A 55537-nucleotide genomic window follows, 5' to 3' on the forward strand; every position below is an offset into this window, starting at 1 on the left:
AGTTCTCGCACGAGAACAACCTGGCCGACCACCTGCCGCTGCGCGTCGCGATCATCGCGCCGGACGGCCGCGACGGCATGATCAAGCACGCACGCGACTGCGCGGAGCGCGGCGTGCCGTTCATCTTCGATCCGGGCCAGCAGCTGCCGATGTTCAGCGGCGACGAACTGCTGACCTTCATCGACCAGGCCAGCTACCTGGCCTGCAACGACTACGAATTCGAGATGGTGATGGACCGCACCGGCTTGGCCCTGCAGGACATCGCGGCGCGCCTGGACGCGCTGGTCGTCACCCGCGGCGAAGCCGGTTCCGACATCTATGCCGGCGGCGAACACCACAAGATCCCGGCCGTGCCGGCGGCCAGCGTGGTCGATCCGACGGGCTGCGGCGACGCGTATCGCGCCGGCCTGCTGCACGGCATCGCCAACGATCTCGACTGGCCGACGACGGGCCGCCTGGCCAGCCTGCTGGGCGCCATCAAGATCGCCCATCAGGGCGGCCAGAACCACAGCTTCACGCCCTCGGCGATCGCGGACCGCTTCGAGGCGGCCTTCGGCTACCGCTTCTGACGCGCGAACAACGAAAAGCGCGCCGTCCCTCGCGGGACCGGCGCGCTTTTTTTTGTGGCCGCAGCCGTCAGATGTAGAACACCTGGCGCAGCAAATACTGTGCGATCTGGATCAGGATCAGCGCCACCAGCACCGTCAGATCGAGGCCCCCGATGGGCGGGATCACGCGGCGCAGCGGGCGCAGCAGCGGGTCGTTGAGGGCGTGGACGAACGGCGCCAGCGGCGCGTGCGGATTGATCCAGCTGAAGATCACCTCGATGATCAACAGGCCCATGAAGCCGTACAGGATCCAGTCGATCAAGCGGAACAAGGCGATCAGCACGACCGCCTGGCCGCTCGTCCCGGCCAGCAGCAGGATCGACGACGCGGCCAGCACGACGAGGAACGCCCCGAGCAGGCTCGCCCAGTCGTAACCACCCATGCCCGGCACGAGGCGGCGCAGCGGGCGCACGAGCCAGTCGGACAACGTGAACGTAAATTGCGCGACGGACGCCGGCGGACGCACGCGGATCACCTGCATCCAGAAACGCAGCAGCAAGACTCCACCCAGCACACCGGCCACGGTATCGACGATCAATTTAAGAATGGGCAGCACGACGACTCCTTGAAAAAAAACCGCTGTGTGAAAGCTCACACAGCGGTATTTTGCCTGAACCAGGCAGGAATGGCTTACGGACGGCTGCTCGTCGGGAACGGCCATGCTGCCGGTGCGATTACCGATTTGGCGGCCGGCGCCGGGCTTGCGGCCTGGGTGGCGCTGTCCTTGCCGTCGGTCTTGGCTTCGGTCTTCGTCTCGGCTTTCGCTTCAGGCTTGGCTTCCGGTTTCGCTTCCGGCTTGGCTTCAGCCTTGGCTGCCGCGGACTTCTTGGCGGCCGGCTTCGCGGCGGCTTTCTTCACTGCCGGCTTGGTCTCGGCGCTTTTGGCGGCGGGAGCGGCGGCCTTGGTGGCAGCGGTTTTGGTCGCAGCGGGCTTGGCGGCGGTCTTGGCGGCAGCGGTTTTGGTCGCAGCAGGCTTGGCGGCGGTCTTGGCGGCAGCGGTTTTGGTCGCAGCAGGCTTGGCGGCGGTCTTGGTCGCAGCGGTTTTGGTCGCAGCAGGCTTGGCGGCGGTCTTGGTCGCAGCCGGCTTCGCAGCGGCGGTCGACTTGGCAGCAGTCTTCTTGGCAGCCGGTTTGGCGGCGGCGGCCGGCTTGGCAGCAGTCTTCTTGGCAGCCGGTTTGGCGGCGGCGGTCGACTTGGCAGCAGTCTTCTTGGCAGCCGGTTTGGCGGCGGCGGTCGACTTGGCAGCGGTCTTCTTGGCAGCCGGTTTGGCGGCGGCGGTCGACTTGGCAGCGGTCTTCTTGGCAGCCGGTTTGGCGGCGGCGGTCGACTTGGCAGCAGTCTTCTTGGCAGCCGGTTTGGCGGCGGCGGTCGACTTGGCAGCAGTCTTCTTGGCAGCCGGTTTGGCGGCGGCGGTCGACTTGGCAGCAGTCTTCTTGGCAGCCGGTTTGGCGGCAGCGGTCGACTTGGCAGTAGTCTTCTTGGCAGCCGGTTTGGCGGCGGCGGTCGACTTGGCAGCAGTCTTCTTGGCAGCCGGTTTGGCGGCGGCGATCGACTTGGCGGCAGTCTTCTTAGCAGCCGGTTTGGTTGCGGCCGGCTTGGTGGCTGCGGTTTTGGTTGCAGCGGCTTTCTTTGCAGCCGGTTTGGCGGCGGGCTTGGTTGCAGCCGATTTAGCCGGCGCTTTCGTTGCAGCAGCTTTCTTCGCGGCCGGTTTGGCGGCGGCTTTAGCGGCTACGGTTTTGGTTGCGGGTTTATCAGCTGCTGCTTTTGCGGCCGGTTTGGTGGCGGCTTTTGCAGCCGACTTGGCTGCTGGTTTTTTCGCGGCGGTTGCCATTTTCTGTTCTCCTTCTCTGCGATGAGAAATTACGCTACATGGTTTGAACCCGTCCAACCCGGTCTGCTTGGTCGGGCGAATTATTCATCGGCGCAAACGCTTTGTTTGCGTCAATGAATCCGGCACAGCCGAACTGCCGCGGCGATTCGATAAAACCCGCAAAACTTCCGGGCATTCATCTCCGATTTACGCTATACTGTATTTTCATACAGTAGATTCAATCGGTGCTGCTCAACCTCCACAGCAGTCCAGCTATCGTCGTCGCCGACGACCGAAACGACTAAAGTCCGATGGTTCAGTGCGCTGTCCACATCGCAGCCCGTGCGCCGCGAAAAGAAAAAGCCGCCATACCCGACATTTATCAGGCAATGCGGCTTGTTCTTTTCGCTAAGCTTACGTGCATACTGAATGAATCAGCGTCCCATTTTTGATCGGTTTGTTTCCCGTTCGACGTTCCGAAAACCGGCGTCTTCACGTTTTGACAAATTCAATCACGTAAAGTACACGAAAACCTTGTCAGTGCGCAACCCGCACACAGTATTTTTCATGTCTTTTATAGGACAAACCAGCGATTACATCAACCGAAACGATCGCTGCGATAACATTTGATTCGTTCTTCGCTCTGCTCAGTCTCCAAAAACAAGCGCGCAAATCGATGCGCATTACCTTGCTACCATTTCGCATAAAGCCTTTAAATAAAGGCGCTATACAGAATTAACCCTCCGCCGCACTAATGCGCAGCAAGTCCATCTTGCACAGCCACGCGAGTCCGCGCAGCAAAGTCGACCGGTCGCACGGTCCGAGCGCATCGAGCAGCTCGTCGACCTGCGTCGGACGCGATTCGATGGACCCGAAGATCTGTCCGAACTCTTCCAACGTCGGCAGCGACGCGTGCGCGAAGCGGTTGATCGCGAGTTCGCGATACTGGCGCAACAGCGCGAGCGACGCGTCCGGCGCGAGCTCCACCATCGACGTCGGCGTGATGAGCATCGTCGGATACGTGGCGAACAGTTCGAACGGATCGAGCCTGTCCGGCACGGCCGCCGGCAACGCCGGACCGAGTGCCGCATCGGCGCGGCGCCGCTCGTCGAGCTCGCGCCACAACGCGCGGTAGCGCCCGAACACGACGGCCCAATCGAACTCGGCGCGCACATGCCCACGCGCGTTCTCGCCCAGCCGGCGCCGCAGCGCCTCATCGCCGGCGAGGCGCGCGCACGCCTGCGCGAGCGCCGCGCCGTCCACGGCCACCGCCTGACTCGTATGACCGCAATACGCGTCGTAGCTGTCCACGCCATCGTCGTAACGCTGCGCGAGATCAAGTCCGGCGCCCGCGGCCGGCATCACGGTCGGGATGCGGTAGCCGTCCACGCCGTCGCGCACCGTGTCGCGGTAGCCGTTCCAGTCGCTGACGATGCATGGCAGCCCGGCCGCCATCGCCTCCAGCGGCGTGAGGCCGAACGTCTCCTGCACGTTGTCCGCAAGCGAGATGAAGACGTCGGCGGCGGCCCAGGCGTCAAGCTGGTTCGCGGCCACGCGGCCGTCCAGCACGGACAACTTCACGGATGGGCACAGCTGCGCGGCCGCCTCGTGGAAGGCCTTGTCGATGGCCTCGTTGGCGAACCAGCCGCACAACACCAGGTGCACCCGCCGGCCCTGTTGCGCCGCCTTGTCGAGGGCCGTGAACATCTGCTGCGGATGGGCCTTGGCGTGGAACGACAGGCGGCCGAAGAACAGGAAGGCGCAATCGCCGTCATCGAGCCCCAAGCGCCGGCGCACGGTTTCGCGGCGCGCGGCATCGATGTCGAAGTCGGCGCCGTGCACGCCGAGCGGGATCAGGGGCAGCTGCGGCAGCTCGAAGCGCTGGGCCCCGAGGCGCGCGCCCAGGTACTCGGCCTGGCGCTCCAGCAGGCGGCGCACGCTGTCGCGCACGACGCGCGACGTGCAGATCACGGCATCCCAACTGCGCACGGGCGCGACGAGCAGGTTCGCGAGGCTCGTCATCACGGCGTGGCTGGCCGTCGTGTGCGTGATGCCGCACAGGCTGTAGCGGCGCTCGCCGATGCCGTGCCGGCGCCACGCCAGGCGCTCGATGCCGGGCGCGGGGTAATAGAGCGTGCCGTAGCGCTCCAGGTCTTGCGGGCGGCCCTGGGCTATCCATTCGGCCTTGCCTGCGTACCCGTACTCGCGCAGCAGGCGCTCGCCCTCGGCCGCGTGGGCCTGGCCGCCGGCGAAGCAGCCGACCGCCGCGAGGCCGGGCGCGGTCGCGATGGCGCGCAGCAGGCCGGCGCCGGCGGCCTGGCGTCCCATCAGGCGCGGGCCCGACGTCGAGTAGCCGTCCGGCGCGTAGTGGAAGGCGAAGCGGTCCGTCATGCGGCCTCCTCGTCCACGCGCCCGGCGCCGGGCAGGGGCTTGAGCAGGTCGAGGTAGACCGGCAGGCCCACCGTTTCGAAATCGTAGCGTGCGAGCACCGTCGCGCGGCCTGCGAGGCCGATGCGGGCGATCTCGTGGCGGCGCGCGATGAGGTCGAGTGCGCGGTCGGCGAGCCGCGCGACGTCGAAGAACGGCGTGAGGAAGCCGTTCTCGCCGTCACGGATCACTTCCTGCACCGGCGCCGTGCTCGAGCCCAGCACCGGCACGCCGACGGCCATCGCTTCCAGCATCGACCAGGACAGCACGAACGGATACGTCAGATAGACATGCAGGCTCGCCACCTGCAGCGCGCTGCGGTAGGTGGCGTACGGCACCTTGCCGAGGAAGTGCACGCGCGACCAGTCGACGGCATCAAAGCGGCCGTCCAGCTCGGCCTTGAGCGCCTCGCGGTAGCTCGCGTGACCCTGCGGCGGACGGCGGCCGTAGCTGACGCCGTCGCCGCCGATGACGACGACCTGCAGCTCGGGATTCCCGGCCAGCAGGCGCGGCAGGCTGCGCATGAAGACGTGGAAGCCGCGGTAAGGCTCGAGGTTGCGCGCGACGAACGTCAGCACCGGCTGGGCGCGCGTGAGCACGGCGCCACCAGGCAGCACCAGCTGCGCGCACGGATCGGGGCCGAGCTGCTGCGTGTCGATGCCTTCGTGCACCTCGCGGATCTTGGCGCGCAACTCGGGCGGATGCACGCCGAGCTGCCAGCGCGTGGGCGCGACGCCGTCGTCGGCCGCCAGCAGCGACTGCATCAGCACGGAGTTCTTGATGCGGATGCGCAGGCGGTCGTCGAAGCTCACCGGGTACTCGGGATCGAAGCCGACGTCCAGTCCGTCCGCGGCCCACCAGAACTCGCAGAACACGACGAGGCGCGCGCGCGGGAACACGTCCTTGACGAACAGGCCCTCGCCCCAGCCCGGGTGGCATACGACGACGTCGGGCACGAAGCCTTCCTGCTTCAGCGCCACGCAGACGCGCGCGACGGCCTGGCCGCGGCGCACGCATCCTTCGAAATGACGCAGGTAGTGATGGGTCTTCTCGCCCGGACCGTCCGGTTTGGCGTAGCCGATCACGCGCAGTTTCGGGCCCGCCGGTTCGCGTCGCACCGCAGTCTCTTCGCCGATCGCGACCACTTGATAGTCGGGCCGCGTCTGCAGATACCGCATCAGCCGGCGGAACTGGCCCGGCAGATTCTGGTGGATGAAGAGAACTCGGATCATGACGTTCGGTTCGCGTGGCGACAACGACAAGTTGGAATTGAACGCATGATAGCCTCAGACTTCACCGAGTGGCGCGACGCACACGCAAAAATCGTGACGAATGCGTGCGTTGCGCCACGCAAGAAGGCATCGACGTGTCGCCGGAGGTACGGATGAAGGTCCGCGATGGCGATCGCGGACCGTGCACATCGACCACGGCATGCGCGAGGTCCGGGCGTGCGACGAAGGCATCGATCACGTCCTTCGTCGCTTCGCGACAGCACGCGCGCCGCGACACCGATGCGCATGCTATGAAATTTCCTGACCTAAACCTCACCTCTGCACTCGGTCTCTCAATAGAGCGGATCGCCGAACGCCTCCTTCAACCATGTACGCAGGGCGCGCAGCTTCGCGGACGGATTGGCCGTCCGCGTGCGCGATGTAGATGTACTCCTGTTCGGCCTCGATGCCGACGTCGATGACGCGCAAGGTCCGCGCCTTGATGGCGGCGCCGACGATGAAGACCGGCAGCAGCGCGATGCCCAGTCCGGCGATCGCGGCGTCGCGCATCATGTCGCCGTTGTTCAGCACCATGCCGGGCCGCCCGCGCCCGACGCGCGTCTCGCCGTGCTGCGCGAAGCGCCAGTCGGCCCGGACACGGTGCATATCGAAGATGCCGCGATACCATTCCCTTCGAGTTCTTCCGGCGAACGCGGCGCGCCATGCCGGTCCAGGTAGGCGGACGCGGCGACGAGCACGCGCCGCCTGCCGCCAGCTGCCACGCGACGAGGCAGATGTCCGCGATCGGACCGTGGCGGATGACGGCATCGAAGCCATCCGACGTCGCGTCGCCCCGGCGGTCGTCCAGCTCCAGCGTCAGCTGGATGTCGGGGCACTTCGCGAGAAAGGGATAGGGCGCGGGGCCCAGGTGCATGCGGCCGAACGTCACCGGCGCGGCGATGCGCAGCGGGCCGCTCAGTTGGCCGCGCCGTTCGGCCAGATCGGCCGCGGCCTCCTGCACGTCGCGCACGATGCGCGCGGCGCGCGCGAGGAAGGCGGCGCCGTCTTCGGTGCGCGAGAGCTTGGGCGTCGACCGCTGCAGCAGACTCGCGCCGAGCGACCGCTCGAGCTCGACGAGGCGCTCGCTGACGACGGAACGCGACACGCGCAGCCGGCGCCCCGCTTCGCTCAAGGAACCGCTGTCGGCCGCCGTGACGAACGTGGCGACGCCTCCCAGTTTCATGTCCGGTGATACGTTTGTTCGGCGTTTCCGGATTGCTGTTGCGGTATTCGACGACTAGTCCGGCTGCCCATCCTAAACCATACTGGCCTTCACCTCGAGGGCATTCAGCGACGGCCAGGTGGCCTCCCCCGCCGGGAGAAGCCTTTCATGTTCCATCGTATCGCAGCCGTTCTTTCGCTGTCCCCGGCGCTGAGCCATCCCGCCGGCGCCGCCGCCCAACCCTTCCCGCCCGCGTTCAAGGCCCGGACCATCCAAACCGGCGACGTCACGCTGCACGTGTGCGCCGGCGGGCACGGTCCGGCCGTCGTGCTGCCGCACGGTTTCGGCGCCACGGCGCCGTGTGGCCGCCGCTGGCCGGCCGCCTCGCGGCCAACCATGCCCTCGTCGTGCCCGACCTGCGCGGCATGGGCCTGTCCTCGCCCCCGGCCGGCGGCTACGACAAATGGACGCAGACGGGCGACATCCGCGCCGTCCTCGACAAGCTCGGCATCGGCCACGCCGTCGTCATCGGCCACGACATCGGCACGATGGTGGCCTTCGCCTGCGCGTCCCGCTATCCCGACAAGACGAACCGCCTCGTCGTCATGGACGCGCCCGTGCCCCGGATGCCGCCGTGGGAGCAGATCGTGCCCAATCCGCTGCTGTGGCACTTCTCGTTCGGCGGCCCGGACGCCGAGCGCCTCGTCACCGGGCGCGAGCGCATCTACCTGGACCGCTTCCGGAACGAATTCGCCGGCGACCGGAAGAAGGTCGACGAAGCGACCCCGCACTTAAAGAGGGTCGACGAAGCGACCCATACTTATTATGCGAAGCGGTATGCCCGTCCCGGCGCCAGGCACCCGGCCTTCGCGCAATTCCTCAGTTTTCCCAAGGATGCCGAGACCAACCAGAAGGTCGTCGACCACAAACTCCCCATGCCCGTGCTGGCGATCGGCGGCGCCAAGTCGTTCGGCGTCAACGAGGCCCTCGTGATGCGCAATGCGGCGACCAACGTCAGCGAAGAGGTCGTTCCGGATGCGGGGCACTGGCTGATGGAAGAAGCGCCGGAGGCATTGACGTCGGCGCTCCGAAGTTCGTCGACGGAAAATAAAAAAGCCCGCCGGGTGGCGGGCTTCGTCGGGCGCGGGCGGGCGATCCGGGATCAGTCCCAGTTCAGCGCACCGCCGGTCTGGTACTCGGTCACGCGCGTCTCGAAGAAGTTGCGCTCCTTCTTCAGGTCGATCATCTCGCTCATCCACGGGAACGGATTTTCTTCGTTCGGGAACAGCGCATCGAGGCCGATCTGGACGGCGCGGCGGTTCGCGATGAAGCGCAGGTAGCCCTTGAACATGGCTGCGTTCAGGCCCAGCACGCCGCGCGGCATCGTGTCTTCGGCGTAGCGGTATTCCAGCTCGACGGCCTTCAGGAACAGCTGCTTGATCTCTTCCTTGAACTCGGTCGTCCACAGCTGCGGGTTTTCCATCTTGATCGTGTTGATCAGGTCGATGCCGAAGTTGCAGTGCATCGATTCGTCGCGCAGGATGTACTGGTACTGCTCGGCGGCGCCCGTCATCTTGTTCTGGCGGCCCAGCGCCAGGATCTGCGTGAAGCCGACGTAGAAGAACAGGCCTTCCATCAGGCAAGCAAACACGATGATCGAGCGCAGCAGCTTCTGGTCGTTTTCCAGCGTGCCGGTGTGGAACGTCGGATCGTTGATGACCTCGATGAACGGGATCAGGAACTGGTCCTTGTCGCGGATCGACGGGATCTCGTTGTAGGCGTTGAAGATTTCCTTCTCGTCCAGGCCCAGCGATTCCACGATGTACTGGTAGGCGTGCGTGTGGATCGCTTCCTCGAATGCCTGGCGCAGCAGGTACTGGCGGCATTCCGGCGCCGTGATGTGGCGGTAGGTGCCCAGCACGATGTTGTTCGCGGCCAGCGAGTCGGCCGTCACGAAGAAGCCGAGGTTGCGCTTGACGATGCGGCGCTCGTCTTCGGTCAGGCCGTTCGGGTTCTTCCACAGCTCGATGTCGCGCTGCATGTTCACTTCCTGCGGCATCCAGTGGTTGGCGCAGCCGGCGAGGTATTTGTCCCACGCCCACTTGTACTTGAACGGGACCAGCTGGTTGACGTCGGTCTTGGCGTTGATGATGCGCTTGTCGTCCGCGTTCACGCGCTTGGCGACGTCGGCGGCGCTGGCTTCAGAGTTGGCGGCGGCAGGGGCCGGCGCGGCGGCCGGTTCATCGTCCCAGGAGAGAGCCATGATGTTTTCCTTCTTGAGTTCTTGTAGTGGCAGCGCCCGGCGGTGCCGGGCGGTGCGTGTTTCACGTCAGGGTATACAGTCCGCTTATTGGCAAGCTTCGCACTCGTCGAAGCCGGCATCGCCCGGACGCAGGTAGCAGGCGGCGCCTTCGACGACGTCCGGCGTCGGTGCCGGAGTGGCCGGCGCCGGAGCGGCAGCCGGAGCCGCCGACAGGCCGCCGTCGACCGCCACGGCGTTCAGCGCGCCGGTACGGGTGGTCGACTTCTCCATGTGCGTCGCGGCGATCGTGCGCAGGTAGTACGTCGTCTTCAGACCGCGCAGCCAGGCCAGTTTATAGGTCTCGTCCAGCTTCTTGCCCGAGGCGCCTGCCATATAGATGTTCAGCGACTGGGCCTGGTCGATCCACTTCTGGCGGCGCGACGCGGCTTCCACCAGCCACTTCGGATCGACTTCGAACGCGGTGGCGTAGATGTCGCGCAGGTCTTGCGGGACGCGGTCGATGCGCGACAGCGAGCCGTCGAAGTATTTCAGGTCGTTGATCATGACCTCGTCCCACAGGCCGCGCGCCTTCAAGTCGCGCACCAGGTACGAGTTGATCTCGGTAAATTCACCCGACAGGTTGGACTTCACGTACAGGTTCTGGAACGTCGGCTCGATGCAGGCGGAGACGCCGATGATGTTCGAGATGGTCGCGGTCGGGGCGATCGCCACGCAGTTCGAGTTGCGCATGCCGAACTGCTTGATGCGATTCCGGACGATGTTCCAGTCCATCGACTCGGACGCGTCCTGCTCGAGATAGCCGCCGCGTTCGTCAGCCAGCAGCTTGATCGAGTCCTGCGGCAGGATGCCGCGGTCCCACAGCGAACCTTCGTACGACTGGTAGCGGCCGCGTTCCTCGGCCAGCTCGGTCGATGCCAGGTAGGCGTAGTAGCAGACGGCTTCCATCGAGCGGTCGGCGAATTCCACGGCCTTATCCGACGCGAACGGCACGCGCATCATATGCAGGCAGTCCTGGAAGCCCATGATGCCCAGGCCGACCGGACGGTGGCGCAGGTTCGAGTTCTTGGCCTTGTCGACCGCGTAGTAGTTGATGTCGATGACGTTGTCGAGCATGCGCATCGCCGTGCGGATGGTCTTCTGCAGCTTGACCACGTCCAGGCCGTCGCCCTTCATGTGGGCCGGCAGGTTCACGGAGCCCAGGTTGCAGACCGCGATTTCGTCTTCGTTCGTGTTCAGCGTGATCTCGGTGCACAGGTTCGACGAGTGCACGACGCCCACATGCTGCTGCGGCGAACGGATGTTGCACGGATCCTTGAACGTGATCCACGGGTGGCCCGTTTCGAACAGCATCGACAGCATCTTGCGCCACAGGTCGAGCGCCTGCACCTTCTTGTGCACGGTCAGCTCGCCGCGCGCGGCCTTCTCTTCGTACTTCAGGTAGGCTTCCTCGAAGGCCTTGCCGACCTTGTCGTGCAGGTCCGGCGCTTCCGACGGCGACAGCAGGGTCCACTCGCCCTTTTCCATCACGCGCTTCATGAACAGGTCCGGAATCCAGTTTGCGGTGTTCATGTCGTGCGTGCGGCGGCGGTCGTCGCCCGTGTTCTTGCGCAGGTCGAGGAATTCCTCGATGTCCAGGTGCCACGTTTCCAGGTAGGCGCAGACGGCGCCCTTGCGCTTGCCACCCTGGTTGACGGCGACGGCGGTGTCGTTCGCGACCTTCAGGAACGGCACGACGCCCTGCGACTTGCCGTTCGTGCCCTTGATGCGCGAGCCGAGCGCGCGCACCGGGGTCCAGTCGTTGCCCAGGCCACCGGCGAATTTCGACAGCAGCGCGTTTTCCTTGATGGCGTCGTAGATGCCTTCCAGGTCGTCGGCGACGGTGGTCAGGTAGCACGACGACAGCTGCGAGCGGCGGGTGCCCGAGTTGAACAGCGTCGGGGTCGAGCTCATGAAGTCGAACGTCGACAGCAGGTTGTAGAACTCGATGGCGCGCGCTTCGCGGTTGTCCTCGCGCAGCGCGAGGCCCATCGCGACGCGCATGTAGAACGCCTGCGGCATCTCGATGCGGGTTTCGCGGATGTGCAGGAAGTAGCGGTCGTACAGGGTCTGCAGGCCGATGTAGCCGAATTGCAGGTCGCGGTCGGCGACGATGGCGCGGGCCAGCTTCTGCAGGTCGAACTTGCCCAGTTCCTCGTCCAGCAGCTCCGCGTCGATGCCCTTGGCGATATATTGCGGGAAATAGGTGATGTATTCGGCGGCGGCGCCGGCCTGCGGCACGTCCTTGCCGAAGATCTCCTTGCGGATCGAGTGCAGCAGGATGCGCGCGGTGACCTGGCTGTAGGCCGGATCCTTTTCCATCAGCGCGCGCGCGGCCAGCACGGCCGACTTGTGCAGTTCCTCGACCGGCACGCCGTCGTACAGGTTCTTGACCGTCTCGGCCAGGATGGCGTCGGCGTCGACGTGCTTTTCCAGGCCGGCGCAGGCGGCGTTGATCAGGGACGAGACTTCGTTCATGTCGAGCGGGCGGCGCACGCCGCCGTCGACCACGGTGAACTGCGGCGTGGCGATCTGGGTGCCGCCATTGGCTTCCTTGGCGGCGCGGCGCTCTTCCATGCGCTTGGCGCGGTACAGCACGTATTCGCGCGCGACGTCATGCTCGCCCGAGCGCATCAGGGACAATTCCACCTGGTCCTGCACATCCTCGATGTGGAAGGTACCGCCGTTCGGCTGGCGGCGCACCAGCGCCGCGACCACGTTGTTCGTCAGCTGCTCGACCAGTTCGCGGATGCGCGCCGACTCGCGGCCGCTCTCGCCGTTCACGGCCAGGAACGCCTTCGACATCGCGACGGCGATCTTGCTCGGTGCGAACGGCACCACGGCGCCGTTGCGGCGGATGATGCGGTAGTCGTTACCCGCGACCAGTTCGGCCGCGTTCTTGCCGGCCGCCGATCCTGCTGCGACGTGCGGATTGATGGAAATGTCCGAAGATGTTTGCATTGAGCCTCCCAGCATGGCGTTCACGAACTGCCACCGCCTTCACGAATTTGTAGATGGACCCGCGATGAATCCGGGGAAAGCTGCCAACTCATCAAAATTAGCAACTCGATAACTTTTCGCCGATAAAAATAGGAGCAGCAATGTTGAGAAAAAAGCTTTGCGCCCCTACTCCTTCTGTTCGGCATTAAGGCCGTTGACCACTAGATGTAGTAGACAACGGCCTTACAGACCTAATTGTAGTCGATGTACGGAATTTTTAAGAGCTCTGCTACTAAGATTTTTTTCTTGACATCGATCAGACCCGATACCTGAAGCCTCCACGGCGAAGTAAGCGCTAACATCGATTTTATGGCGCGATTTTCCGTGCTTACTATTCGTGCAAAAACCGACCGTTTGGCTTTGCTGCGTTGGCGAAAAGGCCACGACCGGGTCAGGGTTCGGGCGCATGAATGTCCAGTTTCTGCATCTGGTAACGGAGCTGGCGCACGCTGATGCCGAGCAGGCTGGCGGCCTGCGTGCGGTTGAACTGGGTTTGGTTCAGCGCGCGCAGGATGATGTCGCGCTCGACCTGGCTCAGGTAGTCCGGCAGATTGCTCGGCAGCGCGTCGTCGGCGAGCGACGGGGGCGGCGCGGCCGGCTCCGTCGCCGAGGGCGCCGGGGCCGGGGCCTGAGCCTGGACATCGGCAACCGGCACGACGGCCGCATCGCCCAGCTTCGCCCCTTTCAGCAGCAGATCGCCCACCTCGATCACGCCATCGTCGGCGAAGGCGAGCGCCCGCTCCAGCACGTTTTCCAGCTCGCGCACATTGCCCGGAAAGGCATAGCCGCGCAGCGCCTCGAGCACGCCGGGACCGAGGCGCGCGCCGCCGGGGCCGGCCAGGCGCGCGAGGATGGCGTCGACCAGGAGCGGCAGATCGTCCAGGCGCTCGCGCAGCGGCGGCAGCGTGAGTTCGATGACGTTCAGGCGGTAGAACAGGTCCTGGCGGAAGCTGCCGTTCTCCACGCATTTGGCGAGGTCCTTGTGCGTGGCGCTGATGATGCGCACGTCGACCGGTTCCTCGACGGTGGCGCCGATCTTGCGCACGCGCCGCTCCTGGATCGCGCGCAGCAGTTTCACCTGCATCGCGAGCGGCAGGTCGGCCACTTCGTCGAGCATCAGGGTGCCCCCGTTGGCGGCCTGGAAGAAGCCGTCGCGCTCGTCGTTCGCGCCCGTGAACGCGCCCTTGCGGTAGCCGAAGAACTCCGCCTCCATCAACGCCTCGGGAATCGCGCCGCAGTTGACGGCGACGAACGGCTTGCCGGCGCGCGCGCCCTGCGCGTGGATCTCGCGCGCGGCCAGTTCCTTGCCGCTGCCCGATTCGCCGTTGATCGCGATGGGCGCCTGCGAGCGCGCCAGCCGCGCGATCTGGGCGCGCAGCGCCTGCATCGCGGGCGATTGCCCGATCAGGCGCGACGTCCCGTCCGCATTGGCGCTCGCGGGAGCAGCCGCCGGGTCGGACAATTTCAGCGCGGCGCGCACCATCGCGCGCAGGTCGTCCAGCACGACGGGCTTCGACACGTAATCGAACGCGCCGGCCTTGAGCGCCACGACCGCATTCTCGGCGCTGCCGTACGCGGTGATCACGGCGATGGGCGTGCATTTATGATTGGCCGCCACCTCGCGCACGAGTTCCAGCCCCAGGCCGTCGGGCAGGCGCATGTCCGTCAGCACCAGCGCATACGGTTTCTGGCCGAGCAGCGCGCGCGCTTCGCGCACGGTCGCCGCGCTGTCCACGTCGAGCCCCATCTTGAGCAGGGTGATCTCGAGCAGCTCGCGCAGGTCGGGTTCGTCGTCGACCACCAGGATGCGGGGTGAGCTCATGGCTTTCTTTCCGTGACGTTAAAGGGATGCGGCGAAGGTGATCACGAAGCGCCCGCTGGCCTCGCCCGTGCCGTCGCCGGCAGCACCGGGCCGGACGTCCTCGGTGCGGTATTCGTAGTCGAGCATCGCGCCGTTGTTCAGGCACAGCTCGCGCGCCAGGTACAGGCCCAGGCCCGTGCCCTTGCTCGACGTCGTGTAGAACGGTTCGAACAGGTGCGCCCGCACTTCCGGCGTGATGCCGGGGCCGTCGTCCTGCACGTGCAACTCCATGCGCCCCGTGGCGTCGAGCACGGGGACCACGCGAATGCTGGCCGGCTTGCCGCTCGCGTAGCGGATCGCGTTGCCGAGCAAATTCACGAGCACCTCGCGCAGGTGCAGGCCGTCGAAACGCACGCTGCGCCCGTGCGCCTCGCCCACCCATACTATATCACCGGCCAAACCGTGCATTTCCGTGAACTCGGCGCGCAGCTCCGGCAAGAAGTCGTCGAGCGCCACGGGCGTGCCGTTCGGCTGCACCTTGCGCGACAGTTTCAGGATGTCCTCGACCATGCGGTTCACGCGCGCCACGTTGTCGTTCACGATGCGCAGCAGGCGCACCTCGGCCGGCCCGTGCAAGTCTTCCGCCAGCAGCGAGGTCGCGTGGCCGATCGCCGACAGCGGATTCCTGACCTCGTGCGCGATGCTGGCCGTCAGGCGGCCCATCGATGCCAGCTTGAGTTGCTGCGCCTGGTTTTCGATGGCGCTCACGTCCTGCAGGAACACGAGGCTGCGCTCGGCCGCGCCTTCCGGCGTGTCGACGCGCGCGAAACGCAGCTTGAGGTGCACCGGCTGGTCGAGGCGGCCGCGGATCGCCCCTTCGGTCTCGTGCCAGCGCTTGATCGTGACGTAGCCGCCCGTCGCCGCGGCCGGCGCGTCCGTGGAGCAGCCGACCCAGGCCGCGAAACTCTGCGCCACCGGCTCGAGCGCCGGCACGTCGGACAGCAGGAACGCGTTGCCGTCCTCGCCCGGCTGCGTCTCCAGCCCGAGCATGCGGCGCGCCGCCGGGTTGCCGCCGAAGACGGTGCCGTCGCGCCCGAGCACGAGGATGCCGTCGGCGACGTCGTCCACGACGATGCGGTAGATCGCCTGCTGGATGCGCAGGTCGGCGCCGCGGCGCGCGGCCAGTTCTTCTTGTTTGATGAGCCGCGCAGCCAGGCGGTTCAGCACCAGCACCACCGCGAAGAACGCGGCGCCGGTGAGCCCCGCCTGGGTCAGCGGCGGCTCGCCCCCGCGCACGAAGATCTGCCAGGCGCTTTCACCCAGCACGAACAGGGACGCCAGCGCGGCCGAGAACAGGGCCAGCAGCAGCGGCGCGAGGATCGCGGCGCCCGCGAGCGGGAACAGATACATCAGCGCGAGGCCGCTGCGCATGCCGCCGGCGGCCAGGTACAACAGCGAGATCGCGACGATGTCGACGACGACCTGGCCGGACAGCTGCCACAGGAAGCGCCGGCGCCAGCGCTGGGCGACGGCGGCGAACAGCAGCGCCGTCAGCACGTACGTGATGCACGTCTCGGCATACAGGGCGCCGTCCAGGCGGCCGCGCCGCACGTCCACGGCCAGGTAGAGCAGCAGCACGAGCGCGATCACGATGCGCGTGACCGTCAGCGTCTGCAGCGAGCGCCAGAACGTCGAGCGCGACTCGGCGGAAAGGGGCAACCAGGGCGCCATGCGGCGGCTTACCCGGCCTGCTGCTGCGCCTCGCGCGCGTGCGCCGTGCCGCAGTAATCGCGGCCCTCGACCCGCACGGCCTCCGACGAAGGGAAATACACGCCGCAGTGGGCGCAGCAGGCCATCGGCTCGGCCTTGTCCTCGACGCGGCTCCAGGCCTTGGCGTCGCCGCCGCTTGCCGCGGATGCCGGCCCGGCGACCGGGCCTTGCGCGCGCGCCATCGCGGCGCGCAGTTTGCTGCGCACCGCCATCACCACGAGGATGACGAGCGCAATCCAGAAAAGCAGTCGCGTCATACGAACCCCCGGTGCAGAACGACTTCAAATACGAACCGGCTGCCGACATACGCCAGCGCCAGGGTGGCGAATCCGGCCAGCGTGAAGCGCAGCGCGGTCTTGCCGCGCCAGCCGCGCCAGCGGCGTCCGGCCAGCAGCGCGGCGAACAAGACCCACGACAGCAGCGCGAACACGTTTTTATGGTCCCAGCGCAGCGCGCGGCCGAACAGCTGTTCGGAGAACACGATGCCCGACAGGACAGTGAGACTGAGCAGAACGAAGCCGATGCCGATCATGCGGAACAGCAGCCGTTCCATGGTCAGCAGCGCCGGCAGCTGGTCGATCGCGCTCCCCAGCCAGCCCTTCTTCGCGCTCTTCGTGTGCAGGCGCGCCTCCTGCAGCGCCATCAGCACGGCGTGGAAAGCGGCGATCGTGAGCGTGCTGTAGGCCGACACGGCGACCGCGACGTGCCAGCCGAACGCGGGCGACTGGGCCTGCACGGGCATCAGATTACCCGGGAACAGCGGCGGCAGGATCGCCGCGACGGCCGCGCACGGCATGACCATGCGGCGCATGCTGTCCAGCGCGAAGTTGCGGTTTTCGATCCAGTAGGCGGCGACGGAAATCCACAGCGCGGCCGACAGCATGAAGGCGAAGCCGACGCGCAGCGTGCCGTTCGTCACGATGTCCGGCCACAGCGCGGCGCCATGCACGGCCCAGGCCACGGCTGTCACGACCGAAATGGCCGAGCCCTGCCGCGACGGCAGCAGGGCACATACCGCGTACAAAATGGCCGCGGCGATAAATAGGGTGAGTTGCATACGCGCGAGTCTACACCATCCGGAATGGGCAAGGTTAGGTTGCCAGAAGAGTAATCAGCACGTCATTCCCGCGAAAGCGGGAACCCATGTCGAGTTACCGGCATCCGCCGGCTTCACGACTTCCGTAGCTCAGTATGGGTTCCCGCTTCCGCGGGAACGACGTTGGTTTAATCGACCGCCGCCGCCTTGATCTCCGCATCATGGTGACGCTGCTGTTCCTCCATCACCATGAGCCCCAATTCCCGCTTGAGCGCATTGAACTCGGGCGCCGCCGGGTCGCGCAGGCGCGGCAGCTCGACGAGCATGTCGCGCTTGATCGTGCCCGGCCGGTAGGTCATCACGACGATGCGGTCGGCGAGATAGATCGCCTCCTCGATGCTGTGCGTGACGAAGATGACGGTCTTCTTCAGTTCCGCCCACAGGCGCAGCAGCTCGTCCTGCAGGTTGCGCCGCGTGAGCGCGTCGAGCGCGCCGAACGGCTCGTCCATCAGCAGGATCGGCGAGTCCAGCGCCAGCACGCGCGCGATCGCCACGCGCTGGCGCATGCCGCCGGACAGGTCTTTCGGATAGCGCTTCGCGAAGTCTTCCAGCGACAGGAGTTTCAACAGTTGGCCCACGCGCGCGGCGATCTGCGCGCGCGGCATGCCCTTGATCTCCAGGCCGAAGCCGACGTTCTGCTCCACCGTCATCCACGGGAACAGCGCGTATTCCTGGAACACCATGCCCCGCTCCGGACCGGGTCCGGCGACCGGCACGCCGTCGGCCAGCACCTTGCCCGACGTCGGCGGGGCGAAGCCGGCGACGGCGTTCAGCAAGGTCGACTTGCCGCAGCCGGAAGGCCCGAGCAGGCAGACGAACTGGCCATGCGGGATCTCGAGACTGATGTCCTGCAGCGCGACCATCCTGCGGCCGTCGCCGTCGAACACCTTGCTCACGTTGTCGATCACGATGTGGGCGGTCATATCAGTGCTCCAGGCCGCGATGCCAGCGCAGCAGGTAGTTGTTCAGTTTATTCATGCCGGCGTCGATGGCCAGCCCGAGCAGGCCGATCGTGATCATGCCGGCGATGATCTTGTCCGACCAGAAGTACTCGCGCGCTTCGAGGATTCGGAAACCGAGGCCGTTGTTCACGGCGATCATCTCGGACACGATGACGACGATGAACGCCGTGCCGATGCCGATGCGCATGCCGGTCAGGATGTACGGCACGGCCGCCGGCAGGATCACGCGCAGGAACATCGTCGTCCCGCCGGCGCCCAGATTGCGCGCGGCGCGCAGATAGATGCCGTCGACCTGGCGCACACCGGCGATGGTGTTCATCAGTACGGGGAAGAACGCGCCCAGCGCGATGAGGAAGATGGCCGGCGGGTTGCCGAGGCCGAACCACAGGATCGACAGCGGGATGTAGGCGATGGGCGGAATGGGCCGCAGCAGCTGGAACAAGGGATTCAGCCACGCGTACGCGACGCGGCTCGCGCCCATCCACAGCCCCACCGGCAGCGCCAGGCCGGCGCCGACGAGGAAGCCGACGAGCACGCGGTACAGGCTCCCGAGGGCGTCGGTGATCAACTCGCCCGAGACCATCCACGCGAGCCGCCCGCCGCCGCCCGCCTCATGCCAGGCCTGGTAGTCCTGCAGCGGCAGCAGGTACGCGACCCACTTGCGCCACACCTGCAGCGGGGACGGCAGGATGTTCTCGTTGACCCATCCCATGCCGGCCACCCACTGCCAGATCGCGATCGCGACGACCGGGACGACCAGGCCGATTGCGATGTCCTGCCACCTGCGTTTCGTCATTCAATTTCTCCGTTCTGGTTCGGAACGTGCTACGTGTAGGGTGGACAGGCACCGTTGGAACGCGTGGACGGCAAGCCGTCCACCCTACCGTCATTTGATGTTGAGGCTCTTCTTGGCATCATCCAGCAGATCCGTCTTGACCCACTGCTTCGCCACGGGCGGCTTGGCCATGCGGCCGACACCCGTCTTGACCATGATGTCGGTCGTGGTCTGGATGTGCTCCGGCGTGATGTCGTAGGTGTACGGCGAATTGCTGATCGCGTCGTCGAAGTCGTCCTTCGTGATCTGGCCCTTGAACACGACTTCACGCACGTATTTCTCGGCCAGCGCGCGGTCGCGGATGAAGGCGCTCGTGGCCATCACGAAGCAGCGCATGAATTTCTCGGCCACCGCATGCTTCGTGTCGTGGAATTTCTCGGTCATGACCATCGTCCGCACCGGCTCGCCGATCGGGGTATCGTACGGCTTGATGACTTCGACGCCGAAGCCCTTGTTGATCGCCTGCGACGACTGCGGCTCGGACTGCATCATGGCGTCGATGTTCTTGCCCAGCAGCGCCTGGTTGAGGTCGGCGTAGGCCAGGTAGACGACCTGCACGTCCTTGCCGGGCGCGGCGTCGGCGGACAGGCCCGCCTTCTGCAGCTCGGCCATCAGCAGGACTTCCTGGATGCCGCCGCGCGTCACGCCCACCTTCTTGCCCTTGAGGTCCTTCACGCTCTTGACGCCCGCGTCCGGCCGCGCGACGAGGCGCACGCCGCCCTTGGCGAAGCCGGCCACGACATAGATCGGCGCGCCGCCGGCGCGGCCCGAGATGGCGGCTTCGGACGCCGTCGCGCCGACGTCGAGCTCGCCCGCGATGATGGCCTGCATCACGTCCAGGCCCTTCGCGAACACGCGTTCCTCGACCTTGATGCCGCATTTGGGGGCGATTTCCTTGATGTACGAGACCGCGCCGTAGTGCGCGAACTTGAGATTGCCGAGGCGGACCACGTCCTGGGCGTGGGCGCCGCCCGCGGCCAGCAGCGCGGCGAGGACGAGGGTCTTGCGAAACACGGTTGCTTTCATTCTGTCTCCGATCGGGGTCGAACTTTTATTGGAATGAACTACGTGATGCAGCTCTGGAAAATAAACGCGAAGCAATACATTGTCAAACCGTCCAAGCAGCTTTTACCAAGAATCAACCCAATCGGTTGACTGCACCGCTTGCGAATGGCTGAATACGGGTCTTGACCGGAGAAAACGCGCCCCGACATGGGGTAAAATGGCGGATTGCGCCCGCCCGCTTATATATATCAGTATAAAAGGTAGAACATGCTGGATAACCTTACCCAACGCCTTGCCAAGGTCGTCAAGACGATGCGCGGCGAGGCCCGCCTCACCGAGGCGAACACCGCCGAGATGTTGCGCGAAGTGCGCCTGGCCCTGCTCGAGGCCGACGTGGCGCTGCCGGCCGTGCGCGAATTCATCGCCAAAGTGAAGGAAAAGGCGCTGGGCGAAGAAGTCATCGGCTCGCTCTCGCCCGGCCAGGCCCTCGTCGGCGTCGTGCAGAAGGAACTGGCCGCGCTGATGGGCGCCGACCTCGGCCCGGAAGCGTCGCAGCTCTCGTTTGCCCAGCAGCCGCCGGCCGTGATCCTGATGGCCGGCCTGCAGGGTGTCGGCAAGACGACCACCACCGGCAAGCTCGCCAAATACCTCAAGGAAGAGAAGAAGAAAAAAGTCCTGACCGTCTCCGCCGACGTCTACCGCCCCGCCGCAATCGCGCAGCTGGAATCGGTGACGAAGCAGGTCGGCGCCGACTTCTTCCCGTCCACCGCCAGCGACAAGCCGGTCGACATCGCGAAGAACGCGATCGACTGGGCGAAGAAGCACTACCACGACGTTGTCATCGTCGACACGGCCGGCCGCCTGGCCATCGACGAGGCGATGATGCAGGAAATCGCCGCCGTGCACGCGGCCGTGAACCCCATCGAGACACTGTTCGTCGTCGACGCCATGGTCGGCCAGGACGCGATCAACACGGCGAAAGCCTTCAACGACGCGCTGCCACTGACTGGCGTGATCCTGACGAAGCTCGATGGCGATTCGCGCGGCGGCGCGGCGCTGTCCGTGCGCCACGTGACGGGCAAGCCGATCAAGTTCGCTGGCGTGTCGGAAAAGCTGGACGGCCTGGAAGCTTTCGATCCGGCCCGGATGGCCAACCGCGTGCTGGGCATGGGCGACATCCTCGCGCTCGTCGAGGAAGCGCGCAAAGGCGTGGACATGAAGGCTGCGGCCGACATGGCCAACAAGATCAAGTCGGGCGGCAAGTTCGACATGAACGACTTCCGCGCCCAGCTCGCGCAGATGAAGAAGATGGGCGGCATGGCCGGCCTGCTCGACAAGTTGCCGGCCCAGTTCCAGCAGGCGGCCAGCGGCGCCAACATGGATCAGGCCGAAAAGCAGGTGCGCCGCATGTGCGGCATCATCGACTCGATGACGCCGCTTGAGCGCGCCAAGCCGGAACTGATCAAGGCCAACCGCAAGCGCCGCATCGCGGCCGGCGCCGGCGTGCAGGTGCAGGAAGTCAACCGCATGCTGACCCAGTACGAGCAGATGAACACGATGATGAAGAAGCTCAAGGGCGGCGGCCTGATGAAGATGATGCGCGGGATGAAGGGCATGATGCCCGGCATGCGCTGATATCGACCGACGCTTGCAAAAAGCCGTGCGCGACGATTGTCCCGCACGGCTTTTTTGCGCTTGGGATGTCTGTTTTTTCACTCTAGAGGGGCCTGGGTAACACAACGGGCGGATTTAGGGCTTGTAAGAGTGAAAAAATTTCGAAAAAGACTTGCACGAACACTAAAACCCTACCAATATAAGCCGGGTGCGCTCACGCGCAAATTTCCATGTGTTCCGTTTAGGAGGCTCGAAGATGGCAACAGCCAAAAAAACCACCGCAGCGCCCGCCAAGAAAGCCGCTGCCAAGCCTGCTGCGGCGGCGAAGCCGGCAGCGAAGAAGGCAGCAGCTCCTGCCAAAGCAGCAGCACCGAAAGCGACCGCAGCAGCAAAGAAGCCGGCTGCGGCACGCAAGCCCAACGCCGCTTTCATGAAAGAGATGACCCCGTCGGCACCGCTGGCTGCCGTCGTCGGCGCAAAACCGCTGCCGCGCACCGAAGTGACCAAGAAAGTCTGGGACTACATCAAGGCGCAAAACCTGCAGGACGCGGCCAACCGCCGCATGATCAACGCCGACGACAAGCTGAAGGCCGTCTTCGGTGGCAAGGCGCAGGTATCGATGTTCGAAATGACCAAGCTGATCTCGGATCACCTCAAATAAGAAGACCTGGCTGGTCGTCCCACCGGCCCCGATACAAAAAGCCCCGGCGAGCCGGGGCTTTTTGCTTTCGGTGGACCTGTCCGCACGGCTTCCTTGGTAAACGATATCACGACGTAGGGTGGCATTCGAGGCCGGGGCCTCAAATGAAACGTGCCCACCAAATGCGAGCGCCGCGGTAACGCACGGTGGGCACAGGGTGCCCTGCGACTTTGCGATGAGGTGTCCGACATGAGATTCGACCTGGTAGACCTGCAGCTGTTCCTGCACGTGGTGGAAGCCGGCAGCATCACGGCAGGCAGCCAGCGTGCGCACCTGGCGCTCGCATCGGCCAGTGAGCGCATCCAGAACATGGAAGCGGCGCTGGGCGTGCCGCTGCTCGTGCGCGGCCGGCGCGGCGTGCAGCCGACGGCGGCGGGACTCGCCCTGCAGCGCCACGCCCGCCTCGTGTTCCAGCAGCTGGCGCGCATGCGCGCGGAACTGGGCGAGCACGCGGCCGGCCTGAAGGGCCAGGTGCGGCTGCTGTGCAATACGGCGGCGCTCTCCGAATATCTGCCCGACACGCTGGCCGGCTTCATGGCGCGTCATCCGAACGTCGACATCGACCTCGAAGAACGCACCTCCAGCGACATCGCGCGCGCCGTGCGCGAAGGCGGCGCGGACCTCGGCATCGTGGCCGACACGGTCGACCTGTCCGGCCTGGAGACCTTCCCGTTCTGCACCGACCGCATCGTGGCCGTCGCGCAGCCGGCGCTGGCGCGCACGCTCGTCACGCAGGAGGGCCAGGCCGTGACGTTCGCGCGCCTCGTGGACTTCGACCACGTCACGTTGACGGGCGACAGCGCCCTGTTCCGCTACCTGAGCCAGCTGGCCGAACGCGCCGGCCGCACGTTGCGCGCGCGCGTGCGCCTGCGCAGCTTCGACGCCGTGTGCCGGATGGTGGAGAGCGGGGTCGGGATCGGCATGGTGTCCGAACCGGCCGCGCGGCGCTGCGCACGCACGATGGACATCGCCGTGCTCGAACTGGCCGACGCGTGGGCGTTGCGCCAGCTGTCGCTGTGCATGCGCAGCTTCGACGCGCTGCCGCGGCATGCGCAGCAGCTGGTGGAAGAAATCCGCGCGTGAACGTGCGGATTTCAAGTAGGGTGCACGGCGCGGCCGTCCACGCGTTCAGCCAACGCATGCTCGCCTGCGCATCGTGTCAAGCGAGATTCGAACGCGTGGACGGGAAACCCGTCCACTTACCCGCGACGCCGGCAGCGCGATAAACGCAGGTCCCGTTACCGGCTGGAGACCATCACGTCCTGCTTGAATTCCCAGTTCTTCCATGCCGCCAGCACCGCGTTCGGGTACTGGGGCTGGCCGCGGCTGCCGTTGTAGCGGCCGAGGGCAAGGTACAGGTTGCCGCCTTCCATGTCGATGTACATGCGCAGGATCGAGCAGCCGTAGCGCAGATTGGTCTGCATGTCGAACAGCGCGCGGCGGTTCGAATCGCCGATCACCTTCGTCCAGAACGGCATGACCTGCATGTAGCCGCGCGCGCCGACCATCGACACGGCGTACTTGCGGTACGCCGACTCGACCTGGATCAGGCCCAGCACGAGGCCCGGATCGAGGCCCGCGCGCGTGGCTTCGTACCACGCGGATTCGAGGAATTCCGTGCGCGTCTGGTCGTCCGGCAGGCGGCGCTTGAGGCGCGCCGACATCGCGTCGAACCACTGCTGGTAGCGCACCCGGGCGACCTCGTCGCGGAACACCGGCTTGGGCGGCCGGCCGTCGCGGATGGCGTGTTCGAGCGCCAGCCGGACCGAATCGGCGAGCGCTTCTTCTTTCTGGTTGCCGGCCTGCGCCGCGCCGCTGCTCATCAATGCAGCGGCGAGCAAGACCGGGCCGAGCCGGGCTGCCGCCCGGCCAATCAACCGTCGTGCCATCACTTGCCCAGCTTGGCCTTGACGAAGCCGACCATGTCGGCCGCCGGGACGGCGGTGGCATCAAGATCGCGGCGGCCCTGGTATTCCAGGTTGCCTTCCTTGAGGCCGCGCTCGCCGATCACGACACGGTGCGGCACGCCGACCAGTTCCCAGTCGGCGAACATCGCGCCCGGACGCAGGCCGCGGTCGTCGACGATGACGTCGACACCGGCCGCTTCGAGCTCGGCATACAGGCGATCGGTTTCGGTCTTCACCAGATCGCTGCGGTCATAGCCCATCGGGCACAGCACCAGTTCGAACGGCGCGATGGCGTCCGGCCAGATGATGCCCTTGTCGTCGAAATTCTGCTCGATGGCGGCGCCCACGATGCGGGTCACGCCGATGCCGTAGCAGCCCATTTGCATCGGGACCGGCTGGCCCTTCTCGTCCAGGTAGACGCAGTTCATCGCGGCGGAGTACGCCGTGCCGAGCTGGAACACGTGGCCCACTTCGATGCCGCGCTCGATCGCGAGCACGCCCTTGCCGTCCGGCGAGGCGTCGCCTTCGACCACGTTGCGCAGGTCGGCGACGACGGGTTCCGGCAGGTCGCGGCCCCAGTTGACGCCCGTCAGGTGGTATTCGGCCTCGTTGGCGCCGCACACGAAGTCCGACATATTGGCGACGGTGCGGTCGGCCACGATGTTGACCGGCTGCTTCGGGCCCACCGGACCGAGGTAGCCCGGCACGGTGCCGTAGGCGTCCAGGATTTCCGCCTCGGTGGCGAAGCGGAAGTCTCTCAGGCCCGGCACTTTCGAGACCTTGACTTCGTTCAGGTCATGGTCGGCGCGCAGCAGCAGCAACCAGTTTTCTTTCGTGACCTGGCCGTCGACTTCTTTCTCGGCCGTCAGGGCGATCGCCTTCACGTTGCGCGTGAGTTCGATGCCGAGCAGCTTGGCGACCTGCTCGCATTTCGTCGAGTTCGGCGTCAACACCTTCGTCATCGGCTGCGTGGCCGCGCCGCGCTGGGCGATCAGCGGCATTGCCTCGGCCGCTTCCATGTTGGCGGCGTAGTCCGATGTCGGGCAGTAGACGAGCGCGTCTTCGCCGGTGCTGGCGATCACGTGGAATTCGTGCGAGCCGGTACCGCCGATCGCGCCGTTGTCGGCCGCCACGGCGCGGAACTTCAGGCCGAAGCGGGTGAAGGTGTTCACGTAGGCGTCGAACATCGTCTGGTAAGACTTCTGCATGCCTTCGACGTCGCGGTCGAACGAGTACGCGTCCTTCATCGTGAACTCGCGGCCGCGCATCAAGCCGAAGCGGGGACGGCGCTCGTCGCGGAATTTCGTCTGGATGTGATAAAAATTCAACGGCAGCTGGCGGTACGATTTGACTTCGGTGCGCACGACGTCGGTGATCACTTCTTCCGACGTCGGCTGCAGCGCGAAGTCGCGGCCGTGGCGGTCCTTGAGGCGCAGCAGTTCCGGCCCCATCTTGTCCCAGCGGCCTGTCTCTTGCCACAGTTCGGCCGGCTGCACGAGTGGCATCAGGAGTTCGATCGCGCCTGCCTTGTTCATTTCTTCGCGAATGATGCCCTCGACCTTGCGGATGACGCGCAGGCCCAGCGGCATATAGGTATAGATGCCGGAGCCAAGTCGCTTGATCATCCCTGCGCGCATCATCAGTTTATGACTGACGATCTCGGCGTCGGAGGGCGCTTCTTTGAGCGTTGAAATAAAAAATCGTGAGGCGCGCATATCGGTGAATTCTTTTTAAAAAGAGAGGGTTATAATCGACCTAATTTTAAAGGATTAGCTGGCTGATGCATCCAATCTTTATACAAATGGGTCCGAAACAAGTGGTGCATGCTGTTGTTCCTATGCAGGTTAACGACGAAAGCACCTGAGGAGCCTTGCAGGTTCAGCAAGTCTCCAGGGATTTGTAAGTAAAAACGTAAGAGGGATCGGCCGGCAGAAAGTTTCGAGGTGAATTATGCTCGATCGTGAAGGGTTCCGCCCCAACGTCGGCATCATCCTGCTGAACGCCAACAACGAGGTGTGGTGGGGCAAGCGGGTGCGTGAGCATTCTTGGCAATTTCCGCAAGGGGGTATCAAATACGGCGAGACGCCGGAACAGGCGATGTACCGCGAGCTCGAAGAAGAAATCGGCCTGCGTCAGGAGCACGTCAAAATCGTGGGCCGGACCCGCGACTGGCTGCGCTACGAGGTGCCCGATCACTTCATCAAGCGCGAAGTGCGTGGTCACTACCGCGGGCAGAAGCAGATCTGGTTCCTGCTGCGCATGGTGGCGCGCGACAACGACGTCAACCTGCGCCTGACCGACCATCCCGAGTTCGACGCCTGGCGCTGGCACGACTACTGGGTACCGCTGGACGTCGTCATCGAGTTCAAGCGCGAAGTGTACCAGCGTGCGCTGCAGGAGTTGTCGCGCTTCATCACGTGGCCCGCGAACGGCGACCGCCGCCACAATTCGCGCTACCTGCGCCAGCCGCACGAGCGGCGTGGCCAGGGCGGCAACGGCGGCAATGGCGGCAATGGCGGCAACAAGCAGGCCGGCGCCAATGCCGCCAATGCCAGCAGCAAGGCGGTGGCGGTGGCCAGCAAGGCCATCGCGGACGCGGCCGGCAGCTCCAAAATGGTGTTGGCGCAAGGGGCTACACGCAAGGAGTGATCTGCGCGAGTAGCGCGGAAGCAACACAACAAAGGCAAAGCAGCCGTGCGAGCGGTTGTCTTTGCCTTTTTACATTTTTGTAATGTATTTTTTACAAAATTGCGCAGTAGAATTATTGTCATGATGATCTCTACGTCGCCACTGGTCCGTGCCCTCCCCTTGCTGCTGGCCGCGCTGTGCGCCTCGGCGGGCGTCCACGCCGAGGACACGCCGCCCAAATGCACCTACGTCGAAGTGGCCAGCCTGCCCATCCGCTACGTCGGCGAGGGCCTGGAGCCCGCGGTCGACGGCACGATCGACGGCACCCCGGCCACGATGCTGATCGACACCGGCTCCGACCAGACGCACATGACGATGAACGCGGCGGCCCGGCGCGACCTGAGCCTGCACATGACGGGACGCTGGGTCGAAGGCATCGGCGGACTCTCGCGCCTGTACTCGGCACGGCTGAAGGATTTCGCCATCGGTCCGGCGCACGCCGGCCGCCGCCCCGAACTGACCGTGATCGGCAGCACCACGTTCACGCCGGCCTTCGACGCCATTGTCGGTGCCCCGTTCCTGCTGCAGGCGGACCTGGAACTCGACCTGCGCGCCAAGCGGATGAAGTTCTACCGCCCGCTCGAATGCCGCAAGACCGAACTGTTCCTGTGGCAGGAGAACACGGTCGTGCTGCCGTTCGAACGCGGCTACGGCAACAGTCCGAACCCGCATTTCACGGTCGTCGTCAACGGCAAGGAAATGGATGCCCTGATCGACTCCGGCGCGCACCGCAGCTTCATGATGCTGAATGCGGCCAAGCGGGCCGGCATCGACGTGGGCGGGCCGGGCGCGGTCCGCATGCGCGACGCCGGCGGGATCGGGTCCGACCGCGCACCGCACTGGATCGCCCCGGTCAAGACGCTGCAGTTCGGCGGCGAGACCATCCGCGACGTCGAACTGGGCATCATCGATTCGCAGGGCGCGCGCACCGCCGACCTGTACCTCGGCCAGGACTTCCTGCGCACCCACCGCGTGCTGTTCGCGATGAGCCAGGAAAAGCTGTACATCGCCTACCTGGGCGGCGACGTGTTCACGCGCGGCACCGGGCTGGAACCCTGGATGCGCGCCGAGGCCGACGGCGGCAATGCGGACGCCCAGTACGCGCTGGCCCAGATCTACGGCAACGGCCGCGGCGTCGCGCGCGATCCGATCCAGGCCGGCGTCTGGCTCGACATGGCGGCAAGCCGCGGCCAGCCGAACGCCAGCCTGCTGCTCGGCCGCCGGCAGATGCTGGCCGGGCACCTGGACACGGCGATCCCGCAACTGCGGCGCGCGCTCGACCAGCTGCCGGCCGACCGCCTCGGTCCGTTGTGGCTGTACATCGCGCGCGTGCGCCACGGCGAGGCCGAACTGGCAAAGACCGAACTGGAAGCGGCGCTGAAACGGCAGAAGGAAGACGACTGGCCCGCGCCGATCGCCGATTTCTATCTCGGCAAAGTCAACGCGGCCCGCCTGCTGGACGAAGCGGGCAAGGATGCGAAACTCGCGCATGCGCGCACGTGCATGGCCGAGTCGTACATGGCAGAATGGCATGATGCGCGGGGCGAGACGGCCGAGGCCAGCGCGCTGCGCGCCACCGTGCGCACGAACTGCATGCCCCCCGGAGCCACGCGATGAAACTGATCGCCACCCGTGCCGGCCGCGCGGACAAATACGACCAGCTGCGCTGCGTGCGCCGCGACGGCAGCGCGACCGGATGCGCGATGCCGCGCCAGGGCATCCTGCCGCACGACCTCGTGCACTACGTCGTCGAATCCACGCTCGGCTGGCGCCACGCCTTCTACGGCATGATCGCGGCCGGCACCGACATCGGCGGCGCGATGGAACAGGCGCACGATCCCGGCAACGCGGCGCTGGTTGACCAGGCCATCCACGTGGAAGCCATCGTCGAGAGCCTGCAGGCGCAGTTGTGGAGCGGCGCGTTCGATGCCGCGATGTTCGACGAAGGCGTGCGCACGGCCTGCACGGGCCGCGGCCGCAGCGTGCCGGCACTGCCGGCGGACGCCGGCCGGCAGCTGTTCGACGCCGTGCTGCTGCTGGACGAACGCTGGCGGCTAGTGCCCTGGCACGGCACGCTCGAGCTGGAACTGCCGGACCTGTGACCGCGCAGCGGGGGCGGCGTCATCGCGCTACAATGACGCCCTTCCCCCAGTGTTTCCGACGGTTCCCGCCATGTTCACCCCTTCCTCCCACGACGTCCGCCGCTTCTTTTGCGAGGCCTTGCGCAAGCGCCGCGCCGGCGAGATCCTGACCCCGATGGACGCCATCGCCGCCGACTGGATCGAGCAGCATCCCGAGTACCACGACGAGCTGGCGGACGCGGATGAAGCCGTCGCGCGCGACTATGCCGTCGAAGGCGGCAAGCCGAATCCGTTCCTGCACCTGTCGATGCACCTGTCGATCACGGAACAGGTGTCGATCGACCAGCCGCGCGGCATCCGCGCCGCGTTCGAGGCGCTGGCCGCGCGCGTGGGCGAGCACGAGGCTCACCACGAGATCATGGAATGCCTCGGCGAGATGATCTGGTCGGCCCAGCGCCACGGCACGCAGCCGGACACGGATGCGTACGTGGCCTGCGTGCGCAAGCGCGTGCGCTGACCGGTCCTGCGAATGAAAAATCCCTCGTGCCGGCAGCGCCGGGACGAGGGATTTTTTATATGGCCGGGCGCCGCGTCAGCGCTTCGTGACGAGCGGTCCGGGCAGGCTTTGCAGGTAGGCGGCGATATCCGCCATGTCGCGGTCGGACAGCGGCTGGGCCATGCCGGCCATGATCGCGTTGTTGCGGCCGTTGGCGACCTTGTTGCCGCGCTTGTAGGCGGTCAGCGCATGCACGAGGTAGTCGGCATGCTGGCCGGCCAGCTTGGGATAGCTCGGGTCGATCGGGGTCTTGAAGTCGGCGCCGTGGCAGGACGCACAGTTGTATTTTTTCGCGAGCTCGGCGCCGTTGGCGGCGTTGCCCGAGGCCAGGGCCTGGCCCGACAGGGCGAGGGATGCGGCGCCCAGGGTCAGCGCGACGATCAGTTTGTTCATGGCGCGCTCCTTACTTGGACGGGGTCTGTTGCGAGTAGTACGCGGCGATGTCGGCGATGTCCTGGTCGGACAGGCTGGCCGCGATGCCGTGCATGGACGGGTGATTGCGGTCGCCTTTCTTGTACGCCTGCAGCGCGGCTTCGATGTACTTGGCCGACTGTCCGCCGATCTTGGGTACGCGATAGACCTCGGGGAAGCTGCCCTTGTAATCGGGGATGCCGTGGCAGCCGATACACTGCTCGATCTTGTTGGGTGCTGCCTTCGGATTGCCGACGATGTCGGCCGCGCAGGCCGTGCCGGCCATCGAGGCGCCGGCGGCAAGCACGAGTAAAACTGTTGAAATTTTCATGGATGACCTATCGTGAGGTTGATTCGATAGGGCGCCTTGCGACCCGTGCGGCGGCAGCAGGTTTTCGAGACCCCCGGTACTGCGACTGCAAAAACACTTGGCATTTGTACTACGAACCGGTCGATTCTATCCGAAGAATATGGTCGAGTCCATTGGGCACCGCAGCATGGACGGCCATCGCGCCACGGCGTTCTGTCATATACTCGTTGGCATTTCCTTACCACTGACTCAGGCCCATGCACGCATCCCGACGCTTCGAAGGCAGCGACAACTATGTCGCCACCGCCGACCTGAAACTGGCGGTCAACGCCGCCCTCACCCTCGCCCGACCGTTGCTGATCAAGGGCGAACCCGGCACCGGCAAGACCATGCTGGCCGAGGAAGTGGCGGCCGCGCTGGACATGCCGCTGCTGCAGTGGCACATCAAGTCCACGACGAAGGCCCAGCAAGGCCTGTACGAATACGACGCCGTCTCGCGCCTGCGCGATTCGCAGCTGGGCGACGAGCGCGTGCGCGACATCCACAACTACATCGTCAAGGGCGTGCTGTGGCAGGCGTTCACGGCGCCCGAGCCGGTGGTGCTGCTGATCGACGAGATCGACAAGGCCGACATCGAATTCCCCAACGACCTGCTGCGTGAACTGGACCGCATGGAATTCTACGTGTACGAGACGCGCGAGATGGTCGTGGCGAAGCACCGCCCGCTCGTCATCATCACGTCGAACAACGAGAAGGACCTGCCGGACGCCTTCCTGCGCCGCTGCTTCTTCCACTACATCAAATTCCCCGACCGCGACACGATGGCGGACATCGTGAAGGTCCACTATCCGACCTTGAAGGCCGACCTGCTGTCCGCCGCGCTGCAAAGCTTTTACGAGCTGCGCGACGTGCCGGGGCTGAAGAAAAAGCCGTCGACGTCGGAATTCCTCGACTGGCTGAAACTCCTGCTGGCCGAGGACATCCCCGTCGAGGTCTTGCGCAGCCAGGACGGCAAGACGATCGTGCCGCCGCTGGCCGGCGCCCTGCTCAAGAACGAGCAGGACGTCGGCCTGTTCGAGCGCCTGGTGGCGATGGCGAGGCACAACCGATGATCCACGTCGATCCCGTCACCCTCGAATTCAACGGCGTGCGCCTGGAGCCGCTCGGGCTGCACCACCTGGACGGCCTGCGCGCGGCGGCCGCCGACGGCGAACTGTGGAACCTGCGCATCACGTCCGTGCCCGAACCGCAGGACACGGAAAACTACATCCGCACCGCGCTGGAGATGGGTAACCGCGTCACCTTCGCCGTCGTCGACGCCGCCAGCGACACCGTCGTCGGCACGACCAGCTACCACGACATCATGCCCGCGATCGACCGTGTCGAAATCGGCTACACGTGGTATGCGAAGAGCCGCCAGCGCAGCCACGTCAACACGAGCTGCAAGCTCCTGCTGCTGTCGCATGCGTTCGACACGCTGGGCTGCGCCGTCGTCGGCCTGCGCACCGATAATTTCAACTACGCGTCGCAAGCCGCCATCGAGCGCCTGGGCGCGAAGAAGGATGGCGTGATCCGCCACCATGCGCCGCGCCGCGACGGCACGGTGCGCGACACGGTCATGTACAGCATCGTGCGCGGCGAGTGGCACGAGATCAAGTCGCACCTGCATTACCGCCTTTCGCGCCACGCGCAATAAAGGAGCGCGCGATGCTGATCGACTTCTTCTTCACCCTGCGCGACGCGAAGGTTCCCGTCACGATCAGGGAATTCCTCACGCTGCTGGAAGCGCTGCAGCAGCAGGTGATCGCGCCGTCGCTCGACGAGTTTTATTATCTCGCGCGCCTGACACTGGTGAAGGACGAAGCCCATTTCGACAAGTTCGACCGCGCGTTCGGCGCCTTTTTCAAAGGCATCGAGACGGTGTTCGACGCCAAGGCCGACATCCCTTTGGATTGGCTGCTCAAGCGGCTCGAACGCGAGCTGACGGCGGAGCAGAAGGCGCAGCTGCAAAAGCTCGGCTACGACAAGCTGATGGACCGCCTGCAAGAACTGCTGAAGGAACAGAAGGGGCGCCACGAAGGCGGTAATAAATGGATCGGCACGGGCGGCACGTCCCCGTTCGGCAACGGCGGCACGAATCCGGAAGGCATCCGGATCGGTGGCAAAGGGGGCAACCGCAGCGCCGTCAAAGTGTGGGACCAGCGCACCTACCGCGACTACGACGGCGAACGCGAACTGGGCATCCGCAACATCAAGGTCGCGCTGCGCCGCCTGCGTCGCTTCGCGCGCCAGGGCGCGCCCGACGAACTGGCGCTGGACGAGACGATCCGCTCCACCGCCAACAACGCCGGCTGGCTCGACATCAAGATGCAGCCGGAGCGGCGCAACCGCATCAAGGTGCTGATGCTGCTGGACGTGGGCGGCACGATGGACGACCACATCGAGCGCACCGAAGAACTGTTCTCGGCCGCGAAGGCCGAGTTCAAGCACATGGAGTTCTACTATTTCCACAACTGCGTCTACGACCATCTGTGGAAGAACAACCGCCGCCGCCATGCCGAGCGCTTTCCCACGTGGGACGTATTGCGCACCTACCCGTCCGACACGCGCCTCATCTTCGTCGGCGACGCGACGATGAGTCCCTACGAGATCCTGGCGCCGGGCGGCTCCGTCGAATACGCGAACGACGAAGCGGGCGCCGAATGGCTGGCGCGGTTCTGCCATGCGTTCCCCAAATTCGCCTGGATGAATCCGGAGCCCGAACACTTGTGGCAGTACCGCCAGTCGATCGACATCATCCGGAGAATCATGGGCAACCGCATGTTCCCGGTGACGATGGACGGGCTCGAACGGGCGATGCGGCTGCTCAGCAAATAACCTAACCGTCGCGTTTCGGCAGGGTGGACGGCTATGCCGTCCGCCCTACCCGCGTCATCCTCCTACATGTAATCGTGCGCACATATGCGTCTTGTAGAATCGGCTCCAAGTCATAACATTTTGACAAAGGAGCGCCCATGCAGGATTTCCTGGCGATCCTCACCAGCCTCGCCTGGCCGTGCGCGATCACGCTGGCCTGGCTGGTCGGCGAATTCGGGCAGCGCTGGACAGGCCTGCCCCGCATCAGTTTTTATGGGCTTGCCGGCTTCGTGCTGGCCGCGCCCCAATTGGGCGTCCTGCCGCCGCCGGAGACCGGCACGGCGCTGCTGCTGGCCGACGTCGGGTTCGGGCTGATCCTGTTCGAGCTGGGTTACCGCATCAACCTGCGTTGGCTGCGCACGAACCCGTGGATCGGCGTCACGGGCCTCGTCGAGACGGGCCTCACCTTCATCGGCGTGTACCTCGTCGCGGACGCATTCGGGGCGCCCCTGTTCGACCGGCTGATGCTCGCATCGCTGTCGATGGCGACGTCGCCGGCGACCGTCGTCCGCGTGATCAACGAACAGAAAAGCTCGGGACAAGTGACGGAACGGGCGCTGCACCTGTGCGCGCTGAACTGCGTGCTGGCCGTGTTCGCGTTCAACGCCGCCGTCGGCCTGTGGATCTTCCGGACCTCCGAGGATGTCGGCGACGCGCTGTGGAACAGCCTCGTCGTGCTGAGCGTGTCGACGTTCACCGGCGCCGTGTTCGGGCTCGTCGTGCCGGGCGTCCTGCGCCTGCTCGGCAAGGTGACGCAGGATGCCACCGTCGCTTTCGCGCTGGCCGTGATCCTGCTCGTGTCGATCACGTATGCGTTGGGCCTGTCGCCCGTCGTCGCCGCGCTCGCGTTCGGGCTGACGGCGCGCCATCGCCGCGTCGCGTTCAGCCAGGCGCAGCGCAATTTCGGCGCGCTCGGCGAACTGCTCACCGTCGTGCTGTTCGTGTTCGCGGCGTCCACGCTCGACTGGCGCCGCGTGTGGGCCGGCGCCCTGCTTGCCGGCGCCCTCGTGCTCGTGCGCCTGCTCGCGAAGACGGCCGGCGTGACGGCGTTCGCGCATCTGTCCGGCATTTCGTGGCGCAAGGGCGCGCTGACCGGGGTGGCGCTCACGCCGTTGTCGGTGTTCGTGATCCTCCTGATCGAACATGCGCGCCACGCGGGCGTGGCGGTGGTCGAGGAATTGCGGGCCGTGGCCGCCGTGACGATGCTGCTCGAAGTGTTCGGTCCGATCATCCTGCAGCGCGCCCTCGTGTGGGCGCGCGAAGCGCCGGAGGCCAGCCATGCCGCTTGAACCCTTTGCCACATCGAAGCCGCTGACGTTCGGGGTCGAGCTGGAACTGCAGCTCGTCAGCCTGTCCGACTTCGACCTCACGCCGGCCAGCCCCGACCTGATGCACCTCCTCAAGCGCAAGCCGTTCCCGGGCAACGTCACGCCCGAGATCACCGAGAGCATGATCGAGATAAATTCGAGCGTGCAGACCGGCTACGGCGCGCTGCTGGCCGAGCTGCTCGAGATCCGCGACACGCTCGTCGCCGCCAGCGACGTGCTGAACATCGGCATCGCCGGCGGCGGCACGCATCCGTTCCAGCACTGGTCGGAGCAGCGCATCTCGGCCAAGCCGCGCTACCAGGAATTGTCGGCGCTGTACGGCTACCTGGCCAAGCAGTTCACCGTGTTCGGCCAGCACGTGCACATCGGTTGCGCCAGCGGCGCCGATGCGCTGTTCCTGCTGCACGCGCTGTCGCGCTACATCCCGCATTTCATCGCCCTGTCGGCCTCGTCGCCGTTCGTGCAGGGCCACGACAGCGGCTTCGATTCGGCGCGGCTGAATTCCGTGTCGGCCTTTCCCCTCAGCGGCCGCGCGCCGTTCACGCTCGGCTGGGACGATTTCGCCAACGTCTACTTCGCCAAGATGGAGCGCACGCGCATCATCCGGAGCATGAAGGATTTTTACTGGGACCTGCGGCCCAAGCCGGAATTCGGCACGATCGAGCTGCGCGTGTGCGACACGCCCCTCACCGTCGAGCGGGCCGCGGCACTGGCCGCCTACCTGCAGGCGCTGTGCCGCCACCTGCTCGAACGGAAAGAAGCGCCGCCGCTGGAAGACGACTACCTCGTCTACAACTACAACCGCTTCCAGGCCAGCCGCTTCGGCCTCGACGGCGTGATCACCCATCCGAAGACCTACGAGCAGATCCCGCTGCGCGACGACATCCTCGCGACGCTCACGCTGATGGAACCGCATGCGCAGGCGCTGGGCAGCCTGGACGCGCTGCCGCACTTGGCCGCGGCGGCCGTCGAAGGCGACGACGCGGGCTATCTGCGCGGGCAGTACGAACGCCAGGGCAGCGCGGAAGGCATGGTCGACGCGGCGATCCGGCGCTTCCGCGGCCGTTAAAAAAATTTTCCGTGCGTGTCGATCCGGCGGCGGCCCGTTCGTCGTAGCATCGGAGGGATGTCCTCTGCCACCCACGCCAAGGAGACCGATCATGTCCACGAATACCGTCGAGCTGCACCGCGTTCTGAAATCCACCGCCGACCGCGTCTATCGCGCTTTCCTCACGCCCGCCGCCGTCGCCAAATGGCTGCCGCCGCATGGCTTCACCTGCACCGTGCACGAGCAGGACGGCCGCGTCGGCGGCCGCTACCAGATGTCGTTCACGAATTTCACGACGGGCGGGAGCCACTCGTTCGGCGGCGAATACCTCGAACTGGAACCGGGCAAGCGCCTCGTCTACACGGCCGAATTCAACGACCCGAACCTGCCCGGCCGCATGCAGACGACCGTGCTGCTGCGCGACGTGTTCTGCGGCGTCGAAGTCAAGATCAAGCAGGAAGGCATCCCCGCCGCGATCCCCGCCGAGCTGTGCTATCTCGGCTGGCAGGAATCGCTTCAACTGCTCGCGCAACTCGTCGAGCCCGAGATCAAGGAGTGATCAAACGGCACCTGGTCGCGGTCATGCATCCCGTAGTCGCGCACGACGGCGGCCACGCGCAGCCGGTAGTCGGCAAAGATGCCGGCGCGGCCCGCCGCCTGCATCGCCCGGTGCGCGGGCAGCGTGCGCCAGCGCTTGACCGCTTCCTCGTCGCGCCAGAACGACAGCGACAGCATGCGGTCCGGCCGCGCCAGCGAGGTGAAGCGCTCGATCGAGATGAAGCCGTCGATCGCGTCCAGCTCGGGGCGCAGCGCGGCGGCCGCGTCCAGGTAATCCTGGCGCCGGCCGGGCGCCGGCTCCACTTCGAAGATCACGGCGATCATGGCAGCGTGCCCTCGACCGGCTCGGTGAACGTCCGCTCCTCGCGCAGGATGAAGCGTTTCTCGCGCGCGAAGTCGAAGTTGGCGCGGGCTTCGCCATCTTTTTTCAATCGCAGCCGGTAGGCTTCGTAATCGGCCAGGCTGTCGAAGCCGACCAGGCCCCACGCCTCGTAATTCGTGCCCTCGTGCGGCGCAAAATAGCCGAGCAGGCGGCCGCCCAGCCTGGGGATGATGCGGCCCCAGTTCTCGGCATATTCGCAAAACGCGGCGCGCTGGACGGGGTCGATCTCGTAGCGGATGAAACAGGTGATGGGCATGATGGCTCCTCGTGTTATTGAAGCCCCATGGTAGTCACTGGCCCTGGCTTGATGCTTCGGCTAAGATCGAAGCATATGAGAGACGGACCGAACATCGCCAACATCGCCGCACTGATCGGCGACCACGCCCGCGCCGAGGTGCTGAACGTGCTGATGAGCGGCATGGCGCTGACGGCGACCGAACTGGCCGACGCCGCCGGCGTCACGCGCCAGACGATCAGCACGCACCTCGCCAAGCTGCGCGAAGCGGGCCTGCTCGCCGTGGAGGCGCAGGGCCGGCACCGCTATTTCCGCATCGCCGACGCCGACGTCGCCCAGCTGCTGGAATCGATGATGGGCGTCGCGTTCGGCACGGGCGCCGTGCGCGTGCGCGGGAGCCCGCGCGAGCCGGCGCTGCGCAAGGCGCGCGTCTGCTACGACCATCTCGCCGGCGAACTCGGCGTGTTCGTCTACGAAAGCCTGGCCAGGCGCGGCGCGTTCGCGCTGGATGCAAGCGGCGTCGCGCTCACGGACGCGGGCCGCGCCCTCGTCGCGCAACTCGGCATCGATCCGCTGCCGTCCGCCACGCGGCGGCCGCTGTGCCGCACGTGCCTGGACTGGAGCGAGCGCCGCCATCACCTGGCGGGCACCCTCGGCACTGCGCTGCTGGACCGTTTCCAGCAACTGGGCTGGGCGCGCCGCGTGCCGGATTCGCGCGTGCTCGCGTTCGGCGTGGACGGCGAAGCGGCGCTCAAGGCCTGGCTGGGCTGAATCAGGTCGCCAGCGTCGGCCTGCCCTGCCCCAGGATGCGCGCCAGCAGCGGACGTTTGACGGGCGCCGGCAGGGCGCGGTCGACGAGTGCCGCCCACTTCACGCTCAGTTGCTCGCAGGTGGCGCGCAGCACCGGATCGGCGTCCGGCAGGCGCGCCAGCGCGTTCAGGTGACGTTCGATCACCGACGCGAGTTTCACGCACGGGCCGTCGCCGCCCGCGCGGTCGCAGGCGACCGCATTGGTCACCGTGTATTGCGACATCAGGTGCAGCAGGGCCGCCACCAGCAGTTCGTTGCGCGTGGTGCGGCGCGCATCAGGCATGTTCAGTTCGTCCAACAAATCGTCGTCCACAAGACCTCCTCGAAATATTTGAGAATGATTCTCATTTCGATTATGAATCGGGACGAGGCCGAAGGCAAGCGGAATTCAGAGGCGGGTTTCGCGGGCCGCGCGCAGGAATTCGTCCAGCACCGGCGTGCAGTCGAGCAGGTCGCCGCCGGTGGCCCGGTGGAATTCCGGATGCCACTGCAGGCCCATCACGAACGGCGCGCGCTGGTAGCGGATCGCCTCGACGACGCCGTCCGGCTCCGACATCGCTTCGACGTGGATATCGCGGCCCAGGTCCTTGACGGCCTGGTGGTGGATCGAATTCACGACGGCGCGCTCGTGCTTGGGAAACATCTTGCGCAACGACGACCCCTGCGGGAACACGATGGCGTGGCGGTGCGCATCGTAGATGTCATGCACGTGCGGCTGGGCACCGGGGACGTTCGTCGCGACGTCCTGGTACAAGGTGCCGCCGAACGCGACGTTGATCAGCTGGCAGCCGCGGCAGATGCCCAGCACGGGCTTGCCGGCATCGACGAACTCGTGCAGCAGTTCCAGTTCGTAGACGTCGCGCGCGCGGTCGCCGCCCCACTCGGGCCGGGTGGGTGTTTCGGAATACGTCATCGGCGAGACGTCCGCCCCGCCCTGCAGCACGAGGCCGTCCAGGTGGCGCGCGTAATGGCGCATCGTGATGTTGCTGGGGTGGAGCAGTCCGTTCGTATTGACGGTCGGGACCATGAACACGAGCACGTCGCGCGACATCACCCATTGCGCGATCGATTCCTCGAGATATTGCAGATTCTTGCTGCGCAGGCCTGTCGCGCCCGCTTCGGGATGGAAGATGCGGGCCGACACGCCGATGCGCAGCGTGCGCCGCATGAAGTCGCGATTGAATTTATCGGCCAATGCGCGCCAGCGCGAGCGCAGCACGCGGCCGGCCAGGTTCAGCGGCGTGTCGTCCGTGCGCAGATAGCGCGACGTGCCGCCCCCGGCACGGCGGTCGGGCACGCGCGGCGGGCCCGACGGGCCGTCCTGCGGCGGACCGGATTCGCTCGCGGGTTCGCCCGGTTTGTTAGCGTGCTTGTCATTGTCCAAAGCCATGATCTCAATATATCCTTGCGACGGTCGCGCACGATTCGGATTTGAAAAAAATGTCGTTTTGTTACGAAAGCTCCCGCCACCGCCTCCTATGAACAGGATGCCGGGATGCGCCAGACTTGGCAATCTGTGCAACGAGTACTTGCAAACTTGCGCCTGACAGGCAAGAATACTGTATTTCCATACAGTTGTTTTGCCCGTACACCGCGTCCCGTCTCCAGGAACGACTCTCCGTCACGTGGCGTGAAGTCGCTTATTTTCCCCGCGACAAGATAGAATGCGCAGCATTCGAATGATTGAAGATCAAGCATGGCCACCAAGAAACCCGCACCCGATTACAGCGAATCATCCATCCGCGTCCTGAAAGGACTGGAGCCCGTCAAGCAGCGTCCGGGCATGTACACCCGCACCGAGAATCCGCTGCACATCATCCAGGAAGTGATCGACAACGCCTCGGACGAGGCGCTCGGCGGCTACTGCAAGAACATCGACGTGACGATGAACGCGGACGGCTCGATCACCGTCGAGGACGACGGCCGCGGCATTCCCGTGGGCCTGCATCCGGCAGAAGGCGTGTCCACGGTCGAGATCGTGTTTACGCGCCTGCACGCCGGCGGCAAGTTCGACAAGGGTTCCGGTGGCGCGTACGCGTTCTCGGGCGGCCTGCACGGCGTGGGCGTGTCCGTCACGAACGCGCTGTCGAAGCGCCTCGAGATCACCGTCTGGCGCAAGGACGACGACGGTAACGGCGTGCACAAGCTGGTGTTCGCCGACGGCGACGTGATCGAACCGCTGACGTCGGAACCGTTCGAGCGCGGCGGCAAGAAGAACGGTACGCGCGTCACCGCCTGGCCGGACGGTAAATACTTCGATTCGCCGAACATCCCGATGAGCGAGCTGCAGCGCCTGCTGCGCTCGAAGGCCGTGCTGCTGCCGGGCGTCACCGTCACGCTGACCAACGCGAAGACGGGCGACAAGCAGACCTGGCGCTACGACGAAGGCCTGCGCGGCTACCTGACGGAAGCGCTGGCGCAGACGGCGGGCGGCGGCCAGACCGTGATCCCGCTGTTCGAAGGCGCGCAATACGCGGCGGCGGGCGATGAAGGTTTCGCGGAAGGCGAAGGCGCGGCGTGGGTCGTCGCGTGGACGGAAGAAGGCGCCGTCGTGCGCGAATCGTACGTCAACCTGATCCCGACGCCGAGCGGCGGCACGCACGAATCCGGCCTGCGCGACGGCCTGTTCGGCGCCGTGAAGGGCTTCGTCGAGATGCACTCGCTGCTGCCGAAAGGCGTCAAGCTGCTGCCGGAAGACGTGTTCGCGCGCGTCTCGTTCGTGCTGTCGGCAAAAGTGCTGGACCCGCAATTCCAGGGCCAGACGAAGGAACGCCTGAACTCGCGCGATGCGGTGAAGCTCGTGTCGACGTTCACCAAGCCGCCGCTCGAACTGTGGCTGAACCAGCACGTCGAGTATGGCCGCAAGCTGGCGGAACTCGTCATCAAGCAGGCGCAGTCGCGCCTCCGGTCGCTGCAAAAGGTCGAGAAGAAGAAGTCGTCCGGCGTGGCCGTCCTGCCCGGCAAGCTGACCGATTGCGAATCGACGGACATCACCCGCAACGAGCTGTTCCTCGTCGAGGGCGATTCGGCGGGCGGCTCCGCGAAGATGGGCCGCGACAAGGAATTCCAGGCCATCCTGCCGCTGCGCGGCAAGGTGCTGAACACGTGGGAAACGGACCGCGACCGCCTGTTCGCCAACAACGAAATCCACGACATCGCGGTGGCGATCGGCGTCGACCCGCACGGTCCGGACGACAGCCCCGACCTGTCGGGCCTGCGCTACGGGAAGATCTGCATCCTGTCCGATGCGGACGTCGACGGCTCGCACATCCAGGTCCTGCTGCTCACGCTGTTCTTCAAGCACTTCCCGGCCCTCTTCAAGAACGGCCACGTGTGCGTCGCGCGCCCGCCTTTGTACCGCGTGGACGTGCCGGCGCGCGGCAAGAAGCCGATCCAGAAGCTGTACGCGCTGGACGACGGCGAGTTGCTGGCCATCGAGGACAAGCTGAAAAAAGAAGGCCTCAAGGAAGGCGTGTGGAGTATTTCCCGCTTCAAGGGCCTGGGCGAGATGAACGCCGAACAGCTGTGGGAAACCACGATGAACCCGGACACCCGCCGCTTGCTGCCGGTCGCGTTCGGCGACTACGGCCTGGCCGAATCGGCGGCGCGCTTCAATATGCTGATGGGTAAAGGCGAAGCCGCGGCCCGTCGCGCGTGGCTCGAAGAACACGGGAACGAGACGGAAGCGGATATTTGATGCGCACGTAGCGCGTGGGCTCCGGGAGCCCGCCCTACCACACGCGATGCCGTAGGGTGGGCACCCCGTGCCCACGCGTACAGCTCGAACGAACCGAATACACAGAACTATGACCCAAGCAAGCCTCTTCGAACAACAAAACGCGCCCTCGGACGATACCGAGACGCTGACTCTTTCCACCTTCGCCGAACGCGCGTACCTGGACTATGCCGTCTCGGTCGTGAAAGGCCGCGCGCTGCCGGACGTCTCGGACGGTCAGAAGCCGGTCCAGCGCCGCATCCTGTACTCGATGAACGAACTGGGCCTCGGTCCGACCGCGAAACCGCGCAAGTCCGCGACCGTCGTCGGCGACGTGCTCGGCAAGCTGCACCCGCACGGCGACCAGTCGGTCTACGACGCCCTCGTGCGCATGGCCCAGGACTTTTCGCTGCGCTATCCGCTGATCGACGGCCAGGGCAACTTCGGCTCGCGCGACGGCGACGGCGCCGCCGCGATGCGTTACACGGAAGCCCGCCTGACACCGGTCTCGCGCCTGCTGCTCGACGAGATCGACATGGGCACGGTCGACTTCCAGCCGAACTACGACGGTTCGAGCGAAGAACCGCGCACCCTGCCCGCGCGCCTGCCGATGCTGCTGCTGAACGGCGCGTCCGGCATCGCGGTCGGCATGGCCACCGAGATCCCGTCGCACAACCTGCGCGAAGTGGCGGCATCCGCCGTCGCGATGATCCGCAATCCCAAGATCACGCACGCCGAGCTGATGACCCTGATGCCCGGCCCGGACTATCCGGGCGGCGGCCAGATCATCACCCCCGCGTCCGCCATCGCCGACATGTATGCGGCCGGCCGCGGTTCGATGAAGGTGCGCGCGCGCTGGAAGATCGAGGAACTGGCGCGCGGCCAGTGGCAGGCCGTCGTCACCGAGCTGCCGCCCGGCGTGTCGTCGCAGCGCGTGCTGGAAGAGATCGAGGAACTCACGAACCCGAAGATCAAGGTCGGCAAGAAGACCTTGTTGCCCGAACAGCTGACGCTGAAGCAGACGATCCTCGGCGCGCTGGATGCCGTGCGCGACGAATCCGGCCGCGACGCCCCGGTGCGCCTCGTGTTCGAGCCGAAGTCGAAGAACCAGGATCAGACGGAATTCATGCTGATGCTGCTGGCGCACACGTCGCTGGAAACCTCCAGCCCGATCAACCTCGTGATGATCGGCGGCGACGGCCGCCCGCGCCAGAAAGGCTTGTCCGAGATCCTGCAGGAATGGATCGACTACCGCTTCGTCACGGTCCGCCGCCGCACGGCATTCAGGCTGGGCAAGGTCAACGACCGCATCCACATCCTGGAAGGCCGCGAGACCGTCCTGCTGAACATCGATGAAGTCATCCACATCATCCGCAACTCGGACGATCCGAAGGCCGCGCTGATCGAGCGCTTCCGCCTGTCGGAGCGCCAGGCCGAGGACATCCTGGAAATCCGCCTGCGCCAGCTGGCGCGCCTGGAAGCGATCAAGATCCAACAGGAGCTGGCCGAGCTGCGCAACGAAAAGGAAAAGCTGGAAGACATCCTCGAGAACCCGTCGTCGATGAAGCGCCTGATCATCCGCGAGATCGAGCTTGACGCGAAACAGTACGGCGACGACCGCCGCACGCTGATCGAGGAAGCGCAGAAGGCCGTGGCCGAGCAGAAGATCGTCGACGAGCCGGTGACCGTCATCGTGTCCGAAAAAGGCTGGGTGCGCGCGCGCGCCGGCGTCGGCCACGATCCGGCCCAGTTCACGTTCAAGGCGGGCGACTCGCTGTACGGTGCGTTCGAGTGCCGCACCGTCGACACGCTGCTGTGCATCGGCGACAACGGCAAGGTGTATTCCGTGCCCGTGGCCGCCCTGCCCGGCGCGCGCGGCGACGGCGTGCCCATCACGACCCTCGTCGACCTGTCGGGCGGCGGCCGCATCCTGTACTACTACGTGGGTCCGGCCGACACGCGCCTGCTGCTCGCGACGTCGACCGGCTTCGGCTTCATCACGAAGGCCGGCGACATGATCACGCGCCTGAAAGGTGGTAAATCGTTTATCACGCTGGACGACGGCGCCGTGCCGCTGCCGCCGCGCGTGGTCACGGACAATGCGGGCGCGATCGCCTGCCTGTCCGAAAAAGGCCGCGTGCTGGTGTTCGGCATCGACGAAATGAAGGTGCTGCAGAACGGCGGCCGCGGCGTGATCCTGATGGGCCTCGATCCGAAGGAAAAGTTGCTGGCCGTCCAGCCGATCAGCCAGAAGGGCCTGAACGTGGTCGGCACGTGGGCCGGCGACAAGCCGCGCACGGTGGAGCTGTTCGCGTCCGGCCTGGAGCCGCACTTCGGCAAGCGCGCCAACAAGGGCAAGCCGTTGTCGGCGAAACTCAAGGCCAAGGACCTGGCGATGCGCACCACGGGCGACGCCGGTTAAAGTCCCCGCGCATCAAACGACAAAGGGGGTGTACCAGATTCTGTGTAAACGATTCTTCGTTTAAGTCTGCGGCACCCGGTCTTCAAACTGGATGGCGAAGCGGTTTAACGCAGCTTTCCAGTCCCGTATCGGCATCGTCCACTTCTTGCTGATGTTGTTCAGGGCAAGATAAAACAGCTTGCTGACAGCTTCATCGGTCGGAAAGGAACTGCGGGCCTTGGTCACTTTTCGCAGGCTCATGTTAATCGATTCAATAGCGTTCGTGGTGTATATCACCTTTCGGATTTCCGGCGGGTAGTCGAAGAACGGTATGACGCGCGCCCAGTTACGGCGCCAGGACTGACTTATCGGTTTATACTGTTTATCCCATTTATCTTCGAATTCGGCAAGCCTGAGTTCAGCCTCGTCGGTAGTGGCTGCACTGTAAATCAACTTCAGATCGGCGGCGACTTCCTTCTGCGCTTTCCAGGGCACGAAATTCAGGCTGTTGCGCACCATGTGAACGATGCACAGCTGAACCGAGGTCTGCGGGTAGACCGCCTCGATGGCGTCCGGGAAGCCTTTCAGGCCGTCGACGCAGGCGATGAATATGTCCTGCACGCCACGATTTTTTAGCTCGGTCACGACCTGCAGCCAGAACTTCGCGCCTTCAGTTTGGGAGATCCACAGGCCCAGCACCTCCTTGTGGCCATCCATGTTGACGCCGATGGCCAGGTAGACCGCCTTGGTACGCACCGCGCCGTTGTCGCGCACCTTGACGTGAATGCAGTCGAGATAGAGGATCGGGTACACGGCGTCGAGCGGGCGGGCCTGCCAGAGCTTCACATCCTCGCTGACAGCGTCCGTGACGTTGGAAATGAGGGTCGGTGACACCTCGGTGCCGTACATCTCTTCCAGATGGCTTTGGATCTCCCGCACGCTCAGGCCACGCGCGTAGAGCGAGATGATTTTGTCGTCGAAGCCGGTCCAGCGTGTCTGATGCTTGACGACGATCTGCGGCTCGAACGTGCCCTGGCGGTCGCGAGGAACGTCAAGCGGCAGCGCGCCGAAATCGCCCTTGAGCGTCTTGATGCTATGGCCGTTGCGGGTGTTGGCAGTGCTGTTGGTCACCTCGCCGCTTTTGTCGTGGCCCAGGTGGTCGGTCATCTCGACTTCCAGCGCGCGCTCGACCAGCATCTTGGTGAGCTGCTTGAGCAGCCCATTTTCGCCGATCAGGTCCTCGGGCTTCTGGTAGTTTGCCAGCAGGCCGTCGGCAAGTTTGAGCAGTTCCGGATCGGGCTTGGCCCGCTTGTTACGCTTTACAACGGTCATCGTTTCTCCTAATGGCGGCAGTGTCCTGCCAAATGACCGTTTACACAATATTATTTACACCCTCACGACAAACGGACCCGCGGGTCCGTTTGTCGTTGGTGCGCCCGCCAAATTACTTGGCGGCGTCCTTGTGCGCTTCGGCCGTGGCTTCGGCGCGTTTTTCGTTGGCCTTGGCGTGGGCCTTGGCTTTATCGGCGTTGGCGTCCACGATCTTCTTCTGGGCCTTTTCGTCGGCCTTGATCATGGTCTTCTGGGCGTCGTAGGTGGCGTCGGCGGTCTTTTCCTCGGCCTTGGCGGCAGCCTTGGGCTTGTCTTCCGGATCAGCCTTGGCGACCTTCTCGTTGGCCTTGGCGATCTTCTTCTCGGCCTTGCTCTGAGCCTTGGCCTTCTTCTCGTTGGCCTTGCTCGTGGCCTTGCTGATCTTCTCGTCCTGCTTCGAGATCTCCTTGGCTTCCTTCTCGTCGGCCTTGTTGATCTTCTTGTCGGCCTTGGCGTCGCCGGTCGACGTCGTGCCGGCGGCGCCGCTCTGGCCCGTCGACATGGTCGTGCCGGTGGTCGTGGCGGTCGTGGTGGCCGGGGTGGCCGGTGCGGTGGCGGTTTGGGCGTAGACCGAGGTGGCGAACAGGCCGGCGATCAGGGTGGCGAGCAGTTTATTCATCATGGTTCTCCTGAAGTGATTATGGTGAGGCGGCGCGACGAGGCGCCGTGTGTTTTTGTTAACTCGAGCCATCAGAATAGGCTTCGGCAGTCACACGCTCTGTTCGCCAGCGCACGTAGTACATACCGCTCGTCATTTAATTTGTGACCAGATCTTTCAGCTGTCAGGACCCCGACCGCGCCGCCGCTTTCTCGGCACCCTTGCGTTTCGATTCGGCATGTTTCTTCTTGCTCGCCTTCACCGCGGCTTCCGTCTTCATGCGGCTGCCCGGTGGCTCCTTCACGGCCCGTGCATTCGCCTTCATGACTTCGCTCTCGGCCTTGGTCCCGGTCTCGCCGCGCCCGCCGGTGGCCGCGGCGTTGGGGTCGGTGTTGTTGGGCGCCGTCGTGTTGGTGGCCTGCGCATTCACGTTGTCGGACTTGCCCGGCGCCGGATTGATCACGGCCGTGCTTTTGCCGATGACTTGGCCCGCGGTGTCGACCCCGGCCGCCTGCCGGCCCGTGTCACCGTGCTTCGATCGCGTATTGGCCGTGCCGTCCGTGCGCAGGCCGGTGCCGGACACGCCGGCGGCGGTGGTGTTGTTGCCGGACACGGCCTGGCCGATCGGCGCCGTGTTGGCGGTGGTCTGGGCCCAGGCCGACGACGCCAGCAGGGCACACGCGAGGGTGGAGAGGAATTTGTTCATGATGATCCCGTTTCGTCATGCGATTGGTAGGTCGAAACGAGGATAGGTGCGCCGTCCGGGTGTATCTGTTCGGCAGCGCACCCTGGCGGGGCGTTACACAGCGGCTATTTCTTGCCGGCGTACAAGTCGATGATGTCGCCGATGCCGTCCTGGCAGACCGGACAGAACTGCCCGCTGCGGTCGAACATGATGCATTGCATGGCCGGACGATAATAGCCGGTCGCCTCATAGTTCGCGCCTTCGAACGCCCCGATCGCCTTGCGGTACCTGGCCTGCGCGAACAGGGCGTTCGTGTGCGCCAGGTCTTCCCGGAACAGCGCGCTCATCTCCGCCTCCGGCCGGTTCGCCGCCCGCAGCGCCGCGCGCTTCTTCTGGTACTCGCGCGAGTAGGCTTCGTACTCGGCCTTGGGCCACGGCGTCGGCAGCGGCGTGCCGGCCTGCACATACTTCTTCCATTTCAGGTGGGCCGGATCGCGCAGCGCCGTCACGTTGGGTTCCCACGGCTCCATGCGCACGCCGCTGGATTGGTAAGCGACGGGCGACGTGTAATACTCGTCGGCCAGCCCGGCGAAGTGGTGGCCGAACTCGTGCACGAACAGATAGTCGGCCCAGTCATTGCCGGCGGCGGCCGTGCTGAACTGGCCGAAGATGCCGCCTCCGCCATACGTGTCGTTGTTGACGAGGATCTCGATGAATTCGTATGGCGCATACTGGGCAATATCGCGCAGCGCACGGTTGTCCAGGGTCAGCACGTAACGCTCGCTGCCGAAGATGTCGTAGCGCGTGCCCAGCGCGGACGCGTGGTGCACACCCGTCGACGGCCGCGACACGCCCGATTCCTGCGTCGGTACGGCCAGCGCCCACACATTGAAATCGTTCGCGCGCTCCTTGAACGGCGACACTTCGAACAAGTGCTGCGCGAGACGGCGCACGGCGGCCTCGAACTTGGGCATCTCGGCCTGCGTATAGCCGTCGCCCAGCACGAGCAGGTCGACCTTGTCGGGCGACGGACCGCTGACCCGGATCGGAATCGGCTTTGCCGGCGCCGGCCCTTGCGCGCGCACGACGTCCTGCGCATCCGTATCGACATCCACGCTCCACGCGACGGAGAACTGGTTGCGCTCGTCGCGTTTCAGGATGCGCACGCGCACGGGACGGTCAGGCTTGGGAAAACGCACGGATTCGTGAAATCCGCGGCTGAGCTTATTCGCTTCCTCGGTCGTCTTCCACTCGCCGAACACGGTGGAAAAGTCGCGCGAATACAGCAAGTCGCCCGTCTTCGCGTCGGCCACCTCGACGCGGTTGTTGCCGCGGTTGGTGTCGTCGAACCGCCGCGACATCGCGCCCGGCCACGGCAGCGGTTCGATCAGCACGCGCTCGATCGCGTATTGTTCGGACAGTGCGTTGCCGCTGTGGATGTAGTCGAGGCGGACGGTGGCGGGCTGGGTTGCCTGGGCAAGGGCCAGCGCAGGGAAGGCCCAGGCGGCGAGCAGGCGCAGCATCGATCGGTACATGGGGTCGCTCCTTCGTTAATGTGCTGCAACCACGGCATTGTCGGCCTTCGGCAGGCTCTTCAGCAAGCCCTGCAGATTGCCGTCGATGCTGCTATACGCGCTACGTACCTGGGACAGGGCCTTCAGCATCTGGTGCGGTGTCGCCGTGCCCGTTTCCAGGTCACTCAACGTGTCCATCATGCGCGGGCCGTCGACGAAACTCGTGCCGCCACCGGTCGACAGCGACTGCACGTCGCGGATATCGGCATAGGCCGTCACATAACGTTGCAATTGGTCATCCGGTATCCAGGTGACGGCCTGGTTGGCAACGGCCGCGTCCCACGCTTCATGACGCAGAGTGGGCAGCGAGATACTGAGAACGACTCCGGCCTTCCAGTCGCTCTTGAAGCGTGCCATCAACACATTGTCGGCCACCTTGTCGCGGATGCCCTGCAACAGCTCGGCGCGGACCCGTTTGATCTCCTTCAGGTCGCGCTCGTTATGCGCGAGCACGTCGTTGACGTCCTTGACATTGAGGCGCAGCTCGGCCTCGATCTTCTCGCTCGCCTCGTGCGCGAGCTGCTTGTGATGAATGGCCTGGACGGTGTGCTCAAGTGCCAGGGCGGTGAGGATACTGATGACGATCATCACGTACTCGCCGCCGAACTCCTTCAGCTTCTTCGATTTCGGAACTTCGAAATGCATGGTGAACCCGCGCTAGATATAAAACTTGCAATCTAGCGCAGGTTTGGCTTTCTGACAATCAACAGCATCGTCAGCGGGCTTGCGGCAAGGCGAGCCGCCAATGTTCCCAGTCCGCGTCCGGCGCGCCGCCGACGCGGCGGTACAGGCGTTTCGCGGCCTCGTTGGATGGCAGCACGAGCCACGTGATCCATCCGGCGTCGATGCGTTCCGCCTCGCGCCGCAGGCTCTCCAGCAGGCCGGCGGCGATGCCCTGGTTCCTGTACGTGACGTCCACGAACAATTCCTTCAGGATCACTGTCGGCCGCAAATCGTACGTGAACGCCTGCGCGAGCCAGACCGCGTAGCCGGCCAGGCGGCCATCCTGCCCTTGCGCGACGAGGATGCCGCACTGCGCGCCCGGCCCGAATGCCCGGACGCGCAGATCGCCGGCCATCACGCGGAACCGCGGCAGATAGCCCTCGAACGCGGCAAGCGCGCGCATCATGCCGATGAGCGGCTCGGCGTCGTCCGGCCGGGCCGGGCGGATCGTGAAACGCTCACTGGCCATTGCCGACGGCCAGCTCGAACCCTTCGTCGATCCAGCCCGTGATCCCGCCGATCATCAGCTTGACGGGCCGTCCCAGCTTCGCCAGCCGGTACGCCGCGCGGTGCGCGCCATTGCAATGCGGGCCGGCGCAATAGACGACGAACAAGGTGTCCATCGGATAGTCGCGCAGTTTCGCTTCGACGATCTTCCCGTGCGGCATGCTGATCGCTTGCGGCACATGGCCCCGCACATACAGGTCCGGGCTGCGCGCGTCGAACAGGACGAAATCCTGCCTGGCGCCGGCGATGGCGTCGTGGACGTCCCAGCAATCCGTCTCGAATTCGAAGGCGGTGCCGAAGTGGGCGATGGCGCGGTCGCTGGACGCTGCGGGGATGGCGGCTACGGATGAGGTCATGGGTTTCTCCTTTCAGTGAGACGCCAGTGTCGCAGCGGCGGGACATCGGCGGCAGTGCCTTGCGCGACAGAAATTGGTAACATCGTGCCATGTCCCATCATGTCGCCATCGTCGCCTACGACGGCCTGTGCACCTTCGAATTCGGTTGCGCCGTCGAGCTGTTCGCCCTGGAGCGTCCGGAGCTGGGCGTGCGCTGGTACACCCATGCCGTCTGCGCCGTCGAGCCCGGTCCCCTGCGTGCCATGGGCGGGCTGACCGTGCACGTGCCGCACGGCCTCGACGCGCTCGCGCGGGCCGACACGATCGTCATCCCCGGCTGGCGCGATCCGGCCGAAGCGCCCCCAAGCGCCCTCGTCGACGCGCTGCGCGCCGCGCACGCACGGGGCGCGCGCATCTGCTCGATCTGCTCGGGCGCGTTCGTCCTCGCCCACGCCGGCCTGCTCGACGGCCGCCAGGCGACCACGCACTGGCGCTACCTGGACGACCTGCAAGCACGCTTTCCCGGCATCGCGATCGATCCGGACGCGCTGTACGTCGAGGCCGGGACCATCGTCACATCGGCCGGCTCAGCGGCCGGCCTCGACATGCTGCTGCATCTCGTGCGTGCCGACTTCGGTGCGGACGTCGCCAACAAGGTCGCGCAACGCCTCGTGATCCCGGCGCACCGCGACGGCGACCAGGCGCAGCGCGTCGCACGTCCTCTCCCCGATGCCGGTGTCGACACCATCGCCCGCCTCATGGACCGGGTGCGCGAAAACATCCGCGCCGATCACAGGGTCGCCTCGATGGCGGCGGAGGCACGCCTCGGCACGCGCACCTTTCAACGCAGGTTCAAGGAGAGAACGGGCCTGGCGCCGCTCGGCTGGCTCGTGCGCGAACGCGTCGCGCTGGCCGCGCAGCTGCTGGAGTCGCGGCCTCTGCTTGCTATCGATGCGGTCGCCGACCTGGCCGGGCTCGGCTCGGCCGAATCGCTGCGGCGCCATTTCCGCGCGCATGGCCTGGCGCCGCCCGGACGCTACCGCAAGCGCAGCGGCGAACGGGCCCTTGCGCCCTTGCCTGAGCTGGCTATTTATACTGGTACAGCGGACGGCGGATGAGGATGGGCCGGATGTCCAGCCGCACGTTGTAGATCGAATAGGACTCCATGGACGACGACTGGTAGCCGACGCTGTCGTCCGTGCGCGTAAAACGGAATTCGAAGCCGAGGTCGGGCTGGACGCCGTTCGGGCTGCCGAGCGTGATGCCGATGGCGTCCGGCTGGTCGCTGTCGATCAGCTTGCTCATGAGGTCGACGACCGAGCTGTTGCCGAGAATGTCGGCCGTGAACAGCGGCTCGCGGTAATACGGCCGCGACGGGTCGAGCTTGTTGTCGGCCTTGTCGTCGGACGGCGTGCATTCGTGGGTGAGGATGTTGAAGCGGTCGCCGTTGTCGAGATAGCTGACGCGCACATTGGTCACGTTGAACGCCCCTTCGTGCACGGTCGCGCCAGACAGGTCGAGCACCAGCGCGCCTTTATAGCCGATCACTTCGACGTCGCGGTTGGGCAGCACGACCATGGCCGTGTCCTCGTCGATGCCCAGTCCGAGCTTGTAGCCCTTCTTGAGCATGGCCGGCAGCATGCGCGCGAAGCGGCCGCGCACGAGCAGGTGCTGGTCGATGAACACGTCGTCGCCGACAAAGCCGAGCCCGTCCGTGATTTCCTGCCCTTCTTCCACACCGAGCTTGAGCGTGGCCAGCACGGCCTTGGGCCGGCCGAACATCGTGCTGCTCATGATGGCGGCGCCGGCGCTGGAGCCGGCGATCACGCCGCCGCCCCGGTACATGTCCCACAACGCGTCGAGCACGCGGGTATTGCTGCCGTCTTCGTGGCGCAGGGCGCGGGTGATACGGCTCTGATCGCCGCCCGCGAAGAACGCGCCGTTCGCGCCGCGCACGGCTTCGGCGAGGCCGGGGTCGTCGGCCGCGGCCTGGTAATCGCTGCCGGACAGCTTGACCGCGACGGGCACGAAAAACGCCTTGGCGCCATAACTGTTGAGGCGCTCGACGAGGCTCTTGCCGGACCGTTCCGGCGTGCCCGACGCCGACGCGAACACGGCGATGCGCGCACCCTTGCCGCCCGCCAGCTGGATGATGCGTTCCCACACGGGGCCATTCCCGGGGCGGAGATTCCCGCCGATGATGACCAGCGACCCCTTGGGCGGAGGCGCGTCAAGGGCGGCGCACCAGGGCGTGCCGGCCAGCAGCAGCACGGCCAGCAGAAGACGCAGCGCAGAGCGAACCATAAAATCCTTCCCAGCAACATTTAACCGACAGACAGATCGTAAGACTGATTCTAGAGGACTGTCGCCGTGTTGAGTCCGCTCAGGAAAGATATATGTTCGGGGAGAAGCGCTCCATCACGGAATCCGGACGCTGCGGCGGCGCGAAGCCGAACCGCGCAAACAGGCTGTGTGCGTCGCTCGTGTTGAGGGTGAAGCGCCGCAACCGCTGCAGGCTCGGATGCTCCAGGACGATGCGGATCAGCTGCTTGGCATAGCCGCGTCCGCGGTACTCCGGTACGACGAAGACATCGACCAGCTGGGCCTCGGTGGCATAGTCGGTGATGACCCGGGCGAATGCGACCTGACGGCCGTCGAGATAGCCGCCGAAGCACAGCGAGTTCTCGATCGAGCGCTCGACGACGGTACGCGAGATGCCTACGGCCCAGGTCGACTGCTCGCTGAGGAAGCGGTAGATCATCGGCACATCGAGCGTCGTCCGGTCCGTGCTGACCTGGAAACTGGAATCGTTGGTGGTTGGAATCATGGACACGCCAAACCGTCAATCTGGTAAAAAAACCAATTCTAGCCCCGTTCCGGCTCGCACGGACAATTATGCCAATCGTGCGTGCATGACCGTTCAGCCCCGCGGCAGATAGCGGTCCGGCAAGCGCAACGAGGCATCCTCCGCGCGCCAAGGACGTTCACGATCCACCAACGCTTGCCGTCGTTACGTCGTTATATAGCTGGATGCTGTTGGTGCCGCGCTGGAACGGTTCGGCCTCCCCGCGCGCATGCCGCGAAAAACAGAGGCATGATCGGACATTGCGCGAGACAGTGTAGGGAAAGCCGGCAGGGCCGATTCGCCGGGGGCGCGTCTGCACAGTTTATAATCAGGAATCCAAGAAAATCCCGTCACCCGCCTCCATCATGACTGAACAATTTGCCAAAAAAGCGGAAGCCTGGTCGGCCCGCTTCTCCGAACCCGTCTCCGACCTCGTCAAGCGCTACACCGCCTCCGTCTTCTTCGACAAGCGCCTGGCCCTGTTCGACATCCAGGGTTCGCTCGCCCACGCCGACATGCTCGCCGCCCAAGGCATCATCAGCGCCCAGGACAAGGCCGACATCGAACGCGGCATGGCCCAGATCCGCGGCGAAATCGAAGCCGGCCAGTTCGAGTGGCTGCTCGACCTGGAAGACGTGCACCTGAACATCGAAAAACGCCTGACGGAACTGGTCGGCGACGCCGGCAAGCGCCTGCACACGGGCCGTTCCCGCAACGACCAGGTGGCGACCGACATCCGCCTGTACCTGCGCGCCGCCATCGACGATATCCTCGCCCTGCTGAAAGGCCTGCGCGGCGCCCTGACCGATCTGGCGGAACGCAACGCGGACACCATCATGCCGGGCTTTACGCACCTGCAGGTGGCGCAGCCGGTGACCTTCGGCCACCACCTGCTGGCTTATGTGGAAATGTTCGGCCGTGACGCCGAGCGCATGGCGGACACGCGCCGCCGCGTGAACCGTCTGCCGCTGGGTGCCGCCGCCCTGGCGGGCACCACCTTCCCCACCGACCGCCTGCGCGTGGCCAAGACCCTCGGCTTCGAGGACGTTTGCCACAACTCGCTCGACGCCGTATCTGATCGCGATTTCGCGATCGAGTTCACGGCCGCCGCATCGGTCTTGATGATGCACATCTCGCGCATGTCGGAAGAGCTGGTGACGTGGATGAGCCCGCGCGTGGGCTTCATCGACATCGCCGACCGCTTCTGCACCGGCTCGTCGATCATGCCGCAGAAAAAGAACCCGGACGTGCCGGAACTGGCGCGCGGCAAGACGGGCCGCGTGTACGGCCACCTGATGGGCCTGCTGACCCTGATGAAGGGCCAGCCGCTGGCCTACAACAAGGACAACCAGGAAGACAAGGAACCGCTGTTCGACACCGTCGACACCGTGCTGGACACGCTGCGCATCTTCACCGACATGGCTTCCGGCATCACGGTGAAGGCCGAGAACATGCGCGCGGCCGCCCTGCAGGGTTATGCGACGGCGACCGACCTGGCCGACTACCTCGTCAAGAAAGGCCTGCCGTTCCGCGACGCCCACGAAGCCGTGGCGCATGCCGTGCGCGCGTGCGACGACGCCAAGTGCGACCTGTCGGAAATGTCGCTGGAGCGCCTGCGCGAATTCTCGCCGCTGATCGAACAGGACGTGTTCGCCGTGCTGACGCTGGAAGGCTCCGTGGCGGCCCGCGACCACGTGGGCGGCACGGCGCCGAACCAGGTGCGCGCGGCCGTCGCGCGCGTGCGGGCACAATTGGCGGAGTAGGGTGGGCGGCCCTCCGCCCACGCGGACGTTTGCGGCTCGCCGGCGGTCGCGTGGGCACATGGTGCCCACCCTACGTACAATCCGATTGGACACCAGTTCGATCGGAGAACGCCATGCAACGCTACGGCAACCAGAGTCGTGAATCCGGCGTCGTCGCCTACGACATCGACGCCGGCCGGATCGTCGTCCAGTTCAGGAACGGCGAGCGCTATCTCTACACGGAAGACAGCGCCGGCGCGGCCAATATCGCGAAAATGCAGGAATTGGCCCGGGCCGGACGCGGGCTGTCGAGCTTCATCAGCCAGCACGTCCACGACCGCTACGCCCGCAAGATCAACTCGCGCCGACTTTAACCACACAGAAAGATCCATGACCGCAACGCCCGACCTGCCCCAGCGCGACTTTGCCGCCTTCCTGTTCGACATGGACGGCACCATCCTCACTTCCATCAAGGCCGCCGAGCGGGTCTGGGGCGATTGGGCCGCCAGCCACGGGCTCGACGTGGCCGCCTTCCTGCCCACCATCCACGGCAAGCGCACCGAGGAAACCATCCGCGCCCTCGAGCTGCCGGGCGTCGACCCGGTGGCGGAAGCGGCGCGCATCACGCTGGCCGAGATCGAGGACGTGGCCGGGATCGAGGCCATCGAAGGCGCCGCCGGCTTCATCGCCAGCCTGCCCGCGCAGCGCTGGGCCATCGTCACCTCCGCGCCGCGGGCACTGGCCGAAGCGCGCATCGCCGCGGCCGGCCTGCCGCTGCCGGCCGTGCTGGTGGCCGCCGAGGACGTCGAGCGCGGCAAACCGGCACCCGATCCCTTCCTGCTGGGCGCACGCAAGCTCGGCGTCGAACCGAAGGACTGCCTCGTGTTCGAGGACACGCTGGCCGGCCTGCGCTCGGCCGCTGCCGCCGGCATGGCGAGCATCGTCGTGACGGTCACGCACGCGCATCCGCTCGAGACGGACGTCGCTGCCGTGCTCGACTATGCGGACCTGCGCGCCGTGACGACAGCCGATGGCTTACTGCGCGTGCAGAAAAAATAATGTCACCGATAGGTGACTTTTTGAGTCGTCAAGGTTACATTACCACCCATCACTTTGATGGAGGTACACATGTCCCCGATGCCTGCCGACCAGACCGAACGCCTCGTCCAGTTTTCCCGCCGCCAGCTCTGGTGCGTGTTGATTTTCCTGCTGGTCCTGGGCGCCGGCCACCTGGTCAATTTATTCGTACCAGGGAAGAGCGCCGCGCTGGTCAGCCTACCGATCTTTCTCGCGGTGTTTTTTGCGATGCCGTCACCCAAAACGAACGGCATCGGTTTTGCGAGCACGAGTCCTGCCATGAAGGCCTTGCAGAACGACGAGTTGCGTCAGTTCGCGCTTGCCAAGGCCTTTCGCAACGGCTTTTTCATCCTGTTGGCCTACCCGCCGCTCTGC

At 65.5% G+C, this 55537-nt stretch carries 53 protein-coding genes and 2 pseudogenes (2 of these 55 running past the window's edge); 23 read left to right on the plus strand and 32 right to left on the minus strand.

From position 1 onward, the window contains the following. Positions 1-569, plus strand: partial view of a carbohydrate kinase family protein gene (locus BVG12_RS16185; protein WP_075793300.1) — the 3' portion only. Its footprint begins 370 nt before the window's first position; the window shows 569 of its 939 coding nt (coding positions 371-939); the start codon falls outside the window, past its left edge; the stop codon is at positions 567-569. A 67-nt stretch (positions 570-636) separates the two neighbouring features. Here the strand turns inward: BVG12_RS16185 and BVG12_RS16190 are convergent, their stop codons facing one another. The 6 genes and pseudogenes from BVG12_RS16190 to BVG12_RS36015 form a co-directional block, all read right to left on the minus strand. Continuing rightward, positions 637-1164 carry a YggT family protein gene (locus BVG12_RS16190; RefSeq protein ID WP_229503905.1) on the minus strand — a complete coding sequence of 176 codons (528 nt, stop codon included), beginning with the start codon at positions 1162-1164 and terminating at the stop codon, positions 637-639. Positions 1165-1238: 74 nt separating this feature from the next. Further along, the gene (locus BVG12_RS16195; RefSeq protein WP_075793302.1) at positions 1239-2438 is read right to left on the minus strand and encodes a histone H1-like repetitive region-containing protein; all 1200 of its coding nucleotides are present in this window, start codon (positions 2436-2438) and stop codon (positions 1239-1241) included. Between the two features lie 714 nt (positions 2439-3152). After that, the gene (locus BVG12_RS16200) at positions 3153-4808 is read right to left on the minus strand and encodes a glycosyltransferase family 4 protein (protein WP_075793303.1); all 1656 of its coding nucleotides are present in this window, start codon (positions 4806-4808) and stop codon (positions 3153-3155) included. Next, a complete protein-coding gene (locus BVG12_RS16205) occupies positions 4805-6076 on the minus strand; it encodes a glycosyltransferase family 4 protein (protein WP_218921058.1) in 1272 nt (423 codons plus the stop codon). Before BVG12_RS16205 ends, BVG12_RS16200 begins: the two co-directional genes overlap by 4 nt. 361 nt (positions 6077-6437) lie before the next feature. Continuing rightward, entirely contained in the window at positions 6438-6983 is a 546-nt protein-coding gene (locus BVG12_RS36010) for a hypothetical protein (RefSeq protein ID WP_502519662.1), read from the minus strand. A 192-nt stretch (positions 6984-7175) separates the two neighbouring features. Beyond that, a pseudogene (locus tag BVG12_RS36015) lies at positions 7176-7298 on the minus strand (LysR family transcriptional regulator); the annotation flags it as partial. Between the two features lie 147 nt (positions 7299-7445). Between BVG12_RS36015 and BVG12_RS16220 the strand changes: the two are divergent. Beyond that, positions 7446-8365 (plus strand): annotated as a pseudogene (locus BVG12_RS16220) (alpha/beta fold hydrolase); the annotation flags it as partial. A gap of 74 nt (positions 8366-8439) precedes the next feature. On the opposite strand, the gene BVG12_RS16225 reads toward BVG12_RS16220, so the two are convergent. The 9 genes from BVG12_RS16225 to BVG12_RS16265 form a co-directional block, all read right to left on the minus strand. Next, positions 8440-9540 (minus strand): ribonucleotide-diphosphate reductase subunit beta, encoded by a 1101-nt coding sequence (locus tag BVG12_RS16225; RefSeq protein WP_075793306.1) that lies wholly within the window; start codon positions 9538-9540, stop codon positions 8440-8442. A gap of 84 nt (positions 9541-9624) precedes the next feature. Continuing rightward, on the minus strand, positions 9625-12537 hold the full coding sequence (locus tag BVG12_RS16230; protein ID WP_075793307.1) for a ribonucleoside-diphosphate reductase subunit alpha: 2913 nt from the start codon (positions 12535-12537) through the stop codon (positions 9625-9627). A 430-nt stretch (positions 12538-12967) separates the two neighbouring features. Then, complete coding sequence (locus tag BVG12_RS16235) at positions 12968-14398, minus strand: sigma-54-dependent transcriptional regulator (RefSeq protein WP_075793308.1); 1431 nt, start codon at positions 14396-14398, stop codon at positions 12968-12970. Positions 14399-14416: 18 nt separating this feature from the next. After that, positions 14417-16096: a sensor histidine kinase gene (locus BVG12_RS16240; protein WP_370662839.1), complete on the minus strand. Its 1680-nt coding sequence runs from the start codon at positions 16094-16096 to the stop codon at positions 14417-14419. 20 nt (positions 16097-16116) lie between these two features. Continuing rightward, a complete protein-coding gene (locus tag BVG12_RS16245; RefSeq protein WP_075793310.1) occupies positions 16117-16404 on the minus strand; it encodes a PP0621 family protein in 288 nt (95 codons plus the stop codon). Next, the gene (locus tag BVG12_RS16250; protein ID WP_075793311.1) at positions 16401-17204 is read right to left on the minus strand and encodes a cytochrome C assembly family protein; all 804 of its coding nucleotides are present in this window, start codon (positions 17202-17204) and stop codon (positions 16401-16403) included. Before BVG12_RS16250 ends, BVG12_RS16245 begins: the two co-directional genes overlap by 4 nt. A 167-nt stretch (positions 17205-17371) precedes the next feature. Then, positions 17372-18166: an ABC transporter ATP-binding protein gene (locus BVG12_RS16255; protein WP_075793312.1), complete on the minus strand. Its 795-nt coding sequence runs from the start codon at positions 18164-18166 to the stop codon at positions 17372-17374. Position 18167: 1 nt separating this feature from the next. Next, the gene (locus BVG12_RS16260; protein WP_075793313.1) at positions 18168-19001 is read right to left on the minus strand and encodes an ABC transporter permease; all 834 of its coding nucleotides are present in this window, start codon (positions 18999-19001) and stop codon (positions 18168-18170) included. A 90-nt stretch (positions 19002-19091) separates the two neighbouring features. Beyond that, the gene (locus tag BVG12_RS16265) at positions 19092-20066 is read right to left on the minus strand and encodes an ABC transporter substrate-binding protein (protein ID WP_075793314.1); all 975 of its coding nucleotides are present in this window, start codon (positions 20064-20066) and stop codon (positions 19092-19094) included. Between the two features lie 246 nt (positions 20067-20312). On the opposite strand from BVG12_RS16265, the gene ffh reads away from it, so the two are divergent. The 3 genes from ffh (at position 20313) to BVG12_RS16280 (ending at position 23442) form a co-directional block, all read left to right on the plus strand. After that, a complete protein-coding gene (gene ffh, locus BVG12_RS16270) occupies positions 20313-21680 on the plus strand; it encodes a signal recognition particle protein (protein ID WP_075793315.1) in 1368 nt (455 codons plus the stop codon). A gap of 235 nt (positions 21681-21915) precedes the next feature. Further along, positions 21916-22320: an SWIB/MDM2 domain-containing protein gene (locus BVG12_RS16275; protein ID WP_075793316.1), complete on the plus strand. Its 405-nt coding sequence runs from the start codon at positions 21916-21918 to the stop codon at positions 22318-22320. Between the two features lie 228 nt (positions 22321-22548). Next, entirely contained in the window at positions 22549-23442 is an 894-nt protein-coding gene (locus BVG12_RS16280; RefSeq protein ID WP_075793317.1) for a LysR substrate-binding domain-containing protein, read from the plus strand. A gap of 155 nt (positions 23443-23597) precedes the next feature. Here BVG12_RS16280 and BVG12_RS16285 read toward each other — a convergent pair whose 3' ends face one another. Beyond that, positions 23598-24248 (minus strand): lytic transglycosylase domain-containing protein, encoded by a 651-nt coding sequence (locus BVG12_RS16285; protein WP_075793318.1) that lies wholly within the window; start codon positions 24246-24248, stop codon positions 23598-23600. Beyond that, positions 24248-25981 carry a proline--tRNA ligase gene (locus tag BVG12_RS16290; RefSeq protein WP_075793319.1) on the minus strand — a complete coding sequence of 578 codons (1734 nt, stop codon included), beginning with the start codon at positions 25979-25981 and terminating at the stop codon, positions 24248-24250. The genes BVG12_RS16285 and BVG12_RS16290 overlap by 1 nt, the downstream gene beginning before the upstream one ends. A 235-nt stretch (positions 25982-26216) precedes the next feature. Between BVG12_RS16290 and BVG12_RS16295 the strand changes: the two genes are divergently transcribed. The 4 genes from BVG12_RS16295 to BVG12_RS16310 all read left to right on the plus strand — a co-directional run bounded on the left by BVG12_RS16295 (position 26217) and on the right by BVG12_RS16310 (position 29552). Then, positions 26217-26915, plus strand: a complete 699-nt coding sequence (locus BVG12_RS16295; RefSeq protein ID WP_083685105.1) for an RNA pyrophosphohydrolase — start codon at positions 26217-26219, stop codon at positions 26913-26915. A gap of 120 nt (positions 26916-27035) precedes the next feature. Next, positions 27036-28571, plus strand: a complete 1536-nt coding sequence (locus tag BVG12_RS16300; RefSeq protein ID WP_083685108.1) for an aspartyl protease family protein — start codon at positions 27036-27038, stop codon at positions 28569-28571. Further along, complete coding sequence (locus BVG12_RS16305) at positions 28568-29056, plus strand: hypothetical protein (protein WP_075793321.1); 489 nt, start codon at positions 28568-28570, stop codon at positions 29054-29056. Before BVG12_RS16300 ends, BVG12_RS16305 begins: the two co-directional genes overlap by 4 nt. Before the next feature lie 70 nt (positions 29057-29126). Further along, the gene (locus BVG12_RS16310; protein WP_075793322.1) at positions 29127-29552 is read left to right on the plus strand and encodes a DUF1841 family protein; all 426 of its coding nucleotides are present in this window, start codon (positions 29127-29129) and stop codon (positions 29550-29552) included. A gap of 75 nt (positions 29553-29627) precedes the next feature. On the opposite strand, the gene BVG12_RS16315 is transcribed toward BVG12_RS16310, so the two are convergent. Beyond that, a complete protein-coding gene (locus BVG12_RS16315) occupies positions 29628-29984 on the minus strand; it encodes a c-type cytochrome (RefSeq protein ID WP_075793323.1) in 357 nt (118 codons plus the stop codon). Positions 29985-29994: 10 nt separating this feature from the next. Next, positions 29995-30333, minus strand: a complete 339-nt coding sequence (locus tag BVG12_RS16320) for a c-type cytochrome (protein ID WP_075793324.1) — start codon at positions 30331-30333, stop codon at positions 29995-29997. A gap of 236 nt (positions 30334-30569) precedes the next feature. On the opposite strand from BVG12_RS16320, the gene BVG12_RS16325 reads away from it, so the two are divergent. The 6 genes from BVG12_RS16325 to BVG12_RS16350 all read left to right on the plus strand — a co-directional run bounded on the left by BVG12_RS16325 (position 30570) and on the right by BVG12_RS16350 (position 36163). Next, positions 30570-31424: an AAA family ATPase gene (locus BVG12_RS16325; protein WP_075793325.1), complete on the plus strand. Its 855-nt coding sequence runs from the start codon at positions 30570-30572 to the stop codon at positions 31422-31424. Beyond that, positions 31421-32008: a GNAT family N-acetyltransferase gene (locus BVG12_RS16330; protein WP_075793326.1), complete on the plus strand. Its 588-nt coding sequence runs from the start codon at positions 31421-31423 to the stop codon at positions 32006-32008. The genes BVG12_RS16325 and BVG12_RS16330 overlap by 4 nt, the downstream gene beginning before the upstream one ends. Before the next feature lie 11 nt (positions 32009-32019). Continuing rightward, on the plus strand, positions 32020-33189 hold the full coding sequence (locus BVG12_RS16335; protein ID WP_075793327.1) for a vWA domain-containing protein: 1170 nt from the start codon (positions 32020-32022) through the stop codon (positions 33187-33189). A gap of 137 nt (positions 33190-33326) precedes the next feature. Further along, positions 33327-34517 (plus strand): cation:proton antiporter, encoded by a 1191-nt coding sequence (locus BVG12_RS16340; protein ID WP_075793328.1) that lies wholly within the window; start codon positions 33327-33329, stop codon positions 34515-34517. Next, positions 34507-35625 (plus strand): YbdK family carboxylate-amine ligase, encoded by a 1119-nt coding sequence (locus BVG12_RS16345; RefSeq protein ID WP_075793329.1) that lies wholly within the window; start codon positions 34507-34509, stop codon positions 35623-35625. Before BVG12_RS16340 ends, BVG12_RS16345 begins: the two co-directional genes overlap by 11 nt. A gap of 91 nt (positions 35626-35716) precedes the next feature. Then, positions 35717-36163, plus strand: coding sequence for an SRPBCC family protein (locus BVG12_RS16350; RefSeq protein WP_075793330.1), 447 nt, complete (start codon positions 35717-35719; stop codon positions 36161-36163). On the opposite strand, the gene BVG12_RS16355 is transcribed toward BVG12_RS16350, so the two are convergent. Together BVG12_RS16355 and BVG12_RS16360 are read right to left on the minus strand one after the other, a co-directional pair. After that, positions 36121-36486, minus strand: a complete 366-nt coding sequence (locus tag BVG12_RS16355) for an antibiotic biosynthesis monooxygenase family protein (protein WP_075793331.1) — start codon at positions 36484-36486, stop codon at positions 36121-36123. The genes BVG12_RS16350 and BVG12_RS16355 overlap by 43 nt on opposite strands. Next, the gene (locus BVG12_RS16360) at positions 36483-36800 is read right to left on the minus strand and encodes an NIPSNAP family protein (protein WP_075793332.1); all 318 of its coding nucleotides are present in this window, start codon (positions 36798-36800) and stop codon (positions 36483-36485) included. Before BVG12_RS16360 ends, BVG12_RS16355 begins: the two co-directional genes overlap by 4 nt. Before the next feature lie 75 nt (positions 36801-36875). Here BVG12_RS16360 and BVG12_RS16365 point away from each other — a divergent pair, with 75 nt between their 5' ends. After that, a complete protein-coding gene (locus tag BVG12_RS16365; protein ID WP_075793333.1) occupies positions 36876-37550 on the plus strand; it encodes an ArsR/SmtB family transcription factor in 675 nt (224 codons plus the stop codon). 1 nt (position 37551) lies between these two features. On the opposite strand, the gene BVG12_RS16370 is transcribed toward BVG12_RS16365, so the two are convergent. Together BVG12_RS16370 and BVG12_RS16375 are read right to left on the minus strand one after the other, a co-directional pair. After that, positions 37552-37872 (minus strand): hypothetical protein, encoded by a 321-nt coding sequence (locus BVG12_RS16370; protein WP_075796403.1) that lies wholly within the window; start codon positions 37870-37872, stop codon positions 37552-37554. A gap of 105 nt (positions 37873-37977) precedes the next feature. After that, positions 37978-38979 carry a gamma-glutamyl-gamma-aminobutyrate hydrolase family protein gene (locus tag BVG12_RS16375; RefSeq protein WP_083685111.1) on the minus strand — a complete coding sequence of 334 codons (1002 nt, stop codon included), beginning with the start codon at positions 38977-38979 and terminating at the stop codon, positions 37978-37980. A gap of 306 nt (positions 38980-39285) precedes the next feature. On the opposite strand from BVG12_RS16375, the gene BVG12_RS16380 reads away from it, so the two are divergent. Further along, entirely contained in the window at positions 39286-41286 is a 2001-nt protein-coding gene (locus BVG12_RS16380; protein WP_075793334.1) for a DNA topoisomerase IV subunit B, read from the plus strand. Between the two features lie 109 nt (positions 41287-41395). Beyond that, a complete protein-coding gene (gene parC / locus BVG12_RS16385) occupies positions 41396-43726 on the plus strand; it encodes a DNA topoisomerase IV subunit A (protein ID WP_075793335.1) in 2331 nt (776 codons plus the stop codon). Positions 43727-43786: 60 nt separating this feature from the next. Here the strand turns inward: parC and BVG12_RS16390 are convergent, their stop codons facing one another. From BVG12_RS16390 to BVG12_RS16420, 7 genes are all read right to left on the minus strand, one after another. Further along, positions 43787-45037 (minus strand): IS256 family transposase, encoded by a 1251-nt coding sequence (locus BVG12_RS16390; RefSeq protein ID WP_075791135.1) that lies wholly within the window; start codon positions 45035-45037, stop codon positions 43787-43789. Positions 45038-45149: 112 nt separating this feature from the next. Beyond that, complete coding sequence (locus BVG12_RS16395; RefSeq protein ID WP_307189117.1) at positions 45150-45698, minus strand: hypothetical protein; 549 nt, start codon at positions 45696-45698, stop codon at positions 45150-45152. A gap of 160 nt (positions 45699-45858) precedes the next feature. Continuing rightward, a complete protein-coding gene (locus BVG12_RS16400) occupies positions 45859-46380 on the minus strand; it encodes a hypothetical protein (RefSeq protein WP_075793336.1) in 522 nt (173 codons plus the stop codon). 104 nt (positions 46381-46484) lie between these two features. Beyond that, positions 46485-47894, minus strand: coding sequence for an IgA Peptidase M64 (locus tag BVG12_RS16405; protein WP_075793337.1), 1410 nt, complete (start codon positions 47892-47894; stop codon positions 46485-46487). Positions 47895-47909: 15 nt separating this feature from the next. After that, positions 47910-48578, minus strand: a complete 669-nt coding sequence (locus BVG12_RS16410) for a hypothetical protein (RefSeq protein ID WP_075793338.1) — start codon at positions 48576-48578, stop codon at positions 47910-47912. 70 nt (positions 48579-48648) lie between these two features. Next, the gene (locus tag BVG12_RS16415; RefSeq protein ID WP_075793339.1) at positions 48649-49125 is read right to left on the minus strand and encodes a GNAT family N-acetyltransferase; all 477 of its coding nucleotides are present in this window, start codon (positions 49123-49125) and stop codon (positions 48649-48651) included. Next, complete coding sequence (locus BVG12_RS16420) at positions 49115-49519, minus strand: rhodanese-like domain-containing protein (RefSeq protein WP_075793340.1); 405 nt, start codon at positions 49517-49519, stop codon at positions 49115-49117. The genes BVG12_RS16415 and BVG12_RS16420 overlap by 11 nt, the downstream gene beginning before the upstream one ends. 89 nt (positions 49520-49608) lie before the next feature. Here BVG12_RS16420 and ftrA point away from each other — a divergent pair, with 89 nt between their 5' ends. Continuing rightward, positions 49609-50616: a transcriptional regulator FtrA gene (gene ftrA / locus BVG12_RS16425; protein ID WP_075793341.1), complete on the plus strand. Its 1008-nt coding sequence runs from the start codon at positions 49609-49611 to the stop codon at positions 50614-50616. Here ftrA and BVG12_RS16430 read toward each other — a convergent pair. Further along, positions 50585-51802 carry a cyanophycinase gene (locus BVG12_RS16430; protein ID WP_075793342.1) on the minus strand — a complete coding sequence of 406 codons (1218 nt, stop codon included), beginning with the start codon at positions 51800-51802 and terminating at the stop codon, positions 50585-50587. The two genes, ftrA and BVG12_RS16430, sit on opposite strands and share 32 nt — an antisense overlap. 79 nt (positions 51803-51881) lie before the next feature. Then, positions 51882-52325 (minus strand): GNAT family N-acetyltransferase, encoded by a 444-nt coding sequence (locus tag BVG12_RS16435; RefSeq protein WP_075793343.1) that lies wholly within the window; start codon positions 52323-52325, stop codon positions 51882-51884. Positions 52326-52708: 383 nt separating this feature from the next. Between BVG12_RS16435 and argH the strand changes: the two genes are divergently transcribed. From argH to BVG12_RS16455, 4 genes are all read left to right on the plus strand, one after another. Continuing rightward, a complete protein-coding gene (gene argH, locus BVG12_RS16440; RefSeq protein ID WP_075793344.1) occupies positions 52709-54106 on the plus strand; it encodes an argininosuccinate lyase in 1398 nt (465 codons plus the stop codon). A gap of 113 nt (positions 54107-54219) precedes the next feature. Further along, positions 54220-54459, plus strand: coding sequence for a hypothetical protein (locus BVG12_RS16445; RefSeq protein WP_075793345.1), 240 nt, complete (start codon positions 54220-54222; stop codon positions 54457-54459). 16 nt (positions 54460-54475) lie between these two features. Further along, entirely contained in the window at positions 54476-55144 is a 669-nt protein-coding gene (locus tag BVG12_RS16450) for an HAD-IA family hydrolase (protein WP_075793346.1), read from the plus strand. A 78-nt stretch (positions 55145-55222) separates the two neighbouring features. Further along, positions 55223-55537, plus strand: partial view of a hypothetical protein gene (locus BVG12_RS16455; protein WP_156895654.1) — the 5' portion only. The gene runs 114 nt beyond the window's last position; only the first 315 of its 429 coding nucleotides appear in the window; the start codon lies at positions 55223-55225; the stop codon falls past the right edge of the window.

The sequence above is a fragment of the Massilia putida genome, assembly GCF_001941825.1.
Taxonomy (GTDB): Bacteria; Pseudomonadota; Gammaproteobacteria; order Burkholderiales; family Burkholderiaceae_D; genus Telluria; species Telluria putida.

What these genes read in the sequence shown, in the direction of transcription:
- BVG12_RS16200 (WP_075793303.1), bottom strand. Translation starts at nt 4,808, where the DNA reads ATGACGGACCGCTTCGCCTTCCACTACGCGCCGGACGGCTACTCGACG.
- BVG12_RS16405 (WP_075793337.1), bottom strand. Translation starts at nt 47,894, where the DNA reads ATGTACCGATCGATGCTGCGCCTGCTCGCCGCCTGGGCCTTCCCTGCG.
- BVG12_RS16335 (WP_075793327.1), top strand. Translation starts at nt 32,020, where the DNA reads ATGCTGATCGACTTCTTCTTCACCCTGCGCGACGCGAAGGTTCCCGTC.
- ftrA (WP_075793341.1), top strand. Translation starts at nt 49,609, where the DNA reads ATGTCCCATCATGTCGCCATCGTCGCCTACGACGGCCTGTGCACCTTC.
- BVG12_RS16380 (WP_075793334.1), top strand. Translation starts at nt 39,286, where the DNA reads ATGGCCACCAAGAAACCCGCACCCGATTACAGCGAATCATCCATCCGC.
- BVG12_RS16365 (WP_075793333.1), top strand. Translation starts at nt 36,876, where the DNA reads ATGAGAGACGGACCGAACATCGCCAACATCGCCGCACTGATCGGCGAC.
- BVG12_RS16415 (WP_075793339.1), bottom strand. Translation starts at nt 49,125, where the DNA reads ATGGCCAGTGAGCGTTTCACGATCCGCCCGGCCCGGCCGGACGACGCC.
- BVG12_RS16375 (WP_083685111.1), bottom strand. Translation starts at nt 38,979, where the DNA reads ATGGCTTTGGACAATGACAAGCACGCTAACAAACCGGGCGAACCCGCG.
- BVG12_RS16320 (WP_075793324.1), bottom strand. Translation starts at nt 30,333, where the DNA reads ATGAAAATTTCAACAGTTTTACTCGTGCTTGCCGCCGGCGCCTCGATG.
- BVG12_RS16445 (WP_075793345.1), top strand. Translation starts at nt 54,220, where the DNA reads ATGCAACGCTACGGCAACCAGAGTCGTGAATCCGGCGTCGTCGCCTAC.
- BVG12_RS16275 (WP_075793316.1), top strand. Translation starts at nt 21,916, where the DNA reads ATGGCAACAGCCAAAAAAACCACCGCAGCGCCCGCCAAGAAAGCCGCT.
- BVG12_RS16230 (WP_075793307.1), bottom strand. Translation starts at nt 12,537, where the DNA reads ATGCAAACATCTTCGGACATTTCCATCAATCCGCACGTCGCAGCAGGA.
- BVG12_RS16290 (WP_075793319.1), bottom strand. Translation starts at nt 25,981, where the DNA reads ATGCGCGCCTCACGATTTTTTATTTCAACGCTCAAAGAAGCGCCCTCC.
- ffh (WP_075793315.1), top strand. Translation starts at nt 20,313, where the DNA reads ATGCTGGATAACCTTACCCAACGCCTTGCCAAGGTCGTCAAGACGATG.
- argH (WP_075793344.1), top strand. Translation starts at nt 52,709, where the DNA reads ATGACTGAACAATTTGCCAAAAAAGCGGAAGCCTGGTCGGCCCGCTTC.
- BVG12_RS16205 (WP_218921058.1), bottom strand. Translation starts at nt 6,076, where the DNA reads ATGATCCGAGTTCTCTTCATCCACCAGAATCTGCCGGGCCAGTTCCGC.
- BVG12_RS16390 (WP_075791135.1), bottom strand. Translation starts at nt 45,037, where the DNA reads ATGACCGTTGTAAAGCGTAACAAGCGGGCCAAGCCCGATCCGGAACTG.
- BVG12_RS16280 (WP_075793317.1), top strand. Translation starts at nt 22,549, where the DNA reads ATGAGATTCGACCTGGTAGACCTGCAGCTGTTCCTGCACGTGGTGGAA.
- BVG12_RS16195 (WP_075793302.1), bottom strand. Translation starts at nt 2,438, where the DNA reads ATGGCAACCGCCGCGAAAAAACCAGCAGCCAAGTCGGCTGCAAAAGCC.
- BVG12_RS16300 (WP_083685108.1), top strand. Translation starts at nt 27,036, where the DNA reads ATGATGATCTCTACGTCGCCACTGGTCCGTGCCCTCCCCTTGCTGCTG.
- BVG12_RS16310 (WP_075793322.1), top strand. Translation starts at nt 29,127, where the DNA reads ATGTTCACCCCTTCCTCCCACGACGTCCGCCGCTTCTTTTGCGAGGCC.
- BVG12_RS16410 (WP_075793338.1), bottom strand. Translation starts at nt 48,578, where the DNA reads ATGCATTTCGAAGTTCCGAAATCGAAGAAGCTGAAGGAGTTCGGCGGC.
- BVG12_RS16315 (WP_075793323.1), bottom strand. Translation starts at nt 29,984, where the DNA reads ATGAACAAACTGATCGTCGCGCTGACCCTGGGCGCCGCATCCCTCGCC.
- BVG12_RS16360 (WP_075793332.1), bottom strand. Translation starts at nt 36,800, where the DNA reads ATGCCCATCACCTGTTTCATCCGCTACGAGATCGACCCCGTCCAGCGC.
- BVG12_RS16420 (WP_075793340.1), bottom strand. Translation starts at nt 49,519, where the DNA reads ATGACCTCATCCGTAGCCGCCATCCCCGCAGCGTCCAGCGACCGCGCC.
- BVG12_RS16330 (WP_075793326.1), top strand. Translation starts at nt 31,421, where the DNA reads ATGATCCACGTCGATCCCGTCACCCTCGAATTCAACGGCGTGCGCCTG.
- BVG12_RS16430 (WP_075793342.1), bottom strand. Translation starts at nt 51,802, where the DNA reads ATGGTTCGCTCTGCGCTGCGTCTTCTGCTGGCCGTGCTGCTGCTGGCC.
- BVG12_RS16225 (WP_075793306.1), bottom strand. Translation starts at nt 9,540, where the DNA reads ATGGCTCTCTCCTGGGACGATGAACCGGCCGCCGCGCCGGCCCCTGCC.
- BVG12_RS16325 (WP_075793325.1), top strand. Translation starts at nt 30,570, where the DNA reads ATGCACGCATCCCGACGCTTCGAAGGCAGCGACAACTATGTCGCCACC.
- BVG12_RS16260 (WP_075793313.1), bottom strand. Translation starts at nt 19,001, where the DNA reads ATGACGAAACGCAGGTGGCAGGACATCGCAATCGGCCTGGTCGTCCCG.
- BVG12_RS16350 (WP_075793330.1), top strand. Translation starts at nt 35,717, where the DNA reads ATGTCCACGAATACCGTCGAGCTGCACCGCGTTCTGAAATCCACCGCC.
- BVG12_RS16345 (WP_075793329.1), top strand. Translation starts at nt 34,507, where the DNA reads ATGCCGCTTGAACCCTTTGCCACATCGAAGCCGCTGACGTTCGGGGTC.
- BVG12_RS16305 (WP_075793321.1), top strand. Translation starts at nt 28,568, where the DNA reads ATGAAACTGATCGCCACCCGTGCCGGCCGCGCGGACAAATACGACCAG.
- parC (WP_075793335.1), top strand. Translation starts at nt 41,396, where the DNA reads ATGACCCAAGCAAGCCTCTTCGAACAACAAAACGCGCCCTCGGACGAT.
- BVG12_RS16235 (WP_075793308.1), bottom strand. Translation starts at nt 14,398, where the DNA reads ATGAGCTCACCCCGCATCCTGGTGGTCGACGACGAACCCGACCTGCGC.
- BVG12_RS16255 (WP_075793312.1), bottom strand. Translation starts at nt 18,166, where the DNA reads ATGACCGCCCACATCGTGATCGACAACGTGAGCAAGGTGTTCGACGGC.
- BVG12_RS16395 (WP_307189117.1), bottom strand. Translation starts at nt 45,698, where the DNA reads ATGATGAATAAACTGCTCGCCACCCTGATCGCCGGCCTGTTCGCCACC.
- BVG12_RS16370 (WP_075796403.1), bottom strand. Translation starts at nt 37,872, where the DNA reads ATGCCTGATGCGCGCCGCACCACGCGCAACGAACTGCTGGTGGCGGCC.
- BVG12_RS16355 (WP_075793331.1), bottom strand. Translation starts at nt 36,486, where the DNA reads ATGATCGCCGTGATCTTCGAAGTGGAGCCGGCGCCCGGCCGGCGCCAG.
- BVG12_RS16435 (WP_075793343.1), bottom strand. Translation starts at nt 52,325, where the DNA reads ATGATTCCAACCACCAACGATTCCAGTTTCCAGGTCAGCACGGACCGG.
- BVG12_RS16340 (WP_075793328.1), top strand. Translation starts at nt 33,327, where the DNA reads ATGCAGGATTTCCTGGCGATCCTCACCAGCCTCGCCTGGCCGTGCGCG.
- BVG12_RS16450 (WP_075793346.1), top strand. Translation starts at nt 54,476, where the DNA reads ATGACCGCAACGCCCGACCTGCCCCAGCGCGACTTTGCCGCCTTCCTG.
- BVG12_RS16400 (WP_075793336.1), bottom strand. Translation starts at nt 46,380, where the DNA reads ATGAACAAATTCCTCTCCACCCTCGCGTGTGCCCTGCTGGCGTCGTCG.
- BVG12_RS16250 (WP_075793311.1), bottom strand. Translation starts at nt 17,204, where the DNA reads ATGCAACTCACCCTATTTATCGCCGCGGCCATTTTGTACGCGGTATGT.
- BVG12_RS16285 (WP_075793318.1), bottom strand. Translation starts at nt 24,248, where the DNA reads ATGGCACGACGGTTGATTGGCCGGGCGGCAGCCCGGCTCGGCCCGGTC.
- BVG12_RS16245 (WP_075793310.1), bottom strand. Translation starts at nt 16,404, where the DNA reads ATGACGCGACTGCTTTTCTGGATTGCGCTCGTCATCCTCGTGGTGATG.
- BVG12_RS16295 (WP_083685105.1), top strand. Translation starts at nt 26,217, where the DNA reads ATGCTCGATCGTGAAGGGTTCCGCCCCAACGTCGGCATCATCCTGCTG.
- BVG12_RS16265 (WP_075793314.1), bottom strand. Translation starts at nt 20,066, where the DNA reads ATGAAAGCAACCGTGTTTCGCAAGACCCTCGTCCTCGCCGCGCTGCTG.